General features: G+C 74.3%; 30 protein-coding genes and 1 pseudogene. 21 read left to right on the forward strand and 10 right to left on the reverse strand.

Annotated elements, in window-relative coordinates; translation table 11 throughout:
* Window positions 1-255: 255 nt before the first annotated feature.
* Complete coding sequence (locus tag EAO77_RS28030; protein ID WP_147991125.1) at window positions 256-459, reverse strand: cold-shock protein; 204 nt, start codon at window positions 457-459, stop codon at window positions 256-258.
* Between the two features lie 485 nt (window positions 460-944).
* On the opposite strand from EAO77_RS28030, the gene EAO77_RS38930 reads away from it, so the two are divergent.
* Complete coding sequence (locus tag EAO77_RS38930) at window positions 945-2,717, forward strand: FG-GAP repeat domain-containing protein (RefSeq protein ID WP_187283447.1); 1,773 nt, start codon at window positions 945-947, stop codon at window positions 2,715-2,717.
* Window positions 2,718-2,838: 121 nt separating this feature from the next.
* Here EAO77_RS38930 and EAO77_RS28040 read toward each other — a convergent pair whose 3' ends face one another.
* Complete coding sequence (locus EAO77_RS28040) at window positions 2,839-3,708, reverse strand: MBL fold metallo-hydrolase (RefSeq protein ID WP_147991126.1); 870 nt, start codon at window positions 3,706-3,708, stop codon at window positions 2,839-2,841.
* Window positions 3,709-4,099: 391 nt separating this feature from the next.
* On the opposite strand from EAO77_RS28040, the gene EAO77_RS28045 reads away from it, so the two are divergent.
* Complete coding sequence (locus tag EAO77_RS28045) at window positions 4,100-4,696, forward strand: helix-turn-helix transcriptional regulator (RefSeq protein WP_147991127.1); 597 nt, start codon at window positions 4,100-4,102, stop codon at window positions 4,694-4,696.
* Window positions 4,697-4,704: 8 nt separating this feature from the next.
* Here EAO77_RS28045 and EAO77_RS28050 read toward each other — a convergent pair whose 3' ends face one another.
* The 4 genes from EAO77_RS28050 to lanKC all read right to left on the reverse strand — a co-directional run bounded on the left by EAO77_RS28050 (window position 4,705) and on the right by lanKC (window position 11,554).
* Complete coding sequence (locus tag EAO77_RS28050) at window positions 4,705-6,405, reverse strand: ATP-binding cassette domain-containing protein (RefSeq protein ID WP_261994175.1); 1,701 nt, start codon at window positions 6,403-6,405, stop codon at window positions 4,705-4,707.
* Window positions 6,406-6,506: 101 nt separating this feature from the next.
* Window positions 6,507-8,600: an ATP-binding cassette domain-containing protein gene (locus tag EAO77_RS28055; RefSeq protein WP_147991129.1), complete on the reverse strand. Its 2,094-nt coding sequence runs from the start codon at window positions 8,598-8,600 to the stop codon at window positions 6,507-6,509.
* A 150-nt stretch (window positions 8,601-8,750) separates the two neighbouring features.
* A complete protein-coding gene (locus tag EAO77_RS28060; RefSeq protein ID WP_015037662.1) occupies window positions 8,751-8,879 on the reverse strand; it encodes a SapB/AmfS family lanthipeptide in 129 nt (42 codons plus the stop codon).
* The gene (gene lanKC, locus EAO77_RS28065) at window positions 8,876-11,554 is read right to left on the reverse strand and encodes a class III lanthionine synthetase LanKC (RefSeq protein ID WP_147991130.1); all 2,679 of its coding nucleotides are present in this window, start codon (window positions 11,552-11,554) and stop codon (window positions 8,876-8,878) included. Before lanKC ends, EAO77_RS28060 begins: the two co-directional genes overlap by 4 nt.
* A 264-nt stretch (window positions 11,555-11,818) precedes the next feature.
* Between lanKC and EAO77_RS28070 the strand changes: the two genes are divergently transcribed.
* Together EAO77_RS28070 and EAO77_RS28075 are read left to right on the forward strand one after the other, a co-directional pair.
* Window positions 11,819-13,327, forward strand: a complete 1,509-nt coding sequence (locus tag EAO77_RS28070; protein WP_147991131.1) for a DUF4246 domain-containing protein — start codon at window positions 11,819-11,821, stop codon at window positions 13,325-13,327.
* Window positions 13,328-13,511: 184 nt separating this feature from the next.
* On the forward strand, window positions 13,512-13,907 hold the full coding sequence (locus EAO77_RS28075; RefSeq protein ID WP_147991132.1) for a hypothetical protein: 396 nt from the start codon (window positions 13,512-13,514) through the stop codon (window positions 13,905-13,907).
* A 25-nt stretch (window positions 13,908-13,932) separates the two neighbouring features.
* Here the strand turns inward: EAO77_RS28075 and EAO77_RS28080 are convergent, their stop codons facing one another.
* On the reverse strand, window positions 13,933-14,457 hold the full coding sequence (locus EAO77_RS28080; protein WP_261994176.1) for a 2'-5' RNA ligase family protein: 525 nt from the start codon (window positions 14,455-14,457) through the stop codon (window positions 13,933-13,935).
* A gap of 250 nt (window positions 14,458-14,707) precedes the next feature.
* On the opposite strand from EAO77_RS28080, the gene EAO77_RS28085 reads away from it, so the two are divergent.
* Window positions 14,708-15,346, forward strand: a complete 639-nt coding sequence (locus tag EAO77_RS28085; protein WP_147991134.1) for a hypothetical protein — start codon at window positions 14,708-14,710, stop codon at window positions 15,344-15,346.
* Window positions 15,347-15,468: 122 nt separating this feature from the next.
* Here the strand turns inward: EAO77_RS28085 and EAO77_RS28090 are convergent, their stop codons facing one another.
* Complete coding sequence (locus EAO77_RS28090) at window positions 15,469-16,401, reverse strand: AraC family transcriptional regulator (protein ID WP_187283448.1); 933 nt, start codon at window positions 16,399-16,401, stop codon at window positions 15,469-15,471.
* A 113-nt stretch (window positions 16,402-16,514) separates the two neighbouring features.
* Here EAO77_RS28090 and EAO77_RS28095 point away from each other — a divergent pair, with 113 nt between their 5' ends.
* Both EAO77_RS28095 and EAO77_RS28100 read left to right on the forward strand, forming a co-directional pair.
* Entirely contained in the window at window positions 16,515-17,195 is a 681-nt protein-coding gene (locus tag EAO77_RS28095) for an NAD(P)H oxidoreductase (RefSeq protein WP_187283449.1), read from the forward strand.
* A 91-nt stretch (window positions 17,196-17,286) separates the two neighbouring features.
* Window positions 17,287-17,745 (forward strand): GNAT family N-acetyltransferase, encoded by a 459-nt coding sequence (locus EAO77_RS28100; RefSeq protein ID WP_147991136.1) that lies wholly within the window; start codon window positions 17,287-17,289, stop codon window positions 17,743-17,745.
* A gap of 260 nt (window positions 17,746-18,005) precedes the next feature.
* Here the strand turns inward: EAO77_RS28100 and EAO77_RS28105 are convergent, their stop codons facing one another.
* Window positions 18,006-19,166: an SGNH/GDSL hydrolase family protein gene (locus EAO77_RS28105; RefSeq protein ID WP_261994177.1), complete on the reverse strand. Its 1,161-nt coding sequence runs from the start codon at window positions 19,164-19,166 to the stop codon at window positions 18,006-18,008.
* A 414-nt stretch (window positions 19,167-19,580) separates the two neighbouring features.
* On the opposite strand from EAO77_RS28105, the gene EAO77_RS28110 reads away from it, so the two are divergent.
* The 13 genes and pseudogenes from EAO77_RS28110 (at window position 19,581) to EAO77_RS28165 (ending at window position 38,719) form a co-directional block, all read left to right on the forward strand.
* Window positions 19,581-20,051: a hypothetical protein gene (locus tag EAO77_RS28110; protein ID WP_147991137.1), complete on the forward strand. Its 471-nt coding sequence runs from the start codon at window positions 19,581-19,583 to the stop codon at window positions 20,049-20,051.
* 366 nt (window positions 20,052-20,417) lie between these two features.
* A pseudogene (locus tag EAO77_RS40455) lies at window positions 20,418-20,673 on the forward strand (hypothetical protein).
* 199 nt (window positions 20,674-20,872) lie between these two features.
* On the forward strand, window positions 20,873-22,102 hold the full coding sequence (locus EAO77_RS28120) for a helix-turn-helix domain-containing protein (RefSeq protein ID WP_147991138.1): 1,230 nt from the start codon (window positions 20,873-20,875) through the stop codon (window positions 22,100-22,102).
* A gap of 55 nt (window positions 22,103-22,157) precedes the next feature.
* The gene (locus EAO77_RS38940) at window positions 22,158-22,598 is read left to right on the forward strand and encodes a hypothetical protein (protein WP_187283451.1); all 441 of its coding nucleotides are present in this window, start codon (window positions 22,158-22,160) and stop codon (window positions 22,596-22,598) included.
* Window positions 22,599-23,046: 448 nt separating this feature from the next.
* A complete protein-coding gene (tgmA, locus tag EAO77_RS28130; protein ID WP_147991151.1) occupies window positions 23,047-23,343 on the forward strand; it encodes a putative ATP-grasp-modified RiPP in 297 nt (98 codons plus the stop codon).
* Entirely contained in the window at window positions 23,340-24,305 is a 966-nt protein-coding gene (gene tgmB, locus EAO77_RS28135) for an ATP-grasp ribosomal peptide maturase (RefSeq protein ID WP_147991139.1), read from the forward strand. The genes tgmA and tgmB overlap by 4 nt, the downstream gene beginning before the upstream one ends.
* Window positions 24,292-24,591, forward strand: a complete 300-nt coding sequence (locus EAO77_RS40460) for a hypothetical protein (protein WP_261994178.1) — start codon at window positions 24,292-24,294, stop codon at window positions 24,589-24,591. Before tgmB ends, EAO77_RS40460 begins: the two co-directional genes overlap by 14 nt.
* Window positions 24,588-25,481 (forward strand): rRNA adenine N-6-methyltransferase family protein, encoded by an 894-nt coding sequence (locus tag EAO77_RS28140; RefSeq protein ID WP_261994179.1) that lies wholly within the window; start codon window positions 24,588-24,590, stop codon window positions 25,479-25,481. The genes EAO77_RS40460 and EAO77_RS28140 overlap by 4 nt, the downstream gene beginning before the upstream one ends.
* A gap of 236 nt (window positions 25,482-25,717) precedes the next feature.
* Window positions 25,718-26,578, forward strand: coding sequence for a DUF4132 domain-containing protein (locus EAO77_RS28145; protein ID WP_147991140.1), 861 nt, complete (start codon window positions 25,718-25,720; stop codon window positions 26,576-26,578).
* Window positions 26,575-31,752: a hypothetical protein gene (locus tag EAO77_RS28150; RefSeq protein WP_147991141.1), complete on the forward strand. Its 5,178-nt coding sequence runs from the start codon at window positions 26,575-26,577 to the stop codon at window positions 31,750-31,752. Before EAO77_RS28145 ends, EAO77_RS28150 begins: the two co-directional genes overlap by 4 nt.
* On the forward strand, window positions 31,749-32,972 hold the full coding sequence (locus EAO77_RS28155; RefSeq protein ID WP_147991142.1) for an AAA family ATPase: 1,224 nt from the start codon (window positions 31,749-31,751) through the stop codon (window positions 32,970-32,972). The genes EAO77_RS28150 and EAO77_RS28155 overlap by 4 nt, the downstream gene beginning before the upstream one ends.
* Window positions 32,973-32,975: 3 nt before the next feature.
* The gene (locus EAO77_RS28160; RefSeq protein WP_147991143.1) at window positions 32,976-36,851 is read left to right on the forward strand and encodes a vWA domain-containing protein; all 3,876 of its coding nucleotides are present in this window, start codon (window positions 32,976-32,978) and stop codon (window positions 36,849-36,851) included.
* Window positions 36,848-38,719, forward strand: coding sequence for a hypothetical protein (locus EAO77_RS28165; protein WP_147991144.1), 1,872 nt, complete (start codon window positions 36,848-36,850; stop codon window positions 38,717-38,719). The genes EAO77_RS28160 and EAO77_RS28165 overlap by 4 nt, the downstream gene beginning before the upstream one ends.
* 243 nt (window positions 38,720-38,962) lie before the next feature.
* On the opposite strand, the gene EAO77_RS28170 is transcribed toward EAO77_RS28165, so the two are convergent.
* Window positions 38,963-39,568 (reverse strand): dienelactone hydrolase family protein, encoded by a 606-nt coding sequence (locus EAO77_RS28170; RefSeq protein ID WP_147991145.1) that lies wholly within the window; start codon window positions 39,566-39,568, stop codon window positions 38,963-38,965.
* A 554-nt stretch (window positions 39,569-40,122) separates the two neighbouring features.
* Between EAO77_RS28170 and EAO77_RS28175 the strand changes: the two genes are divergently transcribed.
* Window positions 40,123-41,056 (forward strand): polyprenyl synthetase family protein (locus EAO77_RS28175; protein WP_147991146.1); only part of this gene is annotated, 934 nt, incomplete at its 3' end.

Raw genomic sequence — 41,056 nt, forward strand, 5'->3', positions numbered from 1 at the left:
TGAGTTCGGGACGAGGGCGGGCGCGGGGCGCCCGGGTGAGGAATTCCAGCAGGAGACAACAGCCGCGGGATTCCCACGAACGAGCCGAATGCCATGCGAAATCGAGCGGCCGGTTCACGGCAGAGAATTTCGGGCGCCCAGGCCGGCGAAAGAAAAGAAGTGGCGCAGGTCCTGAGCGCATGCCCCGCGGGGCGCATGCAGCTGGGGCCCGCACCCCGAAGGATGCGGGCCCCAGCTACGTTGTGCGCGTCAGCGTCAGGCGGAAACGATGTTCTCGGCCGTCGGGCCCTTCTGGCCCTGCGCGATGTCGAAGGAGACCTTCTGGCCCTCCTGGAGCTCGCGGAAGCCCTGGGCGGCGATGTTCGAGAAGTGGGCGAACACGTCAGGGCCGCCACCGTCCTGCTCGATGAAACCGAAGCCCTTTTCCGCGTTGAACCACTTCACGGTGCCAGCAGCCATGTCATATCTCCTTTGGGGCAGTACGCCGGAATCCGTACCCTACGGACGCCGTGTCGCCGCGATGATGCCCTGTCCGGAAAATGACCGGAAATACAAAGCGCTTCCGTGCGGCACGCGGCCGGTAGGAGGCGCTCGACGTTTTTGGGTACCAAAACTGCAACCGAGATCGACAGTAGCACGTCGCCGTCATGTGCGGGCGTCGAGAATTTCCGTCCGTGTGCCGCCCGGAGAAACTCTGACCGGAATAGCCGTGGAAATCTCAGGCCGCGAACACAGGTATTCACGATGTGTTCGACCCCGCCGGGCTCACGCGCGAGTGAAAGTCCGACCGCCGCCGCGGCCCGTCCGGGCGGGCCGCCGCCGCGCGACGTCGCGCAGGGGACGGCCTCGGGCCCCCGGGCGAACGGGAGTTCCGTGACGCCTACAACCTCGCACGCCGCTCGGCAGTCCGACCGGGCACGGCACGTCCGTGTCCGGTCCTTCCCGTGGAGGTCTCCTTGCAGCACCGCACCGCCGGTTCCACCCGTCTCGCCGCCTCCGTCGCGGCCGTGCTGGCACTGACCGCCGGCGCGGGCGCGCTCGCCGCGCCCCCGGCCGCGGCGGCCGAACCGGCCGTGGGCCCGGTCCGCTCGCTCACGCCCGGCACCGGGCTGCGGAGCGCAGGGGCGCAGGGCTTCCTCATCGCCCTCCCCGCCGACCAGGACTACGCGACGCTTCGGTGGATCCCCTACGCGGGCGGCTCGCACCGCGACTTCACCACCGTCTCCTTCGAGGGGCTGAACGAGACCTCGGGGGACATGGTGACCCGGACGGAGGACGGGTACTACGGCCGGGGCTTCGACATGGCGACGGGCGACGGCTTCCGCAGCGAGGGCGTGCCCGGCGTGCTGGATCCCGAGTACGCCGGCACCGCCGGGTCGGCCGTCTTCATGCGCGGAGACGGGACGCTGTGGCTCGACACGAAGGACGACGCTCCCCGCGAGGTCCAAGGGCTGCCCGAGGGCACCGCGTACCTGAAGGTGCGTCCGGCCACCGCCGCGCTCGGGCTGATCGACTACCGGACCTCCGCCGGCGAGCAGCGTGTGGGGCTCGTCGACCTGGCCACCGCCACCGTCGCCGAGACGTATCCCCGCGTCGAGGCCGTCTCGTCGACCCGGGTCGCCTGGACCGAGCCGGCCACCGCGGCCGCCCCGGGCCGCGTGGTGGTCCGCGACCGTGCCACCGGGCAGGACACCCACGTCCCGGCGGCGGACACGGGCGCCCTCGGACTGCTCGGCGACTGGCTCCTGTACGGCGGTTCGGCCCGGCACCTCGGCAGCGGGCGGACGGTCGGCCTCTTCGACCGCGCCGACACCGTGCTCACCACCCCCGACGGCACCGCCGCCGTCGTCCAGGGCAGCCGAGGCGCGGACGCCGGCGTCCACCGCGTCACGATCGGCTCGGACGGCACGCCCTTCGTCGCGTCCCTCGCGCGGAGCGCCACCGCCGGCGCCTTCGTGCACGACATCGACGCCGACGGATACCCGGACCTCCTCGGCCGGGACGCCACGGGGACGCTGTGGCGGGACAGCGTCGCGGACGGGCGGCCCCGGGCGTCGGCCGGCGCGGGCTTCGGGGGCTACGACAGGATCGAGACCGTCGGGGACGCCGCCGGCGGGGGTTTCACGGCGGACGTCGTCGCACGCGATGCGGCAGGCGTCCTGTGGCTGCACCAGGGTGACGGGCAGGGCGGCTTCCACGCCCGCGTGAAGGTAGGCGGCGGCTGGCAGACGTACAACAGGATCGCCGGCGGCAGCGACCTCACCGGGGACGGCCGCGCCGACCTCGTCGCCGTGGACACCGCCGGCGGGCTCTACCTCCACGCCGGCACCGGAACCGCCGCACGCCCCTACGCGCCCCGCACGAAGATCGGCACCGGCTGGGGGATCTACAACCAGTTGACGGCGGTCGGCGACATCGGCGGCGCCGCCGCCGGGGATCTCCTCGCGCGCGACCGGGACGGGGTGCTCTGGCTCTACCTGGGCACGGGCGACGGCAGTTACACCGCCCGCAAGCGCGTCGGCGGCGGCTGGCAGATCTACGGCCGGCTCACCGGTGCCGGGGACGTGGACCACGACGGCAGGACCGACGTCCTCGCCCACGACCCCGCCACCGGCCGGGTCTACCTGTACCGCGGCACCGGAGCCTGGCGGAACCCGTTCTTTGTGAGGGCCCTCACGGACGCACATCGGAACGGGACGTACGACCACATCGCCTGAGCCCCGCCCGCTCAGGACCGTCCCGGCCCGGTGGTGCCTGCTCCTCACCTCTCGGCGCCCACCGGGACGGGGCACCCCGTGTCCGGGCGGGGCCCGCGGCGAACGGCTCGGACGACCGCGGTCACGCCGAGAGGAACGGCTCCGTGCAGTGCGGGGTCGCCAGGTGCAGGGTGGTGCCGGTTTCGCGGGCGAGCATGCGCTCCCTGGAGCGCCTGGCCGCCTCCGGGTCGATCTCGTGCGCGTAGGCGAGTTCGGGGTGGAGCAACTGGAGGGCGTGGACCAGGAGGTCGCCGGTGACGAGCGCCGTCTCGCGTCCGTCGGCGACCAGGACGCTCTGGTGTCCGGGCGTGTGACCGGGTGTGGCGATGACGCGCCCGACGCGCAGCGGCGTGTCCCCGTCGAGGAGCCGGAGCCGGCCGGCCGCCGCGAGCGGGTCGGTGAGGGTCTCGCGAAGCTGGGGATTGAGCGCGTCGAGGGCGTCGAGCTCGGCCCGCTGGAGCAGGTATTCGGCGTTCGGGAAGTAGGGGCGGCGATCGCTCGTCGCGCCGCCGGGCGACGTGTTGCCGTCCTCCGGGCCCCCGGCTGACGGGACGGCCGCCTCGGTCACGACCGCCCACCCGACGTGGTCGGTGTGCAGGTGCGTCAGCACCACGGTGTCGACGTCGGCGGGGTCGATGCCCGCGGCCGCGAGCGATGCGGGGAGCACGCCGGGCACGGGCGCCCACGAGCGGGCCGGGCTGTCCGCCGGACCGATCCCGGTGTCCACCACGGTGAGCCCCTGGTCGCCGCGGATCGCGAACGCCCGGAACTGGAGCCGCCAGCGGCCTTTGGCATCGACCGCGCCCGGGTCGCGACGATCGGCCTCGGCCCACTGGGCCGCCGTGGCCTCGGGGAACGCCTCGGCGCGCGGGGCGAAGAAGGGTCCCTCGGCGTCGGCGAGGGCGATGATCTCGGTCGAACCGATGCGGAGGCGGGGCACGTTGAGGGACATGGCGGCGATCCTGCCATGCCCGGACCGGCGTCGAGCCGGGGCGGGGACGCCGGTCCGACCGGGTTCGCGGTGCGGCCGGCTCCGAGCGGCCTCGGCGCGGCCGTCGCAGACCGGCCGGGCGGGGACTCCCGGCGCGCGGAGGGGTGTCGGCGCCGTCCGCTCCGGCACGGTGGTGAAGCCGGTGGGGAGATCCGGCCATTCCCGGGCCGCCCGGATCCGGGGCGCACCACGTCGGCCTGCAGGTCGGACGGGACGACGGAACGGATCCGGTCGCAACGCCGTCCAGTGCGCCCCCCGTGCGCCTGATCGCGCGTTCTTCACAGGGCGCCAGGGGCACAGGAGTGGGGGTGGCCGCACGGTCACGGCTGTCCGGGGGTCGAAGGGGTGGGGGATGGTAAGTGTGACGGTGGTCTACGAGGCACAACTGCTGCGGGCCGCGCTCGCGGAGCTGTTGCGGTCGGGCGGGGTGCGGGTCGTCGCCTCGATGTCCCACTGGCCGCAGGGGGCGGCGGCCGAGGAATCCGCGCCCGACGTGTACGTCGTGGACGCGGAGTGTCTGGAGCCCTCGACGGCGGCACCGGCCGCCGGCTCGGGGGCGGTGGGTGGTTCGGCTCTGCTGGCGCTGATCCCGGCGCAGCGGCCCGGTGTGCTGCGCCGGGCGTACGCCGCGGGGGCGACGGGGTTCGTCGACAAGAACGGTTCGAAGGGACGATTACTCGAGGCGGTGCGCCGCGTGGCGAACGGCGAGCGGTTCATCGACGACACGCTCGCCCCGGGCTTCCTCCAGGCTGCGGAGATGCCCCTGACCCGGCGTGAGCTGAGTGTTCTCTCGCTGGCAGCCAAGGGTGAGCCGGTCGCGGAGATCGCCGCGACGCTGTACCTGTCCAAGGGCACCGTGCGCAACTACATGGCGAGCGTCATCCGCAAGGTCGGCGCGCGCAACCGGGTGGACGCGATCCGGATCGCGCAGGGCGCGGGGTGGACGTGACCTGCCGGTCATCCGTGCGCGCTGTTCCAGTGACCCACGAGGTCGCGGTAGAGGGCCGATCGCCCGAGCAGCTCCCGGTGCGTGCCGTGCTGCGCCCGGGTCCCGTCGAGGACGAGGATCCGGTCCGCGCGCAGGGCGGACGACAGCCGGTGGGCCACGACGACCAGGGTCCCGGGCCGCGCGCGCAGGGCGTGTTCGGCCGTGGCCTCCGCGACGGGATCGGTGTGGCAGGTCGCCTCGTCGAGCAGCAGCAGCGGGGCCGGGCAGAGGTGGGCCCGGCCCAGGGCGATGAGCTGGCGTTCGCCGAGGGACAGTGCGTTCGGGCGCAGGGGGCGGTCGAGCCCGCCGATGCGGTCGACGAGGGGGTGCAGGGCGAGGGCACGGACGGTCGCCTCGACGTCCGACGGACGGGCGTCCGGCCGCAGGTAGCGGAGGTTGTCCCGCAGGGTGCCCGTGAAGACGTAGGCCTCCTGCGGGAGCAGTGCGCGCAGGGCCGCGAGTTCGGGCGGGCCGTACTCCCCGAGGGGGCGGCCGTAGAGCCGTGCGTCGCCCCGATCGGGTGGCAGCAGCCCGGCGGCCAGGCGCAGGAGGGTCGACTTGCCGATGCCGCTCGGGCCGACGACGGCCAGGTGCTGGCCCTCCTCGACGGTCAGGTCCAGGTCGTCCAGGACCGCGCGGGCGCCGGGACCGTATCCGACCCGGACGTGGCGCAGCTCCAGAGCCGCCGCCCGGGGCGGCCGGGCGGCCCGGACGAGTGGGCGCCGAGGTGTGGCCGGGGGCTCGGTCGGCGGCGGTGTGCCGGTGAGCCGGTCGAGGATGACGAGGAGACGGGCTCCCGCCGTGCCGAGGACGGTCATCAGCGTGTGCAGCGCCGGGAGCAGCGCCTGGAGCAGATAGGTGAGTGCGCCCACCAGGGCACCCGCGGTGACCCCTTGGCGGAGGAGCCAGGGGGTCGCGACCAGCAGCAGGAGCACCGGCAGCTGGCCGGCCGTCGCCACGCAGAGCGTACGCACGGCCGCCCAGCGGGCCAGGGCGCGCTGGGCGGCGGCGGCCTCGCCGATCGCACGGCGATTGTGCTCGGCCGTCGGCTCCTGTGTGCCGCAGGCGACGATGTCCCGCAGGGCGGTGCGGGTGATCTGGGCCCGGCGGCCCACGCCCTCGTCGGCGTCGAGGTAGCGGTGCTGGGCCCGCGCCATCGGCCGCAGGGAGGCGGTGAACAGGGCGAGACCCAGCACCAGCGGCGGGAGCACGAGGAGGAGGAACTGGGGGGCGAGGGACACGAGGCCGGCCAGGGCCCCCGCGGCGACGAAGACGAAGGACCGGGCGGCGAGCACCAGCCCGGCGAAGCTGTCCCGGGCGATCTCGGTCTGGCTGGTGAGCCGGGACACCGCGGTCGTGTCCGCCGCCCGGCCCGTGGCGGTGGCGGCGGCGAGGGCCTGCGTCACCGACCGTCGTACGAGGTGGTCGCGCAGCGGCTCGGTCAGCAGCGGCAGCTGGGCGAAGACGCCCCGGACGACCGGCGCGCCGAGCAGGATGGCGACGGCGGCACCCGCGAGCCAGAGCAGCCCGGTCGCGGGGGCTCCCCGCAGGAAGCCGTCGTCCAGGGAACGTGCCACGCAGTAGCCGCCGAGGAAGGTCTGCGCGGACTCGGCCGCGGACCACGCCGCCAGTGCGGCCAGGACCTTCCTGCGGGGGCGCAGGAAGCGCACGGCCCGCGCGGTGACGTGCCGGGACGTGCCGGGACGTGCCTCGGCCTGCCCGGAACCGCGGCCGGCGGCCGGCGGCCCTGGGTCGGTTCGGCTTGCGGATGTCACCGGTCCTCCCGCGGTCCGTCGTGGGCAGGGGCTTCGACGGGGCCGGTTCGCCGCGCGACCACCCGTGCCGGGGACGGCAGCGGTACGGGGTACGCGGCGGGGGCACCGTCGCGGGCGGACGGGGGCAGTGGTGCGGGCGACGCGGCGGCGCTCCCCCGGCCGGACGGTGGCACCGGCGGGGCGGACGACCTGGCTTCCCCCTCCTCCCGGTCGCGGAGCGGCGGCGGCACGGGCGTCCCGTGGGCTGCCCCCCGGCCCGCGGGCGGCACCGCCGGTGCGGGCGCTCCGGCGGCGGTGTCGTCCCGGCCCGGTGGCGGCACCGCTGGTGCGGGCGCTCCGGCGGCGGTGTCGTCCCGGCCCGGTGGCGGCACCTCCGCATCGGTGAGGAAGACGGCGCGGTAGTCCGGGTCCTGCCACAGCCGGTGGTGCGGCGCGCAGTGCCGCACGCGGCCCGACTCCAGCCAGATCACGTGGTCCGCGCGGGCCGCGGTGGACACCCGGTGGGCCACGATCAGCTTGGTGCAGGGACCGAGCGAGGTGGCCAGGGCCTTCTCGACCTGGCGTTCGGTGGCCGTGTCGAGGCTGGAGGTCGCGTCGTCGAGGACGATCAGCCGGCCCCGGCCGGCGAACGCCCGGGCCAGGCCGAGGCGTTGGTGTTCGCCGCCGGAGAGCGGCGTGTCGGCGAGGGGGGTGTCGTAGCCGAGCGGGAGCAGGCGGATGAAGGTGTCGGCGCTCGCGGCCCTGGCGGCGCGGTCTACCCGGTCGGCCGCGGCGGGGTCCCGGCGGGGGCCGGCACCGGCGGCGAGCGCGGCACGGACCGTGGCACACGCGTCGTCGTCGAAGGCGGGCCGCGCGAAGGCGTAGGAGGTCGCTTCGCGCAGCTCCGTGCGGGTCAGGGAGGCCAGGTCGACTCCGTCCAGCAGGACGGTTCCGGCGTCCGGGTCGGCGAGCCGGCCCGCGACGGCGGCCAGGGTGGACTTGCCCGCGCCGGAGCGGCCCACCACTGCGACCGTCGACCCGCCCTCGACCGTGAGGGTGATGTCCGCGAGCAGCGCGGCGCCTTCGCGCGCCACGCGCACGCCGCGCAGTTCCAGTCGGCCGGTCCCGCCGGCGGGCAGGGCCGCCTCGCCGTGGGGCATCGGCGGGAGCTCGGCGAGTTCTGCGGTGCGGCGGCCTGCGCTGCGCGCGCGGACCAGGGTGCCGAGCGGAGCCGCGATGCCTCCGATGCCCGCGGCCAGCGCGGCGTACCGGGATGCGGCCAGCAGCTCGCCGACGCTGACCTGCCCGGCGGCCAGTCGGCTGCCCGCGACCGCCACGACGGCCGTGGTGAGCAGCGGGAGCAGGACGCCGCTGCGGGCCACGGCGCGGCCGTGGACGAGCCACAGGTGAGTTCCGTGGCGCGCCATGCCGTCGAGCGGGGCGAGGATGCGATCCCGTTCACGGCGTGCCGTGTCGGCGGCGGCGATGGTCTGCGAGCCGGCCAGGGCCTCGGTGAGCCGGGCGGCGATGGCGCCCTGTGCGTGCTGGTAGCGGCCGACGGCATCGGAGGAATCGCGGGAGAACGTGCGCAGCAGCAGCACGAGCAGGGGCAGGCCGGCCACGAAGACGGCGGCGGTCCAGGGGTCGATGAGGGCCAGCGCGACGAGGGCTCCGGCGGGGACCAGGACGCAGGACGCCGCGTTCGCCAGGGCCGCGGGCGCGGTGCCGCTGTCGGTCGCGTTGACGCACAGCCGGGCGGCGACGTCCCCGCCGGGGAGGGGGGCGGCACGGTCCACGGTGGTGCCGAGCAGGCCGGTCAGCGCGCGGTGGCGGATCCAGCCGGTGGCCCGGGCGTTGGTGAGCTGTGTCAGCAGGACCGCGGCGGTCTCCAGCACGATGTCCGCGGCGATCAGCGCGGCGGCCCACGTCAGCCAGCCGCTTGCACCGGGGCGCTGGTGGAGCATCAGGTCCAGTGCCCTTCCGGTGACGGCGGGCACGGCGAGCGAGCAGGCCGCGGCGGCGACCTGGCAGAGGAGCAGCAGTGTGGTGGTGCCTGCGGTGTGGCGTACGGCGCCGCGCAGGAGCCGGTCGGAGCCGGTCGGCGAGCCCATCCGATGCCTTTCTGCCGGCGGCCGCGGGCGTCGCGCCGGGTCGTGTGCGCGCTTCGGCCGGACGGCCGGTGCCCCGGGAGACGCGCTCCAGGGGCACCGGGGCTCCCCGCCCTGCGGCTCGGCGGCCGCAGGGCGGGGAGCCGGCCCGGGTCAGTTACAGGTCGTCACGCTGAGGCTGCTGTCGCCGCAGAGCAGCAGGCTGGCGCGGCTGCCGGTCTCGACGTCGCCGATGGCCTCGTCCTTGGGGGTCTCCAGCGACTGCAGGTCGAAAAGGTTCATGATCGTTTCCTTTCGTGTGGGGACGGTGGTGCTGTGGACGACCCCTGGGACGGGGCCGGTTCATGGGGCCGCGGAAGCGGCGGGAGGAAGGGCAGGTGGGCGGGGCGGTCTCCCCGCACTGCCGCGAGGGCCAGCAGGACGCCGGCGGTGCCGGTGGCGAGGTCCATGGAGAGGCGCATCATCTGTTCGCCGGGGAAGGCGAGATGGCCCTGGTAGGACATCGCGTGCCAGCTGAGGCAGCCGATCTGGCGGCGTACGTCCTCGGGCGCGGTGCCCGGGCCGCCGGCATCGGTGCGTGCGAGGTGGAGCACCATGCCGGCGGCGCCGCGGAAGAGGCCGGGCTGGGCGTAGAAGGTGGCCTGGGCCGCCTGCACGATCTCGCGTCGGGCGGCGTCGAGGGCGTCGTCCCGGCGGTGGTGGAGGAAGTCGTCGATCACCATGCCGATGCCCACGCTGCCGGCGCCGAGGTAGGGCATCGTGCGCCAGCCCTCGTCCACCTGCAGCGTGCCGGAGACCCCGCGGACGCACCGGGTGAGGTCGTCGTGGAGGGCGTCGGCGGCGAGGTCGAGCAGCGCGGTGTCCCGGGTGCGTTCGTGGAGCCGCAGGTAGAGCAGGGCCCGGCCGGCTGCACCGTGCAGCAGACCGGTCCGCGGCCGTCCCGGCGCCTCACCCGTGGGCCGGGGTGCCGGGGTGCGCGGCCGGGCCGTCAGCTCGGCGCACCGCACGGCCGCCGTGTGGAGGGCGCTCTCGCCGGTGGCGGCGGCCAGGGCGTCGAGCGCGAGCCCGATTCCGGCGGTTCCGCCGTGCAGGTCGGGTGCGAGCGCCTCATGGTCCTGGGCCAGGACGAGCTCGGCCAGGTCCAGGGCGGAGGCCGTGTGCCCGAGCCGCTGGAGGGTCCACGCGATGCCGGTGAGTCCGTCGTAGAAGCCCAGCGGCGTCCCGGACTCGGGCTCGGCTGCGTACCGCAGGAGCGTGTCCTCGGCGGGCGGGCAGCGTTCCGCCCCGCTCTCGTGCAGGGCGTACAGGACCCCCGCGGTGCCGTGGCCGAAGGACATGCCGCCGCCGGCGGTGGCGAACTGGGCGATGTCGCCCGGGAAGAAGCGGTCCTCGCGTCCGGGTGTCGCCGACGCCAGGACGGCGCGCACCATCGAGTCGCGGCTGCGCGGCCAGTCGCCCGGTTCCACGGGCGGGAAGGGGCGGCCGCCGGTGCGGTCGGCGGCGGGCGCGCCGTGGCGTGCCGGGGCGGCGCCGGGTTCGCGGGTGATCTCCCGTACCGCCTCGTCCAGGAAGCCGGGCGGCACGGGGAACTGGGCGGCCGCGACTTGGGCCAGATGGGCGGCCTTGGCGCGGTCCACGGCGAGCAGGCTGGTGAGCGGGACGAAGAGGGCGATCCGCAGGCACGCCAGGGCGTAGCGGTCCACGTCGGTTCCGCGCCGGTCGGCGGGGGCGACGAACGCCGGATTGGCCACCGTCTGGCGGCCGTTGCGCTCGGCCGGCTGGGCTGCCTCGAAGTCCAGGAGCACGACGGAGGACTCGTCCTCGGACACCATGATGTTGAACAGGTGCAGGTCGTTGAAGACGATTCCGCGGGCGTGCACCGCGGCCACCGCCTGCTCGACGAGGCCGTGGATCCGCAGGGCCCAGTCGGTGTACGCGGCCAGCCGGTCCTCGGGCGGATCGGCCTCCATCAGCGGGTGCCTGCGGGCGAAGAAGGTGTTGAGCGGCCTGCCCTCCACGAATTCGAGCGCCAGGAAGTGGTGTTCGCCGACCGTGAAGGAGTCGAGGACCTCGGGCGTGCAGTCGAGCCCCGCCAGCCGCTCCAGGGCGGTGCGTTCACGGTGCAGCCGTGTGACGGCGTCGGCCCCGTCGGCGGCCAGCCCGGCGCAGGGCCGCGCCTCCTTGAGGACGACCCGCCTGCCGGTCTCGCGGTGCTTCGCCTCGTACACGCCGCCGCCGTTGGAGAAGTGCAGTGCCTTGACGATCTCGTAGGGCATGTCCTGGACGGTGACCGCGGCCCGCGCGTCGAGGTGCGGGCGCAGGAAGGGGGGCGGGGTCACCCAGTCGGGCACGCGGAAGACGGGGCCGCGCCGGTCGGGGACGAGTGTGCCGGTGCCGTCCTCCAGGGCCGGCTGCAGTGCGCCGTGCTCGTCGTAGCAGTGGCGGCGGGTGAAGCTGCCGTACCGCAGGTGCACGGGGCCCCGTCCCCAGCGCAGGTCGCTGAGGATGTACGGGCCCTGCTCGCCGTCGAGGAGACGGGCCAGGTCCGTGGCCACGCGCTCGCACTGCTCGTCGTCGGCCGGGTACACCGTGATGAACTTGCCGCTCGCGGCGCGGTCCGCGTACTTGGCGTTGCGCTGGTGCAGCAGGTACCGGCTCGGCACGAACTTGAAGGCGACGCCGTGCTGAAGGCAGTGGTCGCGGACGGCCGCGAGGACCGTCTCCGCGTTGTCGAGCCCGGCCGAGACGTGGATCTTCCAGCCCTGCGACGGCAGCGGCCGGTCCAGGGGGCGCAGGGCGAGCCAGTCGCCCGTGCGGTGGCTGGTCCAGCCGTCGGGTACGGGGAGCGTGGCCGCGCGGTAGAGGGATCCGTCCGCTGCGCCGGCGAAGGCCAGGCGGTGCGGAGCGTCGTAGAAGTGACGGTCGGCGTCGCAGAAGACCGCGTACCCCTTGTTCACACGCACTCCCTCGGTCGGTGACGGGGACGACGTTGTCACGGCGGGTGCGGGCCGGGACAGTCGCCGCTGTCACGTTCCGTACGTGCGCTACGCACAGGTAACCGGGAGCGCGGTGCTGTGCGCCGGGCTCGGGGGACGGCCTCGGACGCCGAGGTCCTCACTCCCCCACCCATGACACCGGTGGCACCGGGGACCCCGGCAGCGGTGTCAGTGGGCTGCCGTATCCTTCCCGCCACCGCACACCACCCCGAAGGATCAGAAGAGTTGACCGGCCTGCCCGTTTTCCCGTTGCCCTTTCGCGCCTCCCGTTCCGTGTCGTTCGCGGCGCCCCGAACGCTGAGGGAACTGCAGATGATGCAGTGCAGCTCTCATCTGCGGTCGAAGGCGGGGTGGTTCGAGAAGAGGAACGACGCCGGCATCGTCGCCCGGTGGACGCACGAAGCGCTCGCCCAGGGCCTCACCGAAGCGCAGGTGCGGTACGTCCTCGACGAACTCGCGCACTACGCCGCGCTGCGGGACGGTGGGACCGGCATCGAGGTCTCCGCCGTCGACGGGGTGTGGCAGTCGGACACACTCGTCGACGACACGCTCAGGTCCCGGCTGCGCGAAGCGGTCCGGGTTCTGGAGCAGGTCCCCGAAGGGGAACGGGACTGGCATCCCGGATCCGGCGGCCAGGTGCTGGATCTGGTCCATCCTTCACTGTTCTGCCTGGTCAGGGAGGTGAGCGGCGCGCCCGACGCCGCCTGGCGGAACCCGGCGGACCGCTACTCGGCGTACGAGTTCTCGGAGAGGTTCCAGTGGCTGCCCACGGACGTCGACGTCCTGGACGACGGCGGTGTCGTCTTCCGGTCGTACGTCAACAACGTCCACCCCGAGACTCATCGCGAACTGGCCTCCGTCCTGCCGGACGTGTTCGCCCGCGTGCGCCCGCTGCTGGAGAAGGTGCTCACCGATCTGCGCCATCCGCGGCCGCCGCGGATCGAGGCCGATCCGTACGGGTGGTACGACTCGGAGCCGGAGTATCCCGAGAAATCCTCCGACGGTGACGCCGAGGCCCACGCGGAAGCCGTCCGTGCCTGGGAGGAAGCCCAGGACGACTGGTGGGAGAACCGCCGTCCGGTCGTCCCGGACGCACCGGCCTTCACTCCGCCCGCGCTGCCGGACGAGTCCGCACGCGTCGATCTGCGCGGCCGTCGCCTCCAGGTCATCGTCAAGCTCGCCAGTATCCATCTCACCCCGGAGAAGCCCGAGTACGCAGGCGGTTCCTGGCACGTCGAAGGCATGTTGAACGAGCGGATCGTCTCGACCGGCATCTACTACTGGGACAGCGAGAACATCACCGAGAGCCGGCTGAGTTTCCGGGCGGCACTCGACGACCCGGACTACGAACAGAACGACGACAACGGTCTGCGGGAGGTCTACGGCCTGGAGGACGAGGACGCACTGAACCAGGTACTGGGATCCGCCTCGACCCCGGCGGGCCGCTGCCTGGCGTTCCCGAACATCCTGCAACACCGCGTCGGCCCGTTCCGCCTCGCGGACGCCACTCGCCCGGGGCATCGGAAGATCCTCGCGTTCTTCCTGGTCGACCCGTCGCAGACGATCGTCTCGACGTCCGACGTGCCACCGCAGCAGCCGTGGTCGGCCACCTCGACCATGACGCTGGAGCAGGCCGAGGCGTTTCGCGAACAGCTCATGCAGGAGCGGAAGTTCTTCGTCGACGAGCACAACGAGCAGCTCTACGAACGCGAATTCTCGCTCTGCGAGCACTGAGCCAACGACGCGGCGAGCCGGGCACCGCGTGTGCCTCCGTGGCGCCCCGTCGCGGTGCGGAACGTGCTGGTCCGCAAGGTGACCGCGCTCGCGGTGGTGGTCCTGGGCAGCGCGAGAGCCCGAGGCGACCGATCCGGTCGCCGACCGTACGGGAGAGGACTGCGGACGCAACCAGGCGTGGGACGTGTGGTTCCTGGCCGGTTCGTTCGGTACGAAGGTCAGCCGCACCTGCACGGTTCCCGGCGGCCTGCCAATCGCGTTCCCCGTGGTGAACCGGCTCGCGCCCGCACGGGACTGCGCGGCGTTCCTGCGGACGGCCGAGGGGTCGGTGTTCCTGGACGGTGAACCGGTCGCGGCGGACACCTGCCCGGCGGAGGCACTCGCGGTGGAGGGCAGCGCGGGCAACGCCGTGACCGGCGAGGACGCAACGATGCTGACGGAAGGCCGCGGGATGCGGGTGCAGTTGCCCCCGCTGAAGCCCGGACGGCATGCGCTGAAGATCCGCGGTCGGTCCGCCGACTTCTCCCTCGCCGTGGATTACACCCTCCGTGTCGGCGACACGGCGGGCAGGCACACCTGACCCGCCCCGGCGCCGGGGACGGCACTCAGGGGCGGGGGTCCAGCACCTCCAGGGCGCCGGTCTCGGTGTCGTAGCTGCGCAGCGTGGTGAGCCGGGCCGACAGCGGCGGTGCCGGCAGGAGTTCGGGGACCCGCCGTCCGGAGAAGGCACCGGGCCGCCGGGTCCGGCCGAGGGTGATGTGCGGGCTCCAGCGTCCGGGCTCGTGGAAGGGGTTGAGGGTCTCGGGCGGACTGTCCGAGGCCACCGCCTCCCACGCCCGGCGGTGCAGACGGGCCAGCGCGGGGTCGCGGTCCAGCGCCCAGGCCAGCACCGAGGTGGGCCGCTCGAATCGGACCACGCCGGTGAAGTGCACCGGCAGCGGCAGGGCGGCGGCCACCTCGGCGAGCTCCCAGCGGATCGGGGCGGTCAGCTCCGGGCAGGCGGCCAGGGTGAGGTGCGGGCTGTTCGTCGGGGAGCGGTGGCGCGCCTGGCTGGGCAGCCCGGCGTCCGCCAGCCGCCGCCAGGCCTCCCGGACCGCCAGATCCGCCGCCTCGTCCAACAGAAGCTCCACCGTGCGCACCACGGCAGCCTACCGGCGGTCTCCCGCGCCACCGCGTCCCGCCGGGCGGGGCCGTCCGGCACCGCGCAAGGGCCTGCGGTCTGCTGCGGTCGCGGGCCTCGACGCTCCGGTGCGGCAGCCGGGCGCGCCCAGCCGCCGCAGCGCTCGGAGGTGTCCCAGGACCGGCGGCCGGTGCGAGGTCCCGGAACGGGCCCCGGTCCGGGCTGAAGGCGGGCCGGTCACCGTCACTACTCTTTCCGTCATGCGCATGAAGATGATCGCGGCGGCCGGGTTCCTGGGACTGCTGCTCACAGGCTGCGGGGCGGGCTCGGACGACGACTCCGCGCCGAAGCCCGCCTTTCCGGAGCTGCCCCAGAAGATCGTGAAGCCCGTACCGGAACCCACGGGGGCACCGCACCCGTCACCGCTGCCCGGTGCCGCCTTCCACGAGAGGGTCGCCCACGGATTGCGCGAGAAGGTCATCGACATGGTCAACACGGACGGGGCGACGACCGCCCGCTGTCCCGGGTCCCTGAAGGAGAAGGACGGCGCCCAGGCGGTGTGCGTGAGCACCTGGGAGGGCCTGAGGATCGAATGGGACATCCTCGTGTACCGGTTGCCGGATCCCCCGAACGACCTGAAGTGGGGCGCCGAACCTCGCATGGCGATCCTCACGCGGGACGGTGCCGCCAACGCCGTCTACGGCTACTACGTGCCCGACCTCGTACGCTGCAACAACATTCCCGAGGCCGTTCTCGTCCCCGTCGAGCGGGAGATGAAGGAGTACACCTGCCAGACGGTGACGGACGGCAGAGCGGGCAAGCCCATGCCGGTGCGCGTCGGCCTGGGCGGCCCCTACTTCCGTTGCCGGGGACGGACGGAGGTCCATGCCTGCGGCTGAACCGCCGCGGCGCGGAACGTGCCGGGTTCCAGCCTTGGTCGTGCGGAACGTGCCGGAACTCAGGCCGCCGCGGCGCGGAACGTGCCGGGTTCCAGCCTTGGTCGTGCGGAACGTGCCGGAACTCAGGCCGCCGCGGCGCGGAACGTGCTCGGGCTCAGGCCCTTGTGGCGTTTGAACGCGGCGCTGAAGCCGAACGCGTCGGCGTAGCCGACGGACCTTCCGATCTGGGCGATGCTGAGGTCGGTGTCGGTCAGGAGCGCCTCGGCCTCGTCCATGCGGCATTCGGTGAGGTAGGCGAGGGGCGGGCGGCCCATCAGTTTGGTGAAGCGCTTGGCGAACAGCGCCCGGGAGACGCCCGCTCGCGTGGCCAGCGACTCCACCGTCCAGGCCTCGGCGGGCCGGTCGTGGAAGGCCTGCAGGGCGGGGGCGAGGACGGGGTCGGCGAGGCCCCGGTACCAGCTGGGCGCGTCGGCGCCCGCCCGGTCGAACCAGGTGCGCAGCGTGCACACCAGGGCCCAGTCGAGGAGCCGGTCCATCAGCGCCTGCGAACCGGCCGAGAATCGGGCGGCGTCGGCCGCGGCCGTCTCCAGCCAGGCACAGACCTCGACGTCCTCCTTGAGCACCAGGACCGGCGGCAGGGCGCGCAGGAGACGCTCGTGGCGGCGGCCCGAAGCGCGGTAGGCGCCCACGATCAGCGCGGTCGCCGCCTCCTTCGAGTCGGTGCCCCAGGTGATACCGGCGAGCTCCTCGGCCGTGCACCCGGCGTCCGGGGTGAAGCAGGCGATCTCGTAGGCGGCATGGGAGCCGTGGACGCTGGAGGGGTGGTCCGCCAGATGGAACGGTGCGGAACCGCGCACGATGGCCGTGTCGCCCACGCCGACCGCTCGCTCGGTGCCCTCGGGCAGCAGCAGGGTGCCGCCGCCGCGCAGCACGCTGATCATGGTGAGCGGTGCGTCGTCGGCGAAGCGGATGGTCCAGGGCGCGGTCAGCACGGCGTGGCTGACGACGGAGCCCTCGGCCCGGATGCCGCTCAGGAGCGAACTCAGAGGATCCACGGGTCACATCGTAGACGATCTCCTATGTTCGGGAGCGTTTCTCCCATGGATCATCTACGCCACCGCGGCTGTACTGGATCCATCGCACCGACCGACACCAGCCGGGAGACACCGTGACACAGCACGACAGCCATGCCAGGACCGCCCTCGTCGTCGTCGCACACCACCGCACCGATTCCCTCACCGCGCACACGGCCCGCCGTGCCGCCGAGCGCCTCGAAGCCGCCGGGTACCGCATCGACCTGCTCGACCTGCACGCCGAGGGGTTCGACCCGCGGATGAACGTGGCCGACCAGCCGGACTGGGGCAACAGGGAGAAGGCCTATTCGGACGAGACGCACGCCCATATGCAGCGCATCCTGGACGCCGATGCCGTGGTCGCCGTCTTCCCGGTGTACTGGCAGAGCGTGCCGGCCATCCTCAAGGGCTGGATCGACCGCGTATGGAACTACGGGTTCGCCTACGGCCGCAGCAAGCCCCGCCTCGCCGGCAAGCGCATGCTGTGGCTGGGCCTGGCCGGCGCCACCTCCGACGACCCCGTGGTGGAGGGGATGCAGACCGTCCTGGAGACCAATCTGAGCGAAGGCATCGCCTACTACTGCGGCTTCTCCCGTTCCACCGTCGGACTGCTCACCGACGCGGAGGAGCGCCCGCAGCGCATCGACGCACAGGGCAACCTCCTGGTCGGCGAGGCGGTCGCGGGCGCGGAACGGGAGGCTCAGTACGCCGAACTCGACCGTCGTGCGCAGAAGTTCGTGGAAGGCTTCCTCGCCGAGGAACTCCTGGCCGTCTGACGGGGGGACGCGCCGCGGGAAGGGCGCCGGCCCTCTCCCGGCGTGCACGGCAGCCCGGCGGAGCCCTCCTCGCAGTGGCAGACTGCGCGGCATGAATGATCACGTGCGTCTACGCGATGTCGAAGTGACCGATCTGGACGTGTTCTTCGCGCAGGAGCACGACCCGGAGGCCGCACGGCGGTCGAACTGGCAGCCCCGGGAACGGGATGCCTTCATGCACCACTGGAGGACCCGGGTCCTCGCGGATCCCACCGTCCACGTGCAGGCCGTCACCGTCGACGACGAGTTGGCAGGCAACGTCGTGGCATGGTGGGACGAGGAGAGGCGCTTCATCGGCTACTGGCTCGGCCGCGAGTACTGGGGCGGCGGCATCGGCACGCGGGCGCTGGCGCTCTTCCTCGAACGGGAGACGAACCGCCCCCTCCACGCCGATCCCTTCGCCGGGAACACCGGATCCGTGCGGCTGCTGGAGAAGCACGGCTTCCGGCGCACCGCGACGATCCTGCACGGCGAGGACGAACACATCATGCTGGTCCTCGACGGCCGGTGACCGGGCCGGTCCTCGACGGCCGGTGACCGGGCCGGTCCTCGACGGCCGGTGACCGGGCCGGCCCTCGACGGCCGGTGACCGGGCGGCGGCAACGGCTCGTCGCCACCGTGCGGCATGTCACGCGGCCGGGCGTGCGCGGCAGTCCGCGTCCCACCACGGACCGAGCGGGTGCGGGCGAAGGCCGCGGCGGCGGCCGGTGGGGCGTCTCCCCGCCCGGTGCCGGGGGCCGATCGGTGCCGGGGGCCGCTCGGCCCGCGGGGTCAGTGGAAGGGGCCGCCGTCCGCGAAGGCGTGGGCGGCGAAGCGTTCGCCCATCCGACGGTAGGCGGCGGCGTCGGGGTGGAGGCCGTCGGCGAGGTCGTCGGCCTCGTCCGGGCCGAGCAGGTCACGGCCGTCGAGGTAATGCAGGTGGGGGTCGTGTTTCCGCCGTACCGTCACGATCCGCTCCAGCTCCGCACGGACCACCGCCAGGGTCAGCGCTCCGGCGGCCACCTGTGCCGGATCGCCGACAGCCGCGATCTTCCCGTCCGGGCCCGTCGTGGTCGGGCCGGGGGCCTCCTCGTGTGCCGGACAGGCGATCGGGGACATCAGCAGCAGCGGGGTGTCCGGGTGGCCGTCCCTGATGGTGTCCAGGAATCCGTGCACGGCCGGGCCGAACGTCCGCAGCCGGAAGGCGGCGAGGCTGACGATGTTGATTCCCGCCTTGAGGCTGATCAGATCGGCGGGCATGTCGCGGATCGTCCGGGCGACGTAGGGGTCCAGCAGGGCGTTGCCCGCCTGGCTGAGGTTGATGACCTCCACTCCCCCGCGTGCGGCCGCCACCACCGGCCAGGTGCCGGTCGGGCCGTCGGCCTCGATGCAGTGGCTGATGGAGCTGCCGTGGTGCACCCAGCGGCGCCGGCCGTCCGCCGACGGCGGCAGCACGTCGCCGTCGGCGCGCAGCGCCACCAGTTCGGTGGGGGTCTGCTGCGGCAGCCACAGCTCGACGTCCTTCATACCGGCCGGCAGCCCGGCGAAGCGCACCGTCCCCGGCTCGCCCGGAATCACACGCGGCGCAGCACCGGGTCCCGCCATGCGCAGCACATTGCCCACCGGCGCCTGCCGGCGCCCGGCCAGGGCGCCGTTCACCAGCAACTCCAGCATCCCGGTCGGGCGGGGCCCGGGGTCGCCGTCGAGCTGCCCGGTGGAGGTGAGCACCTCGAACTCGAGCTCACGCGCGTCGGTGCGGAACACCAGCCGCACGCCCGAGGGCATCACGGTCACCCCGTGGACCGACGGGTCCTGGTACTGGTCCTTCGTCCAGGCCGGCAACCGACGCGGCATCACCCCCGCCGGCGTGATCTCCGCATCCAGCGCACCGCGCAGCTCCACCGGCCCGTCCATCAGCGGAACCGTCCGCATCGCCACCGTCACCGCTCCCATCCGAGGTCCGTCGACTGCCGGGATGCGTGCACGCGCCTTCCGCCACTGCCCTTGGCGCGCCAGCACGTCGTGGCCTTCGGCCTTCGCCGTCCCCAACCTAATGATCACCGACGCCGGTGACAATCGATCACCTCCTCCGGGCAACGACGACGGCCCGTCGCGTCCGGGGCCGCTGCCGGTTGTCGCGACCGCGACCGACGGGCCCGTCCGGCCGGTCGCCCGTGCGGCAGACCTCCGGGGTCTGTCGCCGCGACGGGCCGGACGGGCATCCTGATCCCGACAGCCGCCGCACGGGCGGCGGTTCACCGGTGGGCCGTCCGCGCACGAGTGCCGCGGCGAGGCACGACGGGAACCGCACGGCCGGGCGCGAGAGCACACCGTGGCGGGCGACACACGGCGGATGACGGGGGACCGATGAGCGCACGGACGTCCTGGGGTGCGGCGGTGCTGCTGGCCGGCGCGCTCGCCGCAGCCGGCTGCGGCACGGCCGGGCAGAGCGGCGGTCGGGCCGGGGCTCCGTCACCGGCCCCCGCGGCATCGAGCGCCGCTCCCCCGGCCCTGGCCCCGGCCCTGGTCGAACTGTCGGTCACCGGCGGCCTCGCGGGCGTGAGGGACGTCGTGCTCGTCCGGGAGGACGGCACGTACTCCACCTACCGCAAGGGCGGCAAGCAGGGGTCGGGACGGATGACGCCCGCCGAGCTGAACCGGCTGCGGGACGCGCTCGAAGCGGCTCGCTTCCCGACCCTGCCGCGCGAGGCGACGCCCGCGCCGGTCGCGGACGGATTCACGTACCGCATCACCCACCGCGGCCACGCCGTGACGACCGCCGACCCCGTGCCGCTGCCGGAACTCGGCGCCGTGCTCTCCGCTCTGCCGGACCGCTGAACACCACAGTCGTTCACCGATCCGCTGCCGGCCGGGATCGGCACGGGGTGCGGCATGCCGGTCGCGCAGGTCGTGCTGCGCCGGCTGATCCGGCAGCTCGGGACTGACCGAGCCGGCCGACGCGCAGCTCGCCGGACTGCCCGACGCCGTCGGGTGACTGCGCCGCAACGGCGACGCCGGCGACGAGATCTAGGGCCACGCGACGGGCAGCCGACCGCCTGCCCCGGCGGCCGGCCCGCTGTACCCATGGGTTCAGCGTCGGCGCCCCGCGCCCGGATGGCGAGGGCGGCACCGGCACCCCGGCACCGCGCTCGCCGTCGCCGGCGGCACCGCCCGCGTGATGGCGCTGCCCGGCGACGGTCACCTGTGACCGATCCGCCCCGGGGCGACGTCGCTCTCGAACTCGAACGCCTGCGAGCGACCGTCGAGACCGGGTTCGCCGAAGTCGACGGATCTCTCGCCCTGCTCGTTCAGCGATCCGACCAGACCGACGCCCGTCTCGCCGATCACGAGCAGCGTCTCGACGCCCTCGGAACGAATCCGGTGGCCGCTCCCGAGCATCCTTGCCGTAGTCGCCGTGATCGGCCTCGCCCTCACCGTGTGGCAGACCGCCACCCGCTGAACGCCCACGCCCCCTGTAATGGCCGAGGTCCGGTCCAGGGGGCCCTTCGTCGTTGCCGTGCACACTTCCTGACCGGTAGCACTCCACACTCAGCCTGCCCGCTCGGTACCGTCGTGGGTATGAGCCCGACGGATGGAGCACGGATGCCTAGCCGAACGCTGCAACACCGCCGGCCCCTCACTGCAAGGGGGGCGCGTTGATGTTGGAGGAAGCCGAAGAGATCGGTCGCCGCGCCCGACGCGCCCGGCTCCGACTCGGGATGCCGCAGGCAGATCTCGCGAGCGCTCTGGGCAAGTCTCAGGGGTGGGTGTCGAAGATGGAGCGCGGCCATATCGAGCTGGACCGCGTCGGCCTGCTCAATCAGGTCGCCGCAGAGCTGCACGTACACCCCAACGACCTGATCGGCCGCCCGTACAACAGCTCCCCAGACGAGAACCAATGGCAGGTGGCTGCTTCATCCATCCTGCGCGAGCTGCGCCGCTACGACCTCGCCCCGGTATTCGACGGAACCCCACGGCCTTCGGGCCGCCTTTGGCAGGAGACAACGCGTCTGCACCGTCTGCGCGACGCTGCGGCGAACGTAGCGATCATGCAGGTTCTGCCGGACATGTTTCGGGAGGCTCGCGCGCTCGCCGAGCTGTCGACCGGCCACGAGCGCGAGGAAGCGTTTGCGATCTACGCCGTGTGCTGCAAGTTTGCGCACACCGCCGCGCACGCGCTTGGACACCCCGAGTTGGTCGCCATGTCTTGCGAACGGGCGGCGTGGTCGGCCCGGCTCTCTGGCGACTCCGTCATGCCTGCGGTCGCGGACTGGATGCGTGTTTGGGACATGTGGGCAACCGCAGATTGGGCGGACGCCATCGCCCTCTCCGACCGGGCAATCGCCAGCGTGCAGCAGGGTTTCGATCAGGGCGACCCATTGGCCACGCGCGCGTGGGGGTCGCTGCAACTGCGGGCCGCCGTCTCCGCAGCGCGGGGTAATCGCACGGCGGAAGCCGAGGAGCGAGTCGGTCACGCGAGAACGGCCGCCGAACGGCTGAACGCGTACGTCGGACCCCCGATCTACGACCGGCACTCGCTCACGTTCTCACCCGGCAACGTGCAGATTCACGCGATCAGCGTCGCTCTTGAGATGGGCGAGCAGCGCAAGGCCCTGGCCATAAACCGACGCACCTCGCGGGGCTTGGTCTCCGCGCTCCCCAACTCCCGCCAGGGTCACCACCACATGGACATCGCGCGTGCATGGCTGTGGGACGGAAACCGCGACAAGGCCTTGCAGGAACTGGAGACCGCCGAACGCATCGCCCCGCAGCTCATCCGGAACCATCCCATCGCCCGGTCAACCCTGCGCAGCATCGTCTACGCCGAACGAGCTGCTACCCGTGAGAAGCTCCGTCGCATGTCGGACCGCTTTCACCTCGACGGATGAGGGTGATATTCCTCCGGTTCATATTCGTCCCGTAGCTCCCTCCTAGCTTCAGGGCATGGCCGAACAGACCTCGAAGCAACTCCACAAAATCGGCGTCGAATTGAGCGCCGGCAGTCCGTTTCATCCTCGACTCGGCGACCTCGCGCTCGACCTCGCAAAGGCCGGGCAGATCGGGGTCGTGGTCGCGTTACCGAGCGACAGCGCAAGGTCGTACCACCTGCGCCTGCCCGGCGGCGGGGTTGAGTGGAGGGCGAGCGCCGACGGCACAACCCTGCGCCCTGTCTCCGTTCCGATCACCCACGTCACCCCGCAGCGCCGCGACGTGGTCTACGACCACCGAGCGCAGAAGGCAGCGTTACCGGTGACGGTCCACCATGCAGACGGTGGAACCTCCGAGTCGCTGCTCATCCTCAGCCCGGCGGAAGTCGAGCTGTGTCATTGGCAACTCGACCAGATTCTCAGGCGCCGAGAGAAGGCTCAAGGGCTCGGGCCATGACCGCCCCCGTCGCGACGCACCGGCCGCCGAGCCGCCCGTGCGTGTGGAGGAGCGCCGCCGCCTTCGGCTGTGAAGTCGACGCCCGAGGTCTCTCCGGCAGCCATGAGGTCACCATCGCGTATCACCGGGCCGCCTCGCCCCGGACCCGTCCGCCCCACATCTGCGGTCGGTCTCGCTTGTCCCCACTGGTCGGGCATGGCGGACCGTGCCGCGTGTGCCTGGTGACCGCTCCCCTCTCGCTCACCGCCGACTCGGCCGCGACCGAGGCGCACCTGCGCGCGAGCTTCGCCCGCGGCCAGGTCATGTGGGGAACGGGGTTCGCCCGCCGGCGGCCGTAAAGGCTGCTGAGACACCAGACTCCCGCCTGTGCCGGAGGCTCGTTCACTCGATCGGTGGGGGCGGGGCTCCATCGCAGGACACCATCCACCCCTTGAACGGAAGGACCGCGATGTTCAACTACGCCGACCGATTCCCGACCGGCACCCCGTTGCCGCAGGGGCACCTCGTCCCGGCCCCGTGGGGCCTGCGCCGCATGGCGGCATACCCGGGCACCGACGTGCGCGAGTACACCCGCGTCGAGCTCGACCCCGTCACCCAGACCGGCCGCTACCTCGACGCCGCCGGTGTCCTGGTCACGTCCCCCGGGCACGGCACCAGCAGCGGCACCAACCCGTCGACCGGAACCTCGCCGGACGGCAACGCGGGCAGCGGGGACACGGACACCGGGAACGACACCGACCAGTGACACAAGAGCATCGACCGGTCGCCGTCGTCACCAACCTTGAGGACCCGACCGCAGATCTCGTGATCGCCGAGCTGTACGACCGGGGTGTCCCGGTCGTGCGGTTCGACTCCGGAGACTTCCCCGCAACCCTGTCGTGCTCCGCCCACATCGGCGGCGAACTGACACGGTGGCGCGGAAGCGTCGCGACACCCTCTCGCGTCGCCGAGCTCGGCGACATGCGGTCCCTCTACTACCGGCGACCGTCCGGGTTCGTCTTCCCCGACCTCGACGAGCAAGACGCTCGCTTCGCCGTCGCGCAGGCCCGATACGGGCTCGGCGGCGTGCTCGCGTCCCTCCCCGACTGCCTGTACGTCAACCATCCGAACCGCGTCGGCGACGCCGAGTACAAACCGGCCGGCCTCGCTGCGGCTGCCGCGAGCGGGTTTGCGCTTCCGCCCACTCTGATCACGAACCAGCCGGACCGAGCGCGGACGTTCATCAAGGAACACGGGCAGGTGATCTTCAAGCCTCTGTCCGTCCCCCTCTACCTCCGCGACGGTGTGTCTCAGACCGTCACAGTCGCCGAGGTCGCCGCCGAAGAGATCGACGACGCCGTCGCAGGGACCATGCACCTGTTTCAGGCGCGCGTCGACAAGGAGGCCGATGTTCGGGTGACGGTGGTCGGCGAACGCATCTTCGCTGTCCGCATCGACTGCGACCTGCTCGACTGGCGCACGGACTACACCACCCACACCTACAGCGTCATCTCGACGCCGCCCGCCGTCGAGCGTGCAATCTTCGCGTACCTTCGGCACTTCGGACTCGTCTTCGGCGCTTTCGACTTCGCCCTGACCCGTGACGACTGGACTTTCATCGAGTGCAACCCGTCGGGCCAATGGGCGTGGATGGAACCACCCACGGGCCTGCCCATGACTGCGGCCCTGGCTGATCTTCTGGAACGAGGAACCCATGCCACCCGATGACCTCGACACGACCGCCGCGAAGCTGCGGCAGCAGCTCGCCGACCAACTCGCCACCGGCGACTGGCTGCGCTCACCCGAGTGGCGAGCGGCCGTCGAGAATGTACCCCGACACGAGTTCCTGCGTCGGTTCTACACGGAGAACCTCGGCCCGGGGGTGACGTCCTGGACGCCGATCAACGCCGAACTCGTCGGCCTCCGCGAGTGGCTGACGATCGCAACAGCGACCAGACGCTCGTCACGCAGTTCGACGAGCGCCCCCTCTCCGAGGGCGACCACGAGCCCGTGAGCAACGCGAACCCGACGTCATCCTCGACACTCCCCTCGCTCGTCGTGCGCATGTTGGAAGACCTCGACGTTCACGACGACATGTCCGTGCTCGAACTCGGCACCGGCACGGGCTACTCGACCGCCCTTCTGTGCCACCGCCTCGGCGACAAGAACGTGACATCAGTCGAGACAGATCACGACGTCGCCGATCGGGCACGGATCGCGCTCGCGAGCTGCGGCTACTACCCCCGACTCCTGACCGAGGACGGCCGACGCGGCTACGCGGGCCCCGCGCCGTACGACCGGACGATCGCGACCTTCGGCGTCCGCAGCGTGCCGTCGGCGTGGGTCGAACAGACCCGGCCCGGCGGACTGATCGTGACCACGCTACGGGGATGGATGCGTTCACTCGGGCTCGTCCGGCTCACGGCGGAGGAAGGCGGCCGGGCGGAAGGTCGATTCGTTGCTGCTGACGCGAGCTTCATGATCGCGCGGCAGCAGGCGGCGCCGGCGAGTATGGGCATGATCCCTGCGCCGGATGAGGGCGAGACGCGGGAGACCCGGTTCGGCAGCGAGTTGTTTTCCGCGCCCGAAAGCGGGTTCGTGGCGCAGCTCGCCATGCCGAACGCCCGCGTCTTCACCATGCCGGACGACACCGGCATCGAGCACACCTACGTGCTGGACGCCGAGAACGAATCGTTCGCCGTGCTCACACACCGGGGGAACGGCGAGTGGACCGTACGGCAGGGCGGCACGTTCGGACTCTGGGATGACCTCGAAGAGTCCATCGACGAGTGGCACGCTGCTGGCTCTCCGCCCCCCACGGAATTCGGTGTCACCGTGGCCCCGGGCCAACAGCGGGTGTGGCTCGGTTCCTCCGATGGACCGCGCTGGACGCTGCCCACGTGAGGCATCGCCCGGCCCGTCACCTGTCCGCGAGGATGGACACGACGACGCGACCGTCCGGCGCAACGTCCGCGAGCAGGACGCGGACGCGCGCCCGGACGCCGAAGCGGACGGGGCCCGAACGCGTTGTCACTGGGTACGCCTAGAGTCTCTCCCACTCGTCACGGTGCGTTGCCGTGGGGGGTCTCATCAGCGTGCCGCCGGCCCGGCGGCGTCCGGAACAACGGGGAGAACAGCGCATGGGGTGGGTATCGGCGGGCGACTACGAAGTCGCTCTCGAGGCGGGCAAGGTGGTCTGCCGCAACGAGAAGGGCCGGCGGCTGAAGTCCGTCCCGGCCAAGCTGAAGGACGATCCGGCGGTCGTCGGGCTGCGGCAGTTGACCGAGTGGCTGGAGCGCCACGAACGCCGGTGCCTGACCGACGTCGAGCAGTGGATGGTGCGCTCGCTGCCCGTCCCCACGGCCGTGCTCGCCCGGGTCTGGCCCGACCCGGCGTGGCAGGCGGCCCTGCGGGACGTCGTGGTCACCGGCGCTGACGGCGGGGTCGCGGGGTTCCTGCGCGATGTCGACCCCGACCGCGGTCTCGGCCTCGTCGACCTCGACGGCGACACGGTCCGCATCACCCCGGACGTCGTCAGCGTGCCCCACCCCGTCCTCCTCGACGACCTCGACGAGCTGCGGGAGTTCGCGGTCGAACTGGGCGTGCGCCAGAACGTGGAGCAGTTGTTCCGCGAGGTGTGGCGCCGCCCGCCCGGCCTCACCCCGGACACCACCTCCGTGGACACGTATGCCGGCGGCGTGTTCAAGGAACTGCGGTTCCTGCACGGCCGGGTCACCCAGCTCGGGTACCGGTCGCGCGGCGGGTACGCGGTCTGCCCGGTCGTCGAGGACGGCGCGACCGCGGAGGCGCGAATCTGGATCGGCGAGCACGACGGATACGACGAGTACGGCACCGAGACGGGCCCCCTGGGCTGGACGGACCCCGCAGGGCGCGCGCTGACGGCGGCCGAGGTCGGCCCCGTCACGTGGTCCGAGGGCATGCGCATGGCGGCGGCGCTCTACGCCGGCCGCGACGTGGCGGACGAGGAGCAGGCGGCATGAGCACCACGACGACGAACACCGGCGCGGACACGACGGCTGCGGGCGCGGCGTCCCTCCCCGCCCAGGCCCGTGGCGAGGGTGCCTCCGCCTCCGCCGCCGAGGCCCGCGCGGCGGCCCTGCTGGACGCGGGCGCCGTCCTTCCCGCCGGTACCACCGAACGGGACGACGCCGACGTCCTGACCGCCCGCACCTACACCCACCACGCCCTCGGCGACCGCCCCGTGGTCCGGCTGGTGCCCGGCACTCTCGGTGAAGCCGAGGACCTGGCCCTGGAGTTCCTCGGGCTGACGCGGACCGCCGACGCACCCGTCGTGGGCCAGGTGCGCCGCGAGACGCTGGGCTTCCCGGCCTGGGCGCTGGTCAACGACCCGGCCAACGGGCACCACGCCCTGGCCCTGGTCAAGGACATCGAGCGGCTGGGCCGGCAGGCCCGGACCCGCGCCGGAGCGGCCAAGGAGGGCTTCGACGAGCTCGGCACCCGGCTCGGCCGGGCCGTTCCCCACTTCCTCCCCACCTACTACGAGCAGGTGGCGCGCCTCTTCCTCCAGGCCGAGAACACCACCTACGCCGCCTCCTTCTTCGGCAAGGCCCGCGAGGCCGAGCGGGTGCACGGGCTGGTCGTGGACGAGGACCGGCAGCGGGCCGTCTTCCTGGAGTTCGCCTTCGCCGGCGCGCTGACCGTCAAGGCGCTGCGGCAGTACGTGCGGGACCTGGTGGCCCGGCTCGCACCGGCGGACGCCTGGGCGCAGTTCCGCCGTCTGCTGGTCGAGCGCTGCGCGGCCGGCATGCCGCCGTACGCGGCGCTGCCGCAGGATGTGCGCGCTCTGGTCAAGGCGGCCGGGCTGGAACGCGAGACCGCCGAACGCGCGCTGGTGGCCGATCTGATCGGCTCTCCGGGAATCGTCCGCGCCCCCGCCTCCTTCTGGACGGCCTACCGCTCCGCGCTCGTCGACCTCGCCCGGCGGGATGCGGCCGTGCGGGCCCGGCTGCTCGGCTTCTTCCCGGAGACCTTCAGCGAGAGCGGCCGGGACGCGGACGGCGAATCCGGCTGGCTCGCGCTGCTGGCCGAATCCGGCGCCCAGGACCTGCTGACCGCCCTCCCGGACGCCTCCGGCGACGCCGACTCCGGCCCGTCCGTCTCCCCGGCGGACTGGCTCGCCCGCTGGGAAGCACACCGACGCCGCAACCGGGTCACCGCGGGCCGCAGCCCGGAGACCCTCGACCTGGCCGCCCGGATGGCGGACCGGCTGCGCGCGGACGGGCGGCCCGTCGAGCTGTTCCAGGGCCGCTGGCAGCGCACCGCCGACCTGGATCTCCTCGACCTCTGCCTGGCCTCCGGCATCCCCGTCGCCGAACCGGACGACCAGGATCCGGGTACCGCGCAGTCCGCCGCCGTCCCGCTCGGCCCGTGGCTCGCCGACACCGCGCCCGGCGCGCGGGACCTCACCGCCGTCGCCGAACGGCCGGTCTTCCGCGCCCTGCTGAGCCGGACCGTCGGCGGTCTCGGCGGCGGACACGGCCAGCGGCTGGGCGACGCCGGCATGGCGAAGCTGGCGGCGCACCCGGTGCTCTCCGAGGTCCTGCGGGAGTGGCTTACCGCCCGCGCCGAGGAGTACACGGCCGCGCGAGGGCTTCCCGGGCTGCACACCGCCTACAACAGGCTCTCGCCGTTCCGGGCCGTGGTCGCGGACGTCGCCCCGGAGGCCGTGCGGCTCCTGAAGTGCCATGACGTCGTTCCGCTGCTGGCCTCGACCCTGCGCACCGGCATCCTCGACGAACTGGGCTGGCCCGCGCTGGACGAGTCCTACGCCGAGCTGGCCGCGGAGGCCGACGCCACGCGTCAGCGGCGCCACCGGTCGGAGGGTGTCGGCGTCACCGGCGCCTGGCCCGCGCTGATCCTGAGCACCCTCGAACGGGCCGTGGTCGTCGGCCCGGACGGCGTGCTGCTGCGGCACACCCTGCGGCTCCCGGCCGGCGTCGACCACTGGCGGTCAGTCGCCTTCCGTTACGTCGACGGCGAGCTGCTGGTCATCTGGTGGGAGGACGGCAAGCAGCGCGGCTACTGGTCGCACCGTCCGGCCGAGGTGTTCACCGTCGGCGGCGAGCAGGTCCCCCGGTGGGGCGGCTCCCATCCGTCGGACGAGATCTGCCTGCCGCTGCCCGGCGGCGGCCGCGCCACCGGCGGCAAGGCCCTGCACGCGGGCGACACCTCCCTCCCGCCGCAGCGCGCCGTCATCGCCGACGGCACCGGTCACTGGCGGGAAGGCCACCAGGGCACGCAGCGGGTGTGGCTGGAGTACGACCCGGGCAGCGGCACGCACGGCCGCGCCTCCCTGCCCGCCTTCCTCCGCTCCGGGGTGCGGGACGGCGCCCGGCTGCTCACCGAGCACTGCCAGGTGCTGCCGCTCCAGCCCGGTCTGGAGACCACCCCGTTCGGCACGGACGGCACGGTCCTCGGCCGCTGGGTCCGCCGCACGGTCAGCGAGCCCGGCACCGCCGCCCCCGCGGACGGGCACCGGACCGTCGCCGGCACCCCGGACGGCCACACCGTGACCCTGCGGCACCCGCTGCCCGACGGCCGCTCCCCGGTGCCGCTCGGCGCCCTCGCACTCCCCGGTGGGGCACGCCCCGTCATGGCCCTCGCCGGGCGATCCGTCGAAGCTCACCCGGCCGACGCGGACGGCGCCGGCGGACGCCTGTGGTCCGTGGCCACAGGCTCCTCCGGCGGGAACGACGCGGCGGGCACTCCTTATGTGCCTCCCGTCGCCTACTGGCACGCCCTGCGCCCGAGGGACGAGGGGGGCTCGCACGCCCTGCGCAACCTGACGGACTCCCGGGCGGCAGAGCTGTTCAAGGAGGTCGCCGCGGCGGTCGCCCGGCACCTGGAGGCGTTCCGGGCCGTCGAGGAGTACACCGGGCCCTCCTCCCGGGAGCTGAGCCAGGAGGCCGTCGCCCGGGTGCTGCCCGAGGTGTCCGACGCACGGCTCCTCGCGGGCGTCACCGCGCTCGTCCGGAACGCGGTGGACCGGGCGGCCGCGACCACCGGGTATCTCGCACCGCCCGCGCCCGTGCGGCCCGCAGCTCCCCGCAACCCGGCGCACACCCAGGGGATGTTCTTCGACCGGGCGCCCGAGCACGGCGACGACTCGACCCTGCGCACGGCCACGGCCTGGGGCACCGAGCGGATCCACGGCGGCTGGTGGGGAGGCACGAGCCGGTGGACCACCATCCGGCAGATCCTCGCCGTCAACCATGTCCTCGGCGGCGAGCCGGCGTTCGGCCCGCCCGTGCGGTCCACGGTCGCGTTCACCCCCGTCGACGGCTGGCAGCGCGACGAGCACACCGTGCCCGGTGACGCCCCGGCCTGGACGTCGATCCTCGACAAGCTGCCCGAACTGGCCTACCGGGCCGCCAGTGCCACCACCTCCCCCGAGCACCGGGCCGGGCTCCTGCTGCTGCTGGACGCCCTCGCCGCGGGCCCGCTGGCCGACCCGGCGGGCACGGTCCGGCAGGTGGAGCTCGTCGAGCCGTTCGCCGGCGGGACGTCCGGGCAGGGACGCCCGGAGGCCGTGCACCGCCTCGGCCAGGTGCTGCGCAAGGGTGCCCGCACCGTCGTGGTCCTCGCCGACCACGGCCGCAACTCCCGGAACGACGCGGCACGGTGGCTGGCCCTGGACCACGACCCCACCGGCGCCTTCGGGCCCGTCCCCGGCTTCACACTGGACCGCGAGCGCGTCCACCGTGAGGGCATCGCCCGCGACCGGCTCACCCGGCTCACCGCCCTGGTACGGGAGCAGGGCCCGGCGCCCTGGCGGCCGGAGGCCGCCGAGGCGTTCCACACGGCCACCGGGATCGGTCCCCTCCAGTCCGCCGCCCTGCTGTCGGCAGCCGTCGAGGAGCCCGGCGCCGAGGCGCTCGCGCTGCTCGGGGCCAGGACCCGGGCCTTCGAAGCGGCCCAGGCACGGCTCGACGCCCTGCCCCGCGACGACCGGCACGCCCTGCTGCGGGCGCTGCTGCCCGCGGACCCGGCCGAGCTGTGGTCCGCGGGCCCGGACGTGCGGGCCGCCGCCGAGGTCTGGGAGCAGCGCCTGGCCTCCCTGGTCCGCGTCCCCGAGGAACTGGACCTCGACCTCTCGGGGACCGCCCCGGGCGCCGTCGACCTGGTCCTCAACACGGGTTCCCGGACCTGGCTCGCGCACGGCGCCGAGGTCCCGGACGGCACCGGCCGTCCCGGACTGCTCCGGGTGAGCGCACGCAGCGCCCTCTCCTCGGCCCTGACCGCCCTGCGCACCCTCGCCTACACGCTGCCGTACGGGCACCCCCTGCGGGCGCATCTGCCCGTCGGACTCGCGGCCCTGCGCGGCCGCCTCGCCGACCCGGCTCTGGTGCTGGACATCGGTCTGCACTGGACCGAGTCGGGACACTCGATCGGGCCGGCGGTCCGGGCCGCCCACGGGCTCCCCGAGTCCGGCGGGGCGGGCGCCGACGGCCTGGTCCGGGCCGGCACGGCGCTGCTCCTCGCACCCGGCCACGGCAGCCACGAGAAGCTGCTGATCCGCCCGGCGGGCCTGGCGGGCCCCGACGACCCGGCGTTCGGCCTCGTCGAGGGCACGGTCGGCCGCCACGGCGCCGGCGATCTGCTCGCCCTGCGCGCGCTGCTGCACGAGGAGGCCGATCTGCTGGTCTCGGCGGGCGCCCCCGACGGCTCTCCGCACCACCCGGCCCAGGACCCGGCGCGTGCGGTGCCGGACCTGGTGGTGGAGGCCGCGGACACCCTCAGCCTGAGCGCGGACGCCGCGGCCCTGTACCTGATGCTGCTCGCCCTGCCCGACCCGACGGACCGCAACTGCGTCCGCTGGACGGAGTGGAAGCCGGCACGGGTCAAGAAGGCCCGGGCGGAACTCGCCGCCACCGGCCTCGTCGTGGAGGCGAAGCGCTCCCGCGCCGGCCGCACCCTGTTCCTCCCCTGCGGCTGGCTCGAACGCGGCGCCCCCGGACTGCCGCTGGAGACCTGGAAGGAACGCCTGTACCCCGTGGAGGGGTCTTCCCGGACCCTGCCCCACCTCCCCGTGCCCGCGCTGTTCGCAGCCGCCTGGGCACGGGTCCGCGGTGGCGACGCCCCCGCCTTCGAAGAACTGGACACCCGCGCACCCCGGAAGGGCCGCCGCCGATGACGAGCGACACCACGACCCCCCTCGACAGCACCACCACCGACGGCGTCCCGGGCCGGGCGACGGCGCCCGGCCGGGAGAACCGCCAGGTCACCCTGCCCGAGGACCGGTACGCCGCCGAGCTGGCCTTCCTCGCCGCCCACGACGCCGGGCCGCGCCCGCCCGGCTGGCTGCTCACCCCGCGCGCCGTCGTCACCTTCGTGATGGGCAGCGCGGGCGAGGCGCTGAGTCTGCCGAAGGGCGCATCGCCCGGCGACGGGGTGCCCCGCCGTCTGGTGATCGAGCAGAAGTTCGTCGGCGAACGCGCCCTGGTCGAACGGTGCGTGGTCACCCTCGCCGGGGAGCGCGGACTCCTCCTCGTGGGCGAACCGGGCACCGCCAAGTCGATGCTCTCCGAGCTGCTGTCGGCGGCCGTCTGCGGCACCAGCGCGCTGACCGTGCAGGGCACCGCGGGCACCACCGAGGACCAGCTCAAGTACGGCTGGAACTACGCGCTGCTGCTCGCCCAGGGCCCCACCGAGCAGGCCCTCGTGCCCTCCCCGGTGCTCACCGCCATGACCCGGGGCGCCGTCGCCCGCGTCGAGGAGGTCACCCGCTGCCTGCCCGAGGTCCAGGACGCGCTCGTGTCCCTGCTGTCCGAGCGGCGGATCGCGGTACCCGAACTCGCGGGCGGCGAGGGCGCCCAGGTGCACGCGGCCCCCGGGTTCACCCTCATCGCCACCGCCAACCTGCGGGACAAGGGCGTCTCGGAGATGTCCGCCGCGCTGAAGCGGCGCTTCAACTTCGAGACCGTGGGCCCGATCGGGGACATGGACGCCGAGACCGCGCTCGTCCGCCGCCAGTCGCGGGCAGCGGTCGAGCGGGCCGGCACCGCCTACCAGGTGGACGACGCGGTCCTCGAAGCCCTCGTGACCGCCTTCCGGGACCTGCGCGAGGGCCGCTCCGTGGAGGGCTGGGAGGTGGAGCGCCCCTCGACGGTGATGAGCACGGCGGAGGCGGTCTCCGTCGCCGGCTCCCTGGGCCTGGCGGCCGCCTACTTCCCCGGCGACCGGGACGTGCTCTCCCTCCTGCCCGGCCATCTGCTCGGCGTCGTCCGCAAGGACGACCCCGGCGACGCTGCCCGGCTGCTGGGGTACTGGGACGGGCCGGTGCGCAGGCGCGCCGAGCAGGGGTCGGCCACCTGGCGTGCCCTGTGGGAGCTGCGCACGGTGCTGGAGAACTGACGGATGAGCCAGTCGACCACCCACGGGACGCGGTCCGCCACGGGGGCTCCGTCCAGCGCCGATGCCCGGCCCGGCACCCCGGCACCCCCCGCCCTCGATGCGCCGTCCGCCGCCACGGCGCGGGGGGAGGCGGCCGAAACCGCCACCCCGGAGGCCGCGGTGGCGGCTCTCGCGGCGACGGGGCCGGGGCTGCCGTTCCTGATCGGGGTGCGCCACCACGCGCCCTCGCTCGCGGCCGCCCTCCCGGCCCTGCTGGACGCGGCGGCCCCCGACGTCCTCCTCGTCGAACTGCCCGCCGAGTTCCAGCCCTGGCTGGGCTGGCTCGCCCACGAGGAGACCGAGGCCCCGGTGGCGCTGGCCGCCGTGCCCGCCGACGGGCCGGGCGCGGCGGGTGAACGCGGTCCCGCCTTCTACCCGTTCGCGGACTTCTCGCCCGAGCTGGTCGCCCTGCGCTGGGCGGCACGCAACGGCGTACCGGCCGTGGCCTGCGATCTGCCGCTGGCCGACCGGGCCTGGGCGCGGGGCGGGCCGGACACGCCCGCGCCTCCGGGCGCCGGCTCCGCACCCGTACCGGAGGAGGGGCACGGACTGTCCGCCGCGCTCCGGTCCCGGCTCACCGGCCGCGACGGGGACGACCTGTGGGACCGGCTGGTCGAGACGCCCGCGCCCGGATCGCCGCCCGAGGCGCTCCGCCGTGCCGCCCTGCTCACCGGCTGGGCGCTGCGGTACGAGGCCGAGGCGCGGGGCGGGGTGGACGGCACGGACCTGGTGCGCGAGGCCTGTATGCGCGCACATGTCGCCGAGGCCCTCGCGAGCGGGCGGCGGCCCGCCGTGGTGGTGGGAGCCTTCCACACCCCGGCGCTGCTGCCGGCCGCCGCCGGGGTGACCGCCCCCGGCGCGCCGCGCGTGCCCCCCGCCGCGTGCGAGCCGGGCACCGAGGATCCCGTGGCAGGCGCGGCGGACACGTGCACGGTCTCCCTGATCCCGTACACGTACCCGCTCCTCGACTCCCGGTCCGGGTACCCGGCCGGCATCCGGGACCCGGAGTGGCAGCACACCGTCCTGGAGGCCGCCGGGGACCCGGCCGCGCTGCACGAGGCTCTGGTCCGCACCGCGGTCCGTGTCTGCGCGGCCCTGCGCGAACAGGGCCACCCCTACGGGCCGGCGGAGGGCCGGGAGGTGGTCCGGGTCGCCGGGGACCTGGCCCGCCTGCGCGACCTGCCCGCCCCCGGTCGCGGCGAGCTCCTGGAGGCCGTGCAGACGGTACTGGGACGCGGCGAGACGTACGGCACCGGCCGCGCCGTCGCCCAGGCCCTCGAACACGTCCTCGTCGGAGCCCGCACCGGACGGCCCGCACCCGCCGCTCCGCGCAGCGGTCTGGGTCCCGCCGTCGAGGCCGAGACCGCTGCGCTCTCCCTCCCCGGCCCGCAGGACGCGCACGAGAGGGCACCGCGCGACCTCCGGCTCGACCCGGCCCGCTCCGCCCTCGACGGACGGCGCGAACTGCTGCTGCGCAGACTGACGGTGTGCGGCATCCCCTACGCCCAGGAGCAGGCGGTGACGGGTGCCGCGGGCTCGGAGGGGCTGACGACCCGCTGGCAGGTGCGGTGGACCCCGGCGACTGCGGCGATGCTGACCGCCGCCGGAACGCGCGGCGTCACCCCCGCCCAGGCGGCCGAGGGGGTGCTTCGGCAGCGGCACGCGGCCGAGTGCGCGCAGGGCGGCCCGACGGCCGCCCAGGTCGTGCGGGGCCTCCTGGAGGCCGCCGAGTGCGGGCTCCCGGTCCTGGCCGGCGAGCGGCTCATGGAACTGACGGCCGTACTCCCCGCGAGCGGCACCCTTCCCGAGATCCTCACCGGGCTCGACCTCCTGGACCGCATCGACGCGGGACATCTGCCCGGCTTCCTCTCCCCCGGCGCCCCGACAGCCCCGGACGCTCCCGTCGACCCGTCGGTCCCCACGGCCCCGGACGCTCCCGACGCCTCCGACGCCTCCGACGGCGCGGACGCCACCGCCTCGCCCACCGCCACGGCCCCCGTGTCCGCCCGTGCCGCCCGCATCGCGCACGCGGCCGAGGTCKMGACCTCGGCCGCGGTCCGCCAGGTCGACGGCCTGACCGGCTCCGAGGAGCCCGGGGACGCCCGCGCCCTGCTCGAACTGGCCCAGCGCGCCGACCGGGTGGGCGGCATCCGGCTCAACGGCGCCCTCGCCCGGCTGGCCGCCGTCGGCACCCCGCTGATCGCCGCGGCCGCCGGAGCGGTGCGGGTGCTCACGGGCCACGAGGAGGCCGGGGCCTTCGGGGAGCGCCTCGCCTCCTGGGTGGACGGAGCCGTGGACAGCGCCTCCCGTGCCGCGCTCACCGCCCGTCTCACCGGCGTCCTGACGGCGGCCGGCCCGTTGCTGACCGTCGGCGTCGGCGCCCTGGACCCGTTGCTGCACCGGGTCGTCGAGCTGGACGACAGCGCGTTCCTGGCCCGGCTGCCGTCTCTGCGCGGTGGTTTCGACACCCTGAGCCCCGCCGCCCGGGACCGGCTGCTGGACACCGTCGAGGAGCGCCTGGGCGAACGCGTGGACACCCTCGACGCCGACGACCCGGCCGAGCTGGCGGCCCGCACGGCCGCCGATCTCGCGGCCCGCGAACTCCTCACCGGCCTCGGCCTGCCCGTCCCGCCGCCCGTCCACGACGACCGTCCGCCGTCGCCGTCCGGTCACCGCGCCGCCACGCCTCCCGTCTCCGCCGCCCCCGCGTCCACCCCCGCGCGGACCCTCGCGCCCTGTGACCGGTGGCGGCTCGTACTCGGCCGGCGTCCCGACCGACTGCCGTCCGGCGCCGCACGCCTGGCCACCGCTCTGGACGAGCTCTACGGCGCGGGGCGCGGCGAGGGGTCGCGCGGCGGCGTGCCCGGTCCCGGCGAGGGCGGCGGGCGCGGCGGACGCGAGGCGTCGTTCCCCGGCGTGCGGGAGTGGTCCGAGGAACTGGCCGCGCTGTTCGGCCCCGGCATCCGCGAGGAGGTGCTCGCCGCCGCTGCCGCGACCGGCCGGCCGGACGTCCTCGCCGAGCTCGACCCGTCGGCCGCCACCCCCTCCGTCGAACTGCTCCGGACGGTCCTGCGGTACGCCGGCGGCCTCCCCGAGGCGCGTCTGGCGGCGCTGCGGCCCCTGGTCCGCCGCCTGGTGGACGAACTGACCCGGCAGCTCGCGACCCGGCTGCGGCCCGCCCTCACGGGCACGATGTCGGCCCGGCCCACCCGCCGCCCGGGCGGCCGGCTGGACCTGCCGCGCACCCTGCGCGCCAACCTGGCCACCGCCCGGCGGACGGCCGACGGCACGGTCCAGGTGATCCCCGAGAAGCCGGTGTTCCGCAGTCGCACCCGCCGGTCGGCCGACTGGCGCCTGATCCTGGTCACCGACGTCTCCGGATCCATGGAGGCGTCCACGATCTGGTCCGCGCTGACCGCCTCCGTGCTCGCCGGGGTGCCGACCCTGAGCACCCATTTCCTCGCCTTCTCCACGGAGGTCGTCGACCTCACCGGCCATGTGCACGATCCGCTCTCGCTCCTGCTGGAGGTGAGCGTGGGCGGCGGCACGCACATCGCCGCCGGGCTGCGGCACGCGCGCAGCCTGGTCACGGTGCCCACCCGCACCCTCGTCGTCGTCATCAGCGACTTCGAGGAGGGTCCGCCGCTCGGGGGGCTGCTGGCCGAGGTGCGGGCCCTGGTGGCCACCGGCTGCCACGTCCTGGGGTGTGCGAGCCTCGACGACGCGGGGCGGCCCCGGTACTCGACGGGCGTCGCCGGTCAGGTCGTGGCCGCCGGCATGCCCGTGGCGGCCCTCAGCCCACTCGAACTGGCCCGCTGGATAGGGGAGAAGACCGCATGACCGCCGCCCAGTTGCCACCCGTCGCGCCGGAGGTCACGGCCACGCTGGTGGAGGACCTCTCGCCCCGGCTCCGCAAGCGGCTCGACGCGGCGGTCACCAAGCTCGGCGCCCGCCCGGCGCACCGCGACGGGGACACGGTGACGATCGCGGTCGACGACGAGACCGAGTTGCGCCTGCACGCCCCGGGGGGCGTGGTGGCGACGGCGGACGCGATCAGCTGCGGCTGTCTCCTCGCCCCGGCCTGCGTCCACCGTGCGGCCGCCGCCTGCGCCGCCCCCACGGCGGACCCGGCGCGGGAGCCCACCGGCGACACGTCCGCCCGGACGGCCCCCGAAGCCGCTCCGCACGCAGGGGAACCGGCCTCCGCCGCGGACTCCACCGCCGGCGCCGCCCCCGCCCACGGCACCGCCCCCTCGTCCGAGGTCGCGAGCCCGGCGCAGCGTGCCGCGGCCGGTGCCCTGTGGGCGGCGGGCGCCGCCGTGCTGGAGGCCGGCGTCGACGGCGCGGGCGCCGTCGCCCAGGCGGCACTCCTGCGCGCCGCGCACACCGCCCGGCTCCGGCACCTGCCGCGCGCGGCGGGCGCCGCGCTGTCCGTCGTCACGCTGCTGCGCGCGGCCCGCGCGGGGGACCCTTCGTACCGGACCGCCGACCTCGTCACGGCCCTGGCCGAACTCCTGGGCACCGCCCACCGGGTGGGGACCGCGTCCGGGGCGGAGCTGGCGGCCGTCCGGGGCCTGGCACGCCGCCCGTACAGCCCTGACGGCTCGCTGCGCCTGTACGGCCTGTTCACCGAACCCGTGGTCACCGACTCGGGGCACGGCGGCGTGCGCACCTGGGTCGCCGGAACGGACGGCCGGCTCTGCACGGTCGGCGACGTGGCACCCGGCGGCGTAGGGCGCGCTCTGGGGGTGGCCGACCGGGCCGTGCGCCTCGGGGACTGCGCGCTCACCCACCGGGAGCTGGGCAGGGCCGGCCTGGCGGTCTCGGGGGCGACCCTCTCGCCCGACGGCAGACTGGGCGCGGGGAAGGGCGTCAGGGCCGTCACCGCCCGGGGCGCGGCGTGGACGGAGCCGCCGCTCGCCGCCCTGTGGCAGACGCCGCCGTCCGAGCAGGCCGCCCGGGCCCTGCGGTCCGCCTCCCGCTTCGCGGATTCCGGCGGCGGTGGCAGCGACCTGCTCTTCCTGGACGTCGAACTGCTCGGCGCCGTACGGGAGCCGGGGGGAACCTGTCTGCTCGCGCTGTGCGAGGGGGGCGTTCCCGTCCGGCTCACCGTCGCCGACGACGACCCCGCGCTGGCCCACCGGGACAATCTGATGCTGCTGGCCACGGCACCCGGGACGCGGCTGCGGATCATCGGCCGCCTGGTGCCCGCCCTCCACCCCAGGCTCGTCCTGCTCGCCTGCTCGCACCCCACCGGTGAGGGCACGATCGACCTGGGTTTCGACCGTCTGCGCCGCGCCGACCTCCCCGTTCCGGGCGCCGGCGTGCACCTCGCCCCGCCCGTGTCCGGCGGCTTCGGCGCGCACTCGCCGCTGCACCTGCTGGAGCGCCGCGCCGAACAGACGGTCACGGCGGGCCGCGCCGCCCTCGGCATGCTCGGTGACGTCTCCGCCGAGGCCCGCCGGCTCCGCCGGGCGGGGCTTCCCACGGCCGCCGGCCTTCTCACGGCCCTGTGCGCCTCGGCGGCCCGGCGTGGACGCGACCCCTTCGGCCGCCTCCTCCCCGCCGACACCGACGGTTTCGCCGGCCACTGGCTCTCCGCCGCCCGCTACGCATCCGCCGTGTCCGAGTCCCTGTGCGCGGCGGCCTGGGGAACGGCGCGGGAGAGCCCGGTCGCGGCGCCGTCCGTCCCGGTACCGACCTCCTGACGGCGGGCGGCGGACTCGCCCCACGCGGCCTGCCGGATCCGGGCGGGGGCCGCGGCGGTGCGCACCCCGGGTCGGGCCTGCCCTGCCCCGGGGTGTCCACCGCCGGCGGAGCAGACAGGGCGGGGCGGGCAGGGGCACCGGCCGGTTGGGCGGCAGGTGCTCGGGCGGACGACGGCCGTGACGAGGACCGGTCCGCGACGGCGCATCGTCCGTCTTCCTCGCTCGTCCCGGTGGTCCACGGGGTCAGGTCGTCGGTCCCGACCCCGTCGGCCGGCCGATGCGGTCGAGGAAGGCGAGCACCCGGTGGGTGACCTGCGGTGCGGCGTGCCCGTCGTACGACGGCAGGCTGCTGTCGGTGAACAGATGCCGGTCGCCGGGGTAGAGGAACAGCTCGGCATCCGCCGCCGTCCCGACGAGCGCGCGGGCCGCGTCCACATCGCCCTCACCGGAGAAGAACGGGTCCGCGTCCATGCCGTGCACCTGGACGGGGACGTCCTGGGGCCAGGCACCCCCGAACTCCGAGAGCGGGAGGCACGCCTCGATCAGCACCGCCCCCTCCGCGCCGGGACGGGTCTGCGCGAGTTTCTGCGCCGGCAGGACGCCGAGCGAGAATCCCAGGTGGACGAGTTCCGCGGGCAGCCCCTCGGCGACGGCGGTTCCGCGCGCGACGAGGGTGCCGAACCCGACCTTCCCGGCGTACTCGATGCCCTCCTCCAGGCTGTCGAACACCTGTCCTTCGAAGAGGTCCGGGGCATGGACGGTGTGTCCCGCCCGTCGCAGGTGCTCGGCGAACTCGAGGACACCGGCGGTCAGTCCGTGTCCGTGGTGGAAGACCAGCACCTCGGCCATGTCGCTCCCCTCCTGTGGCGTGCCCGGGCGGCACCGCAGCACGAGTATGGACCGCCGCACCGACAGCGGCGGGGGCCCGCGGCACCGCGTCCCGGCCGTGCCCTGCCGGTCCACGCCCGTCAGCAGTGCGGGAACGGGCTTCGGCTCCCCGGCTCATGGAACCAGGGACGTCCCGAACCCGAGTCCTCGGTGCCCCCGTGGGGGCGGTGGGCGGTGCCCGAAGGCGTCCTCCGCGACGGCCCGCCCCCGCCGGATGTCCATGACCGGTTCCGGTTCGGCCACGGCGTGTTCGAGCACACCCTGGCCGGTTGCCGGCCATCCGCAGCCCTGGCAGCGCGCGATCCCCGAGGGCCCCACCCGGCACGTGCACGCGGGCAGGTCCTAGCCTGTCGGCGGGGGCGGCAGCGCCGTGAACCGTCCACCGCGGCCCGCGCGTCGTGCGCGCGCACGGCGGCCGAGCCGGAGCCGGACGGGCTCCGGCTCGTTCGGCAGCGGGCGACCGGTGCCCGCCGGGCCGTCGGCCTGTCCGCGGTGTCCAGCAACCTGGGAGAGCAATGACCCTTCAGACCCCGGCCGGTGTTCCCGAACGGCTCGCCGGGCACCGGGACCGCTTCGACGTGGTGTTCGCGGACTACTTCGCCGGGGTGAGCGCGCGGGCCCTCCCGCGCGGTTCCTATGTGCCGCAGGCCCTGGAGCTGGTGCGGGACATGTCGTTGCGCGGCGGGAAGCGGCTGCGGGTCGCGCTGGTGCACGAGGCGGCCCGGCTGGTGACCGCCGGTGCGGTGGCCGGGCTGGACGAGGCCGCGATCAGCATCGAGTTGCTGCAGACGCACGGGCTGATCCACGACGACATCGTCGACGACTCCCCGGTGCGCCGGGGAGCGCCGTCCGTCTACTACGCCTACCGGGAGCGGTTCCCCGACCGGCCGCAGACGGCGCTGGGGCTGGCGGTCCTGGCCGGTGATCTGGCCGCGTTCCTCTCGGTGCGGGTGCTGCTGGACGCCCCGCTGCCCGCGGGGACGCGGCAGGCGATGGCCGCCGTGCACGCGGCGGCCGCGGCGGACACGGTGATGGGACAGTTCCTCGACCTGGAGCGCGATGCCGGCCCGGTCCCCGACCGTGAGGTGCTGGACACCGTGGCGGAGTACAAGACCGCCCGGTACTCGCTGCTCGCCCCGTTGCAGCTCGGCCTCCTCGCGGCCGGCGAGGACCCGGCCGCCCACCAGGAGGAGCTGGCCCGGTACGCGCGGTCCGCGGGGGTGAGCGGGCAGATGCGCGACGACTACCTCGATCTGTTCGGGGACGCCGGCCTGATCGGCAAACCGGCCGGGTCGGATCTGCGTTCGGGCCGCCGCAGCTACACGGTGTGCGCCGTCCTGGCCGCGACGAGCGGCGCGGAGCGTGAGCTGGTCGAGTCGGCGCTCGCCGGTCCCGGCTGTCCACCGGAGACCGTCGCCCGCATCCAGGACATCGCCCGGCACCACGGCG

The organism is Streptomyces sp. T39, assembly GCF_008042045.1.
Lineage (GTDB): Bacteria > Actinomycetota > Actinomycetes > Streptomycetales > Streptomycetaceae > Streptomyces.

Coding starts and splice junctions, on each gene's coding strand:
- EAO77_RS28170 (WP_147991145.1), bottom strand. CDS start 39,568: ATGGCCGAGGTGCTGGTCTTCCACCACGGACACGGACTGACCGCCGGT.
- EAO77_RS28105 (WP_261994177.1), bottom strand. CDS start 19,166: ATGGGAGCGGTGACGGTGGCGATGCGGACGGTTCCGCTGATGGACGGG.
- EAO77_RS28120 (WP_147991138.1), top strand. CDS start 20,873: ATGTTGGAGGAAGCCGAAGAGATCGGTCGCCGCGCCCGACGCGCCCGG.
- EAO77_RS28110 (WP_147991137.1), top strand. CDS start 19,581: ATGAGCGCACGGACGTCCTGGGGTGCGGCGGTGCTGCTGGCCGGCGCG.
- EAO77_RS28055 (WP_147991129.1), bottom strand. CDS start 8,600: ATGGGCTCGCCGACCGGCTCCGACCGGCTCCTGCGCGGCGCCGTACGC.
- tgmA (WP_147991151.1), top strand. CDS start 23,047: ATGTTCAACTACGCCGACCGATTCCCGACCGGCACCCCGTTGCCGCAG.
- EAO77_RS40460 (WP_261994178.1), top strand. CDS start 24,292: ATGCCACCCGATGACCTCGACACGACCGCCGCGAAGCTGCGGCAGCAG.
- EAO77_RS28085 (WP_147991134.1), top strand. CDS start 14,708: ATGCGCATGAAGATGATCGCGGCGGCCGGGTTCCTGGGACTGCTGCTC.
- EAO77_RS28100 (WP_147991136.1), top strand. CDS start 17,287: ATGAATGATCACGTGCGTCTACGCGATGTCGAAGTGACCGATCTGGAC.
- EAO77_RS28060 (WP_015037662.1), bottom strand. CDS start 8,879: ATGAACCTTTTCGACCTGCAGTCGCTGGAGACCCCCAAGGACGAGGCC.
- EAO77_RS28165 (WP_147991144.1), top strand. CDS start 36,848: ATGACCGCCGCCCAGTTGCCACCCGTCGCGCCGGAGGTCACGGCCACG.
- EAO77_RS38940 (WP_187283451.1), top strand. CDS start 22,158: ATGGCCGAACAGACCTCGAAGCAACTCCACAAAATCGGCGTCGAATTG.
- EAO77_RS28145 (WP_147991140.1), top strand. CDS start 25,718: ATGGGGTGGGTATCGGCGGGCGACTACGAAGTCGCTCTCGAGGCGGGC.
- EAO77_RS28045 (WP_147991127.1), top strand. CDS start 4,100: ATGGTAAGTGTGACGGTGGTCTACGAGGCACAACTGCTGCGGGCCGCG.
- EAO77_RS28040 (WP_147991126.1), bottom strand. CDS start 3,708: ATGTCCCTCAACGTGCCCCGCCTCCGCATCGGTTCGACCGAGATCATC.
- EAO77_RS28030 (WP_147991125.1), bottom strand. CDS start 459: ATGGCTGCTGGCACCGTGAAGTGGTTCAACGCGGAAAAGGGCTTCGGT.
- EAO77_RS28155 (WP_147991142.1), top strand. CDS start 31,749: ATGACGAGCGACACCACGACCCCCCTCGACAGCACCACCACCGACGGC.
- EAO77_RS28150 (WP_147991141.1), top strand. CDS start 26,575: ATGAGCACCACGACGACGAACACCGGCGCGGACACGACGGCTGCGGGC.